Here is a 54,069-nt window from a genome sequence, read left to right on the forward strand (position 1 = left end):
CCGATACCCGCCAGCATGCCGTAGACCACCGCCGGCGCCGTGACCCTGAACCAGCAGCCCAGACGCAGGCGCCCGGCGAGCAATTGCAGCAACCCGGCCAACAGCAGGATCGGCCCGAGCATGGCCACGCCGTGCTGGCGCACCAGTTCGAACACCAGCACCGCCAGCCCGGCGGCCGGGCCGCTGACCTGCAACGGCGAGCCCGCCAGCCAGCCCACCACCAGGCCACCGATGATCCCGGTAATCAGCCCCTTGGCCGGTGGCAGACCGGAAGCAATGGCAATCCCCATGCACAGGGGCAGGGCCACCAGGAACACCACCACCGAAGCCAGCAGCTCCCGGGGCAGGACATTTTTCAGCTGTGCTGCACGCATGACGCATCTCCCGACATTTTCTTCAGGCGTGGCAAAGCCGGGCTGCCAAACGGCAGCCCTGGCTACAACCACTCAGGGGGATTTAGGGGGATTCAGAAGCGCGCTTTGGGCGTCGCCACTGGGATCGGATGGCTGCCATCGAGCGGCAGGAAGCAACCCTTGTCCGCGTCGTAGGCCTTGATCGAGCTGGTTTCGATGTCGTAGACCCAGCCATGGATGAACAACTGGCCGTTGGCCATGCGCGAGGCCACGGAAGGGTGGGTGCGCAGGTGCTGCAACTGGGCGATGACGTTCTCTTCGGTCAGCACATGCATGCTGGACGACTCGTCGGCGCAATCGCAGTTCTCGTGGACCATGGTCCGCGCCACTTCGGCATGGCGCAGCCAGGCCTTGACCGTGGGCATCTTCTCCAGGCTCTGGGGATTGAGCACCGCACGCATGGCGCCGCAGTCCGAATGCCCGCAGACGATGATGTGATGCACCCCCAGGGCCAGCACCGCGTACTCGATCGCCGTGGACACACCACCGTTCATCTGCCCGTAAGGCGGCACCACGTTACCCACGTTGCGGGTCACGAACAGGTCGCCCGGGGAGCTTTGGGTGATGAGTTCGGGAACGATGCGCGAATCGGCACAGGCAATGAACATCGCCCGTGGCCGCTGGGCCGTGGCCAGTTTCTTGAACAACTCTTCCTGCTGCGGGAAGACTTCATGATGAAAATGCAAAAAGCCGTCAACGATATGCTGCAGCGCTGCATCGGCGGTTTCGGCAACCTCGGTGGGTGCGGGAGCCGACGCAGCCAACGGCTGTTTATCCTTGTCACTCATGATTCAGCCTCTCTGTCGGATTTGGTGAATTTTCCAGAATTATCCGGCACGACGCCAGCAATCGATTAAAAAACAACCGAGCCGCCGAACGCGACCAATGGGTCACTCGATGAACAAAGTAGCCATAAAAACTTAACTCAAACTGAATGCAAGGCTCTAGAACGCCACTATTGGCGATAGCAAAAGGTGACCGGCGGCCCTCGGCCAACGCCGCCCACCCCTCAAGATAGGCCAATGCCGCTCAGAGCAGCGACATCTGTCCGCCGGGCGGACAGAAGGCCGAGCAGTCGAGATCGAACCCCTCGCGGCGATTGAGCCCCAGACGCCTGAGAGCCTTGGCAAAACGCTGGGCCAGCAGGTCGGCGAAGGGTCCCTCGCCGCGCATGCGGCTGCCAAAGCGACTGTCATACAGCTCACCGCCGCGGCTCTGGCGGATCAGGCTGAGCACATGGGCAGCCCGTTGCGGGTAATGCGCTGCCAGCCATTCCTCGAACAGCGGCGCCACCTCCAGGGGCAGGCGCAGCATCATATAGGCGGCGCTCTGCGCCCCGGCGGCATGGGCCTCGTTGAGCAGGCTTTCCAGCTCGCTGTCGTTGATCATCGGGATCATCGGCGAACACAGCACCCCGACCGGAATGCCTGCTTCACGCATCACCCGGATCGCCCGCAATCGCGCCTTGGGCGCCGCCGCCCGGGGTTCGAGAATGCGCTTCAACTCATCGTCCAGGGTGGTCAGGCTGATCATCACCGCCACCAGCCGCTGCCGGGCCAGCTCGGCCAGCAGGTCCAGGTCGCGCAGGATCAGCGAGCCCTTGGTGACGATGGTCACCGGGTGCCGGTAGCGCAGCAGCACCTCCAGGGTGCGCCGGGTCAGTTGCTGCTCGCGCTCGATGGGCTGATAGGGATCGGTGTTGGACCCCAGGTTGATCGGGGCGCAGCGATAGCCGGGCCTGGACAACTGCTGCTCCAGCAGGGCGGCAGCGTTGCTCTTGGCGATCAGCTTGGTTTCAAAGTCCAGCCCCGGCGACATGTCCCAGTAAGCGTGGCTGGGCCGCGCGTAGCAGTAGATGCAGCCATGCTCGCAACCGCGATAGGGATTGATCGAACGGTCGAAGGGCAGGTCCGGCGAACTGTTGCGGGTGATGATCGACTTGGCCGTTTCAAAACGCACCTCGGTGCCCTGGGTCAGCGGCACCTCCTGATACCAGCCGTCGTCCTCGGCCACCGAACGCTTGGGCGCGAAACGGTTGTGCGGATTGCTCGCGGTGCCGCGACCACGGGGAGGCAGGGGGGTGATCATGGGAGCGCTCCATTACTGTATGCGCATACAGTAATGGAGTCGGATTTATCTGACCAGCACCGCCGGACCGAAACCCACCCGCAAGCAAACCTACCCCCGCGCGACGCAGGCCTTAACGCTCCTTCGCCGGCAAGCCGGCTCCTACAGGTTTGTGGCGTTAGGGTATAAGGCAGGCTCAAACAACAGGAGCGCAAACATGCCCAGGACGCCCGGCACGCTGGAAAAGATCTTCTACGCGGCGGATGCCTACCTCCCCAGCTACGAACAAGGCGCCGACCTGATCATCGTCAGGGCGCCTGATGGCCAGCTCTGGGGCCTGGCCTGCGAATTCGAACTGTGCACCCAGGACATCGAAAAGGCCGCGGTGAGCGTCCAGCAACCCTTCGATGAAGCGGACCCGAAGTTCGCCGAAGTGCGCTGGAGCCCCCACCACGATGGCATCGGCCTGCTCCCGGCAAGCTGGGAAGACCTGATGAACGCCGGGCTGGCGGACTGCATCGCCGGCTATCAGCTGCAAAGCCGCTTGGGCATCCAGCGCTTCACCCAGGGCACAACAGCCAGCGCCGGACCGACGCCCGCAGCGGGCGCCGGCCTTGACGCTAGTGACGAGTGAAGGGCCCCAAATCGTCGTTGGACCTGCTCTGCAGGTCGCCCTTGCGCAGCGCCGCCACGTCCCCGGGCTTGACCGACGAAGCCTGATTGCCCCAGCTGCTGCGGATGAAGTTGACCACGTCGGCCACCTCCTGGTCCGACAGGCGCCAGGCGAAGGGCGGCATGGTGAAGGTCGACGGCGCGCTGTGGGTGGCCGGCAAGGTGCCGCCCTTGAGCACGATGTGGATCAGCGAGGTGGCATCCGCCGACTGCAGCACCGGGTTGCCCGCCAACGCCGGGAACACCCGGGTGTAGCCATGGCCGTCGGTACGGTGGCAGGCCGCGCAGTTGTCGAGGTACACCGCCGCGCCGGGCTTGCTGTCGTCACCGTTCCACAGGGCCTGGGCCACCTGCTGGTCATACGTGTGCGGCAGGTCCTTGGGGTCCTTGGCCGGCAGTGACTTGAGGTAGCGGGCAATCGCCGTCAGGTCGGCCTCGCTCAGGTACTGCATGCTGTGCACCACCACATCGCTCATGCCGCCGAACACCGCGCTGCGATCGCTGCGACCGGTCTTGAGAAACTGCACCAGCTGCTCTTCGCTCCAGCTGCCCAGGCCGTCCTGGTGATCGCCCCGCAGGTTCTTGGCGATCCAGCCTTCCAGCGGCGCGCTGCCGGAGAGGAAAGCACTGCCGTCGCTGGCGCTCAGGGCCTTCTCCTGCATGGTCAGGGCCCGAGGCGTATGGCAGGCGCCGCAGTGGCCCAGGCCTTCCACCAGGTAGGCGCCGCGACTGATCACCGGGTCGCTGCCGGTCGCCAGTGCCGGGGTTTCCACACTGGGGGCGAACATCCAGCGCCAGATCGACAACGGCCAGCGCATGCTCAGGGGCCAGGGAATGTCGCTGTCCTGATTGTCCCTGGCCACCGGCGCCACGCCCTTCATGAAGTAGGCGTAGAGCGCCTGCATGTCGGCGTCGCTGACCCGGGCATAGGACGGGAAGGGCATGGCCGGGTACAGGGTACTGCCGCCCTTGGCCACGCCATGGCGCACGGCCTGGTCGAAGTCCTCGAAGCTGTAGTCGCCGATGCCGGTCTTGTCCGGGGTGATGTTGGTGGAATAAATCACTCCGATGGGGGTTTCCATCGGTAGCCCGCCGGCGAACGGCTTGCCGTCCTTGGCGGTGTGGCAGGCCACGCAGTCTCCGGCGCGGGCCAGGTATTCGCCCTGTTGCACCAGGGCCTGCTGATCCGCTTCGGCGGCGCTGACCGAGGCGCTGCCCAGCAGGGCCAGGGTGGCGATAACGAGTGCTTTCATGGTCATCGCTCCTTATGCCTGCACCAGCGGGCCGGGGTTCTTCAGGTACTGCTCGCGGATCGCCCGGGCCGACCAGTAGGTCAGCGCCGCCACCAGGCCGGTGGGGTTGTAGCCCAGGCCCTGGGGGAAGGCCGAAGCCCCGGGAACGAAGACGTTGTGCACGTCCCAGCTCTGCAAGTAGCGGTTCAGGGCGCTGGTCTTGGGATCGGTGCCCATGATCGCGCCACCGTTCAGGTGGGTGGTCTGGTAGGACGCGGTGTTGAAGCGCTCACCCACCTGCTTGCCCAGCCGGGCAATGGCCTTCGGGTTCATCGCCTCGGCGATCTTGCCCATCTTCTCGACCATGAAGCGGTTCATCTTGATGTCGTTTTCCTGCCAGTCGAAGGTCATCCGCAGCAGCGGCAAGCCGTAGGCATCGCGGTACACCGGGTCCAGATCCAGGTAGTTGCCACGGTAGGACTGATGCGCGCCGTGGGCGTCCATCGACACCTGGTGGGTGTAGTAGTCGGCGGTGGCTTTCTTCCAGGCGCTGCCCCAGGCCGGAGTACCCGGCGGGTTCGAGGTACCGGCAATCGGCCGGCTGCCGGCCTGGTTGACCCACATCGGCGAGCCGCCGACGAAGCCGTGCGGGCCGTGGTCGAAGTTGTCGGCGTTGAAGTCGTCCACCGCCACGCCGTTGCCGCCGGCGCCGATGAAGTTGTTGGTGTGCACGTCCTTGTCGAAGTAGGCCTTGATGGTGGCCATGTTCTGGTAGGCGAAGTTCCTGCCCACCACGCCTTCGCCGCTGATCGGGTCGTAGGGCTTGCCGATGCCCGACAGCAGCATCAGCCGCACGTTGTGCAACTGGAAGGCGCCGAGGATCACCAGGTCCGCCGGCTGCTCGATCTCCCGGCCCTGGCCGTCGACATAGGTGACGCCGGTGGCGCGGGTCTTGCTGCTGTCGAGGTTGACCTTGAGCACGTGGGAATTGGGGCGCAACTCGAAATTCGGCAGCGGCTTGAGGGCCGGCAGAATGTTCACGTTGGGCGAGGCCTTGGAATACATGTAGCAGACGTAGCCACTGCAGAAACCGCAGAAGTTGCACGGCCCCATCTGCGCGCCATAGGGGTTGGTGTAGGGCCCCGAGGTATTGGCCGACGGCAGGTTGTAGGGTTTGTAGCCCACCTCACTGGCGGCTTTCTGAAACAGCTGTGCGGAATAGGTGTTCTTCTGCGACTCCAGCGGGAAGTGGTCCGAGCGATCCGGCGCATAGGGGTTGCCGCCCTTGCCTTCGCCCACTCGCTGGCCCTTCACGGTCCAGGCCTGGCCGGAGGTGCCGAAGACCTTTTCCGCGAAGTCGAAGAACGGCTCCAGCTCTTCATAGCTGACACCGAAGTCCTGGATGGTCATGTCCTTGGGGATGAAGCTCTTGCCGTAGCGCTCTTCGTAGTGACTGCGCATGCGCAGTTCGATGGGGTCGACTCGAAAGTGCACCCCGGACCAGTGCAGGCCGGCACCGCCCACGCCGTTGCCCGGCAGAAAGGCGCCCAGTTGCCGGTTGGGCAGGGCCACCTCGTTGACGCTGTGGCGAATGGTCACCGTCTCCTTGGAAATGTCCTGGAAGAGTTTCTTGCGCACGCTGTAGGTGAGCTCGTCGATCACCTGGGGATAGCTGCCGTCAGGGTAGGTGTCCTGCTTCGGCCCACGCTCCAGCGCCAGCACGTTGAGCCCGGCCTCGGTCAGCTCCTTGGCCATGATCGCGCCGGTCCAGCCGAAACCGACGATCACCGCGTCGACCTTCTTCATCACTGTGGTCATGTTCAAGCCCTCTCGCCGCGAATCGATACTGCCGGGAAGGGGTACTGCTCGTTGCGTTCCACCCAATCCATGAAATCGGCGCGTGCGCCGGGAAAGCCGATCAGGGTCCAGCCCACCAGGCCTTTGTTGCCGCCATGGATCGGGTCGCTGAAGAAGCCTTCCTTGGTGTTCTGCAACAGCAGATTGAAGAAAAGCTTGGCCGGGACCGCCTCGAACTGCGGGGTTCCGGCTTCCAGCTGCTTGAGCAAAGCGTCTCGGGTAGCGCTGTCTTGCGCGGCAAAAACTTGACCCTTGAGGTCTTTGCACCATGCATCCACGGCGGCAATGCCCAGGCGATAGATGTCCTTGGGCACCAGCTTGCTCTGCCAGCCCATCTCCGGCGCGGCGTCGGCCTTGAACGGGCCTTGCATGTACCACAGGGCACCGGCGGCGTAGGGGGTGTTCATTTGCCGGTCGATGTACTCCGGCACCCCGGCTTCCAGGGCACCCGGGCCCATGTCGTCGGCGGGAATCAGGCGTTCCACCGCGGCCTTGATGAAGGCCCACTCTTCGGCGCTGAAGTAGCTCGGTTCATAGCTCGGGCTGCCCGTGGGCAGCTTGCCCGGCGCCGCCGGCCTGGCTGGGGCCGCTGCTTCGGGAGCCGCCGCCAGCATGGAACTGCCCAGGCCGGTACTGGCGACAGTGACCACGGGGATCAGGGTCAGGGATTTACGCAAGAACTCACGCCGCGGGTTGTCTCGATCTTGATCGGACATCGGTGCACCTCATCAGGCATTGATGGATTGGTCAGCCGCGTCATGGCGCGACTTTATGTTTGGGCAACGCAAAAAGCCGGGCCAGGCCCGGTGGATGAACACATCAGCAAACTTTGGTTACAAATGGTAGCAGGCTAAGCATCTGGATGAATCGTTTCAGGCGAAAAAGATCGCAGGCGGCCGGATATGGCCCATCCGCTTCACATTTCTTTGACGGCCGGCTCACAGGGCTTTGACCGAGCGTGGCGGACACTGGATGACATTCAATGCCCTCATTCAGTGACCCTCACATGTCCAGAACCCGCTTCATTGCTGCACTTTGTCTGTCGCTGCTGGCACTGATCGCCGGGCCACAGGCCCGGGCCGCCGATACTTCCGCCAATCGCCCGGAGCAATGGGCGCAGCCGGTGGAGAAGCAATACAACCTGTATCAGATGTCGCCGACCCTGTACCGCAGCGCCCTGCCGGACAAGGGCGCGGTGCCCCTGCTGGAAAAACTCAAGGTCGGGACCGTGATCAACTTCCTTCCGGAGTCCGACTCCAGCTGGCTGTCGAGTCCGGGCATCAACCAGGTGCAGTTGCCCTACCGCACCAACCATGTGGATGACGCCGACGTGCTCAAGGCCCTGCGCGCCATCCAGAGCGCCGAAGCCCAGGGCCCGGTGCTGATGCACTGCAAACATGGCTCGGACCGCACCGGCCTGATGTCGGCCATGTACCGGGTGGTGGTCCAGGGTTGGAGCAAAGAGGAAGCCCTGAATGAAATGACTCAGGGCGGATTTGGCGACAGTTCCCACTTCAAGGACGGCATTCGCTACATGATGCAGGCCGATGTCGACAAGTTGCGCACTGCGCTGGCCAATGGCGACTGCAGCACCAGCGTGTTCGCCACCTGTTCGGTGAAGAGCTGGTTCGAGACGGTGGGCGCGACCAAGCCGCTGAGCCACTAGGCACCGCCCCCTCTGTAGGAGCGAGCTTGCTCGCGAAAGCGCAGGTGGTGAGGGAAGGGGGTGGCGAAATGCTTCGCCGGCAAGCCGGCTCCTGCGAGGGAGCCGGCTTTTTACTGCCTGGTCAGTCGGTTTTTTTCTTCAACTTGGGGTTGGGGAAAAACTGCACCGATTGCACCTTGGTATCGGCGGCCTTGGGGGCCGCGTGGTTGACCCGGGTTCCCAGTTCCTTGGGCACCGACAGCCCCTGGGCGTTGAGGGTGTCGGCATAGCCACAGGCCACGCACTCGCGATGGGGCACGTCGTCCTCGCTCCACATCATCAGCTTGTCCTGCTCACTGCACGCCGGGCACACCGCCCCGGCGATAAAGCGTTTCTTGGTCTTCACGGGTGCGTCACTCATGCTGCCGCGTCCTCGCTGAGGCCGCTATGGCGCAAGAGTGCGTCAATCGACGGCGCCCGTCCGCGGAAGTCGACGAACAGCACCATCGGCTCCTGGGAACCGCCACGGGCCAGGATCGCCTCGCGAAAGGCGCGCCCGGTGGCCGGGTTGAGCACACCCTCTTCCTCGAACCTGGAGAAGGCATCGGCCGACAGCACTTCCGCCCATTTGTAGCTGTAGTAACCCGCCGCATAACCACCGGCGAAGATGTGGGCGAAGCTGTTGGGGAAGCGGTTGTAGGCCGGCGGACGCATCACCGAGACTTCGTCACGCACGGTTTCCAGCACTTGCAGCACGCTGCGGCCGTCGCCGTGGGTGGCATGCAGTTCGAAGTCGAACAGCGAGAATTCCAGCTGGCGCACCATCATCAGCCCGGACTGGAAGTTCTTCGCCGCCAGCATCTTCTGCAGCAGGTCCTGGGGCAGCGGCTCGCCGGTTTCATAGTGACCGGAGATCAGTGCCAGGCCTTCGGGCTCCCAGCACCAGTTCTCCATGAACTGGCTCGGCAGTTCCACCGCGTCCCAGGCCACGCCATTGATGCCGGAAACCCCGGCATGCTCGACCCGGGTCAGCAGGTGGTGCAGGCCATGGCCGAATTCGTGGAACAGGGTGGTGACTTCGTCGTGGGTCAGGAGCGCAGGCTTGCCGCTGTCGGCCGGGGTGAAGTTGCACACCAGGTTGGCCACCGGGCTCTGCAATACGCCGCCCACGGTGCGGCGACGGTCACGGGCGCCGTCCATCCAGGCACCGCCACGCTTGTTGGAGCGGGCGTAGAGGTCGAAGAAGAAGCGACCGACGTGCTGGCCGTTTTCCTTGATTTCGAACAGGCGCACGTCCGGATGCCAGCTGTCGAAGCCTTGCTGCTCGGCGATCTCGATGCCGTACAGGCGCTGGACGATGGCGAACAGGCCGCCAAGGACCTTGTCGATGGGGAAGTAGGCGCGCAGGGCTTCCTGGGACACGCTGTAACGCTGCTCGCGCAGCTTCTCGCCATAGAAACCGCTGTCCCAGCTTTGCAGGTCGGGGCAACCCTGTTCGGCGGCATAGGCCTTGAGCTGTTCCAGGTCCCGAGCGGCAAAGGGTTTGCTGCGCTTGGCCAGGTCCCGCAGGAAGCTCAGCACCTGATCGCTGGACTCGGCCATCTTGGTGGCCAGGCTGAGTTCGGAAAAGCTGGCAAAGCCCAGGAGCTTGGCCAATTCCTGACGCAGGTCGAGGATCTCTTCCATCACCGGGCCGTTGTCGTGCTGACCGGCGTTAGGGCCTTGGTCCGACGCCCGGGTGCAGTAGGCGGCATAGACCTCTTCACGCAGGGCACGGTCCTGGGCATAGGTCATCACCGCGTAGTAGCTGGGGAATTCCAGGGTGATCAGCCAGCCGTCCAGGCCCTTGGCCTGGGCCGCGGCGGCCATCTGCGCCTTGGCCGAATCGGTCAGGCCGGCCAGGGCCGCTTCGTCGGTAATGTGCTTGGTCCAGGCCTGGGTGGCGTCCAGCAACTGGTTGGAGAAACGGCTGGCCAGCTCGGACAGCTTGCTCTGCACCTGCGCGTAGCGCTGCTGCTGCTCCGGCGGCAGGTCGATGCCCGACAGGCGGAAGTCCCGCAGGGAGTGCTCGAGGATGGTCTTCTGCGCCACGTCGAAACCGGCGGCTTCAGGGCTCTTGGCCAGGGCGTCGAAAGCCTGGAACAGCTCGCGGTTCTGGCCCATTTCCGTGGAGTAGGCGCTCAAGGCCGGCAGGCAGGCCTCGTAGGCTTCACGCAGTTCGGCGCTGTTGCACACCGCGTTGAGGTGGCTGACCGGGCTCCAGGCCGCGCTCAGGCGATCATTGAGCTCGTCCATGGCCAATACCAGCCCGGCCCAGGTGGGCTGGGTGGCTTGGGTCTTGAGGATTTCAGCGATGGCGGCGCGGTTGTCAGCCAGGATCTGTTCGATGGCCGGTTGCACATGCTCGGCGCGGATCGCCGAGAACGGCGGCAGGTCGTAGGGCTGCAGAAGAGGGTTGTTCACACTCACGGTGGGCACCTTGGCTGGAAGAAACATGCAGGGAAACGTAGCACCATCTTAATTACAATGAGCGGCCACCGCAGCTATAGCCCCCATTAATAAATCTCAGAGAGGCATTCGCACTTGGCCATTCGCAGCTATCAGAACCACACCCCGAGCCTGGGCGAACGGGCCTTTGTCGACCACTCGGCCGTGGTCATCGGCGATGTGGAAATCGGCGCCGACAGCTCGGTCTGGCCACTGACGGTGATCCGCGGCGACATGCACCGCATCCGCATCGGCGCGCGCACCAGCGTGCAGGACGCCAGCGTGCTGCACATCACTCACGCCGGCCCCTTCAACCCCGACGGCTTCCCGCTGCTGATCGGCGACGACGTGACCATCGCCCACAAAGTCATGCTCCACGGCTGCAGCATCGGCAGCCGGGTACTGATCGGCATGGGCAGCATCGTCATGGACGGCGCGGTGGTGGAAGACGAGGTGATCGTCGGCGCCGGCAGCCTGGTGCCACCGGGCAAGCGCCTGGAAAGCGGCTTCCTGTATGTCGGCAGCCCGGTGAAGCAGGCGCGCCCGCTGACCGACAAGGAACGGGCGTTCTTCACCTACAGCGCCGGCAACTACGTGAAACTCAAGGACCTGCACCTGGCCGAAGGCTACGACCGGCCCTGATCCGCTACTGACTGCCGAGGAACCGCCATGCATTACCAAACCGTCCTGTTCGACCTCGACGGCACCCTGACCGACCCGCGCGAAGGCATTACCCGCTCGATCCAGTTCGCCCTGGGCCAGTTGGGTATCGACGAACCGGACCTGACCCGCCTGGAGCATTTCATCGGCCCGCCGCTGTTGCAGGCCTTCATGCAGTTCTACGGTTTCGACGAGGCCCGGGCCTGGGAGGCGGTGAACTTCTATCGCGAACGCTTCAAGGTCACCGGCCTGTACGAGAACCGCGTCTTCGACGGCGTCACGCCGCTGCTGGAAACCCTCGGCGGGCAGGGGCGCCAGCTGTACATCGCGACCTCCAAGCCCTGGGTCTTCGCCCGGGAAATCGCCCGCCACTTCGACTTCGCCCGCCACTTCAAGGTGATCTACGGCAGCGAACTGGACGGCACCCGCACCGACAAGGTGGAGCTGATCGCCCACGTGCTGGAACAGGAACAGCTGGACCCGGCCACGACCCTGATGATCGGCGACCGCAAGCACGACCTGATCGGTGCCAAGCGCAACGGCCTGGACGCGGCGGCGGTGGGCTATGGCTTTGGCAGCCGCGAGGAGTTGAGCGCCGAGGCGCCGGCCTATCACTTCGAAACGCTGGCCGAGCTGCATCAGGCGTTTTTGCGCTCCCAGGGTTAATGCCGATCAGTTAAGGACAGCGCTGTGAGAGCTTGCTTCCGCTGGCGCGCGCAGCGGCCCTAAAAAAGGGACTGCTCCGCAGTCCAGCGGGAGCAAGCTCCCTCGCCACAGGGTATTCGCCCTGGTTCCTACGAAGCGGGTGCCGTGTCTTGCAGCCGCACTAAAGCGGCCTTGCGCTGCTCGGCCGGCAAGTGCCCCAGCGTTTCCACGGCGCGAAAGAAAGCCGGCCAATCCCCGTTCACCTGCTTGAACAACCCGGCAAACGCCGGCACCCACTGGTCGTACAGGCCGAAAGGCAGCAAGCGGGCGTTGTTCAGCGGCTGGTCGATCCAGGCGTCATAGCGCTTGGAACCGGCCCACTGACTGTCGCGCATCTGCCGGTAATCCCGGCGCAACGTCTCGAAGGCCTGCGCCTTGCGCTGGCGCATATGCTCGGCGGGCAAGGGCAGGGCATACAGGCGCTCCAGGCGCTGGCGGGTGTCCAGCAACAGTTGGATGAACTGATCGCGCTGACGCACGTCGGTATTGTCCTGGGGCGCCAGCCCGCGATAGGCCCGCCATTGCCGGGTGCTTTCCTGCTCGACGAAGGTGGCGAAGGATTCGTTGAACTGGGTGTCGTCCTTCACATAGACGCGCTGATGCGCCAGCTCATGGAAGATCAGGGTCGCCAGGCGTTCATCGCCCCAGTGCATCATCGAACTGATGATCGGGTCATCGAACCAGCCCAGGGTCGAATAGGCCTCAACCCCGCCAATCGCCACGTCCATGCCCTGTTGCCGCTGCAGCGCCGCCTCGCCGCGAGCCGCGCCCTGGCTGTAATAGCCGCGATAGGCCACGCAACCGGCAATGGGAAAGCAGTGGGTCTGCGGGCTCAGGGAGAACTCCGGCGTGGCGAACACATTCCACACCACATAGGGCCGGCCGATGTCGACGTACAGCCGGTAGCTGCGGTTGTCCGGCAGGTGCAGGTGCCGGCTGGCAAAGTCCCGGGCCTGTTGCGACTGGGCCAGGTGGGCCCGCAGGGTCGGGTCACGGGCGGGATCTGCCAGCACCTCGGCCACCGGGGTGCGCGCCCGCAACAGTTGCAACTGGCCGCTGGCCAGTTGGCCGTAGTAACCCAGGCTGCTGCAGCCGCTGAGCAGGCCAAGCACCAGGATCGGCAGCAGGAGACGCGAAACGGCATCACGTATCCGATGGCATGAAGGAGGCCTGTTCAATGTGCATCATCCACAGAAAATCTGCCGGCAAGACTATCTCGCCAGCCCGACGCTGCGCCAGGCACCCGTGACGCCAGCGCAAAGGCCCGCAACACGAGCAGAGGGCTGCCAAGGTCGTTGATCAGCGTTATGCTCGGACTCCCCACGCTCAATCGGCCACTGTCATGCGCCACTTACTGCTCGCCCTCAGCCTCGCCGCCCTCGGCGCCTGCTCCAGCCCCTTGCCCAACGTCGATCCCCAGCAGGCATGGATCGACCTGGCCACGCCGACCCCGGGTGGCAAGCTGGTCATGGCCGAGCGCCTGGACAACCAGCGCCTGAGGGACGGTCGCTACTTCCAGGTCAGCCCCGGCAGCCACGAATTGATGGTGCGCTTCGATTTCGAAGTGTTCAGCGGCGGCATGGGCATGAACAACGACCCCCAGGAGCGCCTGTGCTACCTGAGCCTGCGCTACGACCATTTCCAGGCCGGCCAGCGCTATCGCCTGGAGGCGCGCAACCTGGCCTTCACCCCCAGCGCCCGGCTGTACAACGCCCAGGGCGAGATCGTGGCCGAGGAGCGGATGATCAACTGCGTGCCCTGACGCGGCTCAGCGATCGTTCTTCTGGTAGATGATCTTCTTGGTGCCGTTCTCACAGCTGCCGACCACCATGTTGTTGTCGTGGACTTCGTCGTTGGTGACGATTTCCAGGGTGTAGGAAGGCACGCCCTGAGCCTGGATCTTGGCTTCGATCTCGGCCTTGAGTTCATCACAAGGCTTGGGGGCGGCGAGGGCCGATGTGGCCAGCGCGCAACTTGCAACCGCCAAGGCAAAACGTTTCATGATCTAAAGCTCCCTTGCTGCGGCGCGCACGAGGGTGCACTGAAGCCGCCGTCGCGTATTCGACCACAGGTGCTTGTGCGCCGCACAGACGCCTTTGCCGGCAAGCCGGTTCCCGCAGACCGCTGCAGGAGCCGACTTGCCAGCAAAACCATCAGCCCAGCAGCGTCGCGTCCAGGCTGATCTTGGCGTTGAGCACCTTGGACACCGGACACCCTTCCTTGGCCTTGTTGCTCAGTTCGGTGAACTGCTGCTGGCTGGCGCCGGGGATCTTCGCCTTGAGGATCAGGTGCACCGCCGTGATGGCGAAGCCGCCGTCGACCTGATCCAGGGTCACTTCAGCCTGGGTGTCGATGCTGTCCGCCTTGAGCCCGGCCTCGCCGAGAATCATCGAAAAGGCCATGGAGAAGCACCCCGCATGGGCGGCACCGATCAACTCCTCCGGATTGGTGCCCTTGCCGCCCTCGAAACGGGCCTTGAAGCCGTAGGGCGCCTCGCGCAATACCCCGGTTTCGGTCGAGATCGAGCCGATGCCGGTTTTCAGATCACCTTCCCAATGCGCCGAGGCTTTCTTTTTGATACTCATCTCTTTCTCCTCAAGAACCGATGCGAAAGCTCGCACCACGCTGGTTTCTGTTGCCTAAGGGTTCTGAGGATAGATCTGATGGCAAAGTTCAGCCGGTGTGCAGCGGCGCTCTTTACCCGACAAATTCACTCTGACTATTGAATCTCGGGTATATGCCCACATTGCATAGATCTGACTTACAGATTTCGGCAGGTTTTGGCTCATGACAAAGGCCTGCGCACCCTCAAGGAGAAGCAGGCTTATGAAACCGCTGTCCGCTGTTAAATTCTCGACCCTCGACCTGGTGCCCGTGCGTGAAGACGGCAGCCCGGCGCAGTCTCTGCGCAACTCCCTGGACTTGGCGCAACACGTGGAAAAGCTCGGCTACACGCGCTTCTGGGTCGCCGAGCACCACAACATGGACGGTATCGCCAGCTCCGCCACCTCGGTACTGATCGGCTATCTGGCCGGTGGCACCTCGACCATTCGCGTCGGCTCCGGCGGGGTGATGCTGCCCAACCATGCGCCGCTGGTGATCGCCGAACAGTTCGGCACCCTGGAAAGCCTGTACCCGGGACGCATCGACCTCGGCCTGGGCCGGGCGCCGGGTTCCGACCAGATGACCGCCCGGGCCTTGCGTCGGGAGCGCTCCGGCAGCGCCGACGACTTCCCCGAGGACGTGGCGGAACTGATGTCCTATCTCGGCCCACGGACCCCGGAACAACGGGTGATCGCGATGCCGGGCAGCGGGACCAACGTCCCGGTGTGGCTGCTGGGCTCCAGCCTGTTCAGTGCGCAATTGGCCGGGGAACGGGGTTTGCCCTACGCCTTCGCCTCGCATTTCGCACCGCGCTACCTGCATGAGGCGATTCGCGTCTATCGCAATCACTTCAAGCCTTCGGCAGTACTCGACAAGCCCTATGTGATGCTGGGGGTGCCGCTGGTGGCGGCCGATAGCGATGAACAGGCCGACTACCTGGCGACCTCGGTGTACCAGCGGATCCTGGCGCTGATGCGCGGCCAGAGCCTGGTACAGCGCAAGCCGGTGACCAGCATGGACGGCCTGTGGCTGCCCCACGAGAAGGAAGCGGTGTCGAGTTTCCTCGGCCTGGCGATGATCGGCAGTCCGGCGAAAATCCGCGCCAAGCTCGAAGTCCTGATCGAACAGACCGGCGCCGATGAGCTGATCTTCACCTGCGATCTGTACGAGCACGCCGATCGGCTGCACTCCTACGAGCTGCTGTCACAGGTGATGCAAGGCTAAATTGACGGGCATAAAAAAGCCGACGCCCAGGCGTCGGCTTTTTATTGAACATCTACAGGGGTTCAACCGCGCTTGTAGACAATCTCCTTGGAACCCGCTTCGCAGGTGCCAACCACTTTGCCATCCGCCGCCGCGCCTTTGTCGACCACTTCCAGCGAATAATGCTTGGCGCCCTTGGCGTCGATCTTCGCGGCGATCTCGCTTTTCAGCTCCTCGCACGGCTTGCCGGCGGCAAGGGCTGTTCCCGCAAGACTCAACAAAGCAGCTGCTAATACTAGTTTTTTCATCGGTCGCATTCCCTGGTCGGATCAAAAGAGGCGGCGTTGACGCCAGCCTGACAGAGGCTCAAGACAGTTGTAGCGCTTTGCCATTTCCTATGGCACTCGGCCAGCGCACAAGTTCCAGAGCCTAGCTCAAGCTTTTAACTATTGGCAATCCGGAAGCCGACCTTGAGGGTGACCTGAAAATGCGCGGCCTTGCCGTCCTTGATATGGCCCCGGGTTTCGGTCACTTCGAACCACTCCAGGTGCTTGATGCTTTTATGCGCCTCGGCCAGCGCGTTATTGATTGCCTCTTCGATGCTGTTCGGCGACGAACCCACCAGTTCGACTTTCTTGTAGGTGTGATGATCAGTCATGGCGCTCTCCTTTTTTGCTGTGAAATACAGCCTAGCAGTGATTTTTCTTATTACTTGGGGCGCCATTGCTCACGGCTAGTTCAGATTTTCTGCACTTTCCGAACAGGCCGCAGTCGGAACCTACAGAGTCCGTTCACTACCCTGCAGGAGAGCCGACATGGCCAACACCTCGTTACGCAAAGCCTCACTGGAAAGTATGGAAGCCGAGATCGAAAGCCTGCTCAAATCCCTGGAAAGCCTCAAGGACGATGCGACCGACGAATCGCGCAAGACCCTCAAGGCCCTCAAGAGCAACGCCGAGAATGCCCTCAAGCATTCCCGCAGCCTGATCAGCGATGCCTATGAAGAAGTCAAAGTGAAAACCCGGGAAACCGGTATCGCCACCCGCGACTACGCCCAGGAACACCCGTGGGCGACCGCCGGTGTCGCGGTCGGGGCCATCGGCCTGCTGGCCGCCTACCTGCTGTGCAAGCGCGGCAACTAAACCGGCTGGCGCAGTTCGTTTTTCAACCACTGCGCCAACTGTCGGGCGCGCCCATCCGCGGCGCGCTTGGGTAACCACAGTGCCAGTTGCCCCGGGGTGTCGGAAAACCCCCACGGGGCAACCAGCCTGCCCGCCAGCAAGTCCTCGGCCACCAGCGGCTCCGGCGCGATTGCCACGCCCAGCCCAGCCACCGCCGCTTCCAGCAAGTAATACAGATGTTCGAACCCCTGCCCGTACTTCAGCGCCTCGGCGGCGATGCCGTTGTGTCGAGCCCAGCTGGGCCAGGCCTGGGGACGCGACGTGGTGTGCAGCAGCGACTCCGCGCCAAGGGCCGTGGCCGGCGCCGTGCGCAACCGCGAGTAACCGCCATAGCGCGGGCTGAGCACCGGCCCGATGCGCTCGCAGGCCAGCTCATAGACCTGCATGTCCGCCGGCCACGGCGGCTCGGCAAACACCAGCAGGGCATCCAGCCCCGGGCGCCGGGGGTCCAGGTCCCCTTCACCGGCGGAGAGGTGCAGGCGCAGGTCCGGCAGGTCGGCATTCAGGCGCCCCAGGCGCGGAATCAGCCAGCGCGCCAGCAGGCTGCCGGAGCAACCCAGGACGAACGGCGCGTCGGCGCTGCCCCGGGTCAGCTCGCCGCAGACGTCCCGCAGCCGCTCGAAGGCCTCGCTGCTGGCATCGCGCAGCCGAACCCCGGCATCTGTGAGTTTAATGCCACGTCCATCCTTGACGAACAGGCTCAGGCCCAAGTGTTCCTCCAGCACTTTCAACTGCCGGCTCACCGCGCCATGGGTGACATGCAGTTGTTCGGCAGCCTGGCTGACGCTGTTAAGCCGGGCGGTGGCTTCGAAGGCCCGTAGGGCATTCAGGGGGGGCAGGTCGCGGCTCATGGGATAGGTGAGTTTTCCTGACAGGTTGCGGCGATCTTATCGGTTTTCAGCCTTCGGTGTCAGGGGTAGAGTGAGCCCCATTGTCCTTCCACGAATTTGTCTTTCCCCACCCTTGCCCGGGAGCGCTGCAATGACTCAGTCCCAATTGCGTAATGGTCCAGACGACAACGGCCTGTTCGGCGCGTTCGGCGGCCGTTACGTGGCCGAAACCCTGATGCCGCTGATCCTCGACCTGGCCCGCGAATACGAAAAGGCCAAGGAAGATCCCGAGTTCCTCAAGGAGCTGGCCTACTTCCAGCGCGACTACGTCGGCCGCCCAAGCCCGCTGTACTTCGCCGAACGCCTGACCGAACACTGCGGCGGCGCCAAGATCTACCTCAAGCGCGAAGAGCTGAACCACACCGGCGCGCACAAGATCAACAACTGCATCGGCCAGATCCTCCTGGCCCGGCGCATGGGCAAGAAACGCATCATCGCCGAGACCGGCGCCGGCATGCACGGCGTGGCCACCGCCACCGTGGCCGCGCGCTTTGGCCTGGAATGCGTGATCTACATGGGCACCACCGACATCGAGCGCCAGCAGGCCAACGTGTTCCGCATGAAGCTGCTGGGCGCCGAAGTGATCCCGGTCGTGGCCGGCACCGGCACCCTGAAAGACGCCATGAACGAAGCCCTGCGCGACTGGGTGACCAACGTCGACAGCACCTTCTACCTGATCGGCACCGTGGCCGGTCCGCACCCGTACCCGGCCATGGTCCGCGACTTCCAGGCGGTGATCGGCAAGGAAACCCGCGAACAGCTGCAAGCCCAGGAAGGCCGCCTGCCGGACAGCCTGGTGGCGTGCATCGGCGGCGGCTCCAACGCCATGGGCCTGTTCCACCCGTTCCTCGACGATAAAAGCGTGCAGATCATCGGCGTCGAAGCCGCCGGCTACGGCATCGAGACCGGCAAGCATGCCGCCAGCCTCAACGGCGGCGTACCGGGCGTGCTGCACGGCAACCGCACCTTCCTGCTGCAGGACGACGATGGCCAGATCATCGACGCCCACTCGATTTCCGCCGGCCTCGACTACCCCGGCATCGGCCCGGAACACGCCTGGTTGCACGATATCGGCCGCGTCGAATACACCTCGGTGACCGACGACGAAGCCCTGGCCGCGTTCCACCAGTGCTGCCGCCTGGAAGGCATCATCCCGGCCCTGGAAAGCGCCCACGCCCTGGCCGAAGTGTTCAAGCGCGCGCCGACCCTGCCCAAGGATCACCTGATGGTGGTCAACCTCTCGGGCCGTGGCGACAAAGACATGCAGACCGTCATGCACCACATGCAACAGTCCCAGCAGGAGAAACACTGATGAGCCGCCTGCAAACCCGCTTTGCCGAGCTGAAGCAACAGAACCGCGCGGCCCTGGTGACCTTCGTCACCGCCGGCGACCCCAATTACGACACCTCCCTGGCGATCCTCAAGGGCCTGCCCGCGGCGGGCGCCGACGTGATCGAACTGGGCATGCCCTTCACCGACCCGATGGCCGACGGCCCGGCGATCCAGCTGGCCAACATCCGCGCCCTGGGCGCCAAGCAAAACCTGGCGAAAACCCTGCAGATGGTCCGCGAGTTCCGCGCAGGCAACAGCGACACCCCGCTGGTGCTGATGGGCTACTTCAACCCGATCCACCACTACGGCGTGCCGCGCTTCATTGCCGACGCCAAGGCCGCCGGGGTCGACGGCCTGATCGTGGTGGACATGCCGCCGGAACATAACAGCGAGCTGTGCGACCCGGCCCAGGCCGCCGGCATCGACTTCATCCGCCTCACCACCCCAACCACCGACGATGCGCGCCTGCCCAAGGTCCTCGACGGCAGTTCCGGCTTTGTCTACTACGTCTCGGTGGCCGGCGTGACCGGTGCCGGCGCCGCCACCCTGGAACACGTGGAAGAAGCCGTGGCCCGCCTGCGCCGCCACACCGAGCTGCCGATCAGCATCGGTTTCGGCATCCGTACCCCGGAGCAAGCGGCCGCCATCGCCCGTCTGGCGGACGGCGTGGTGGTGGGCTCGGCGCTGATCGACCACATCGCCCATGCCGAGTCTTCCGAGCAAGCGGTGGACGGTGTCCTGAGCCTGTGCGCGGCCCTGGCCGAAGGCGTACGTAAGGCCCGGGTCAGCTGAGGGTAAAGTTCCTGATACAGAGGAATTAGCGCCTCTGGACGCACACTAAACAGACAAGACCGAGGGTTTCAGAACCGCTGTTCTGAAACCCTTTTTGTTGTTTGTGCTGCGAGGAATGCCTGATGAAAATGCCCAAACGTCTGATTGCCGGAGCCGTGGTGCTGCTGCTCGGCGCCAGCCCGTTGCTGCACGTGATGGCCGACGAACGCGGCGACCATGGCCATGGCGATGATCGTGGAGGACCACCGCCGGGCCATTGGGACAATCGAGGCAACGAACACCGCGGTCCGGACAACGACCGGCGCGGTGGCCCACCGCGGGACTTCGGCCCGGTACGCCAGACCATCCACGACAATCGCGGCTACTTCGTGCGGGGCGCCCCTCCACCTCCCGGCATCCGCCTGGTGCGCGGCCAACCCTTGCCCCGCGGCTACTACGGCGAACGCCTGGATGGGCGTGCCCTGTCACGCCTGCCGGTCTACCCGGGCTATGAATGGCGACGCATGGGCGGCGATATCTTCCTGATGGCCGTGGGCACCGGCATCGTCTACGAGATCCTCGACGGCGTGCTCTACTGATCGTTTTTCAACCAGCCGACTCCCCCGCGGGAGCCGGCTGCCCGGCCAGGCGCCCCCTCAGAACCCTGTCAGATCCAGCGGCCGCATGGCCCCCATCCAGATCGCATGATCGGTGTGATCCCGCAGATCGTCCCCGGTGTCCGGGTGCAGGAACACCACCAGCCCCTGACGGTTGAGGGCCAGCCACGGCACCACCTGGGCAAACACCTCTGGCGCGAACGCCAGCTGGCAGCTCCAGTCCGGATGCGGTCCAACCGGCCGCTGGTGCACCCGGCCCATTTTCAGCTCGAACAACTGCGCCGCCTGTTCGCACAAGGCCCGGGCGCGCTCGAGGGTGCTGGCGTCAAAGTAGACATGGGCGTGATAGCCCTTGATCCGTTGCATGCAAAGCCTCGCGATAAAGACGAGCCCTCAAGGCTCGCCACAGATGCAGAACACCCGCTGTGAAGAAAACACCGGCCCCATGAAAACACCGAAAGCCGACCGGCTCAAAGCGCTTGCGCCAGCGTCGCCGCCACCTCCAGCAGTTGCTGGCGCAGCCAGAGATGGGCCGGGTCGGCACTGTTGCGCCCGTGCCAGATCGCCAGCAGCGATGAGGGCTCGACCGCCAGCGGCAGCGCCCGCCGGCACAGGCCAAAACGCTGTTCGAAGGCCCGGGCCAAGGGTTCCGGCACAATCGCCACCAGGCGCGACTGCTCCAGCAACTGCGGCAGCACCAGGGCATGGGGCAGGGTGACCTTGTACTGGGGACGCCGGCCAATCGCCGCCAGTGCCTGCTCCAGGCGCTGGCGATCGAACATCTCCGACTGCCGGGCAATGCCGCGCTCGAGAATGTAGCCGTTGACCGCGCCTTCCTCCTGCCCGCCCACCGACAGCGTGATCAACGGCTGGTCCGCCAGGGCCTCAAGCGTCAGTACGGGCAGGTCGAGCAAGGGATGCTCGGGGCACATCAGCAACTCATCCTGCTGCCGCCAGAGACAGGCGCTGTGCACCCGCTGCGGCAACTCGGCAAACACCCCGACGGCCAGATCGATACGTCCGACATCGATCTGCTCGGCCAGGTCCAGGCGGGTCGCCGGACGCACCACCAGATCCACCCCCGGCGCCACCTGGGCCAGGCGCCGCAGCAAGGGCGCCAACAGCACCGAACTCAGGTAGTCGTTGGCCGCCAGGGTGAAGGTACGCGTCGCGCGGGCGGGGTCGAATGGCTCCACGCCGACCGTGTGTTGAATGGTCAGCAGCGCCTCGCGCAGCGGGCCGGCAATCGCCTCGGCCCGGGCCGACGGCTGCATGCCCTTGGCCGTGCGAATGAACAGCTCGTCCTGCAAGGACTCGCGCAGCCGGGTCAGGGCATGGCTGACCGCCGACTGGCTCAGATGCAGGCGCTTGCTGGCCAGCAGGATGCTGCGGTCCTCATAGACCGCATCGAAAACCCGCAGCAGGTTGAGGTCGATACGCGGAACGCGGGGCACTTCATCACGGAGCATATTGCAGATCCTGCAGGAGGCTATTGCGGATTGTTCCCTTGCCGCAACGGGCGGGGGCGGGCAACTTTAGCGCATCCGACCAGCAAGCAGATGGCACTGAAAATCAACCCGTGCGATCACGGCAGCGGCTTGCCCGACGTTCAGTGACCGCCACCGGCCTGAGTGTTTTTTGAACACTTGAAAGCGCTGGGTCGTGATCAACACCGTGCTCACATTCAGGGACCGAAGATGCCCGCAAGCCCCGACCTCAATGACATCCGCGCCCATGACTGGGTCGCGACCCGCCTGCCGCGATCCTGGCAGGCCTACGCCCGCCTGATGCGCCTGGACCGGCCCATCGGCACCTGGCTGACCCTGCTGCCAGCCCTGGCCGCGCTTATCCTCTGCGCCGGGCGCATTCCCCCGGTCGGCACCGTGCTGGTGTTCGCCCTCGGCGCCCTGCTGATGCGCAGTGCCGGCTGCTGCATCAACGACATCCTCGATCGCGGCTTCGACGCCCGGGTCAACCGCACCCGCCAGCGGCCCCTGGCCCAGGGTTCGCTGAGCCTCGCCCAAGCCCTGGCCTGCCTGGCCGTGACGTTGCTGCTGGCCGCCGGGTTGCTGCCGCTTCTGCAACCGGCGACGGTGCTGCTGGCCCTGTGCTGCGTGCCCCTGACCCTGGTCTATCCGCTGTTCAAGCGCTTCACCCACTGGCCCCAGGCGTTTCTCGGCGCGGTGTTCAACTGGGGCGTGCTCATGGCCAGCGTGGAAACCACCGGCAGCCTGCAACCCAGTGCGCTGGCGCTGTGGCTGGGCTGCCTGTTCTGGCAGTTGGGCTACGACACCCTCTATGCCTACAGCGACCGTGAGGACGACCTGAACATGGGCCTGCGCTCCACCGCCACGCTGTTCGCCGAACGGGGCAGGACCTGGATCGCCGGGTTCTACGCCATGACCCTGCTGTGCTGGTGCGGCGCGGGCCTGCTGGCCGGTGCCAACCCGGGCTTTTTCATCCTGCTGCTGCCAATCGCCCTGGCCCTGGCCTACCAACTCAGCCTGTTCAGCCCGGACCACCCGGAGCCCTGCAACCACCTGTTTCGCAGCAACGTCCACATCGGCGTGCTGTTACTGGTCGGCGCCTCGGTGGCCATCGTTTGACCGCCGGACACTCAGCAATCCGCAACCTTCCCAACCACACAAGGACTTGTCATATGCCTGCACTCCCAATCAGATCGCCGCTCCAGGCACCGGAACAATGGGCCGCCCTGTTCCTGCGCCTGGCCCTGGGCGCCATGTACGTCGCCCACGCCCTGTTCAAGATCCTGGTCCTGGGCTGGCCGGGCACCCTCAAGCTGTTCGGCGCCACCGGCATGCCCGAGTGGCTGACCTACCCGGCGGTGTGCGCCGAGCTGGTGGGGGGCTTGCTGCTGATCCTCGGAGTCGGCGTGCGCTGGATCGCCCTGGGGCTGATGCCGATGCTGCTGGGGGCGATCGTCTTCGTCCACGGCGCCCACGGCTGGATCTACACCAGCCCGGGGGGCGGCTGGGAATACCTGGCCTTCCTCGCGGTGGTATCGCTGGCGCTGGTGTGCCTGGGCAACGGCGCACTGTCCCTGTGGAGCCTGTTCAAGGTGCCGTCTACAGGGCAATGGACGGCAACGCCAGCCCCCTGAGGGAATGGGCACTGCCGGCCTGCTCGGCCATCAGCCAGTCGACGAAGCGCTGGATCAACGGTCCGCGACGCTTGCGCGGCGGCAGCACCACGTAATAGCCGTAGGCGGACAGCGCACTCTGGGCGATCGGCCGGCACAACAGCCCCTGTGCCAGCAGATCGTCCACCAGATGACGCCAGCCGATGGCCACGCCTTGGCCGCCGATGGCCGCCTGGATCAGCAGGGTGTAATTGTCGAAACGCAATTGCCCCGGGGGCGGGGCGCCGGCCAGGCCCAGTTCGCGGAACACCCCGCTCCAGTCGAACCAGTGACTGGCGTTTTCCCCCCGCAGGTGCAGCAGCGGCATCTCCAGCAGGGCCTGGGCGGGCAGGGGCGCCAGGCGCTCCTTGAGCAGCAGCGGGCTGCACACCGGAAACACTTCCTCGCTGAACAGCCAGTGGCTTTCGCCATGCTTGAAACGTCCGTCGCCGAACAGCACCGCCACATCGATATCGCTGCGCAACATGCTGTGGCTGCGTTCACTGGTCACCAGGCTGACGTCCACCTGGGGGTTGGCCTGATGGAAACGATGCAGGCGCGGCATCAGCCAGTAGGCGGCGAAGGCGAAATCCGTGGCCACCTGCAACACCTCATGCTGATGCTGCTGGGCCAGGGCCGTGAGGCCGGCGTCGATGCTCTGCAGGCCGGCCTGTACCTGTTCCAGCAACAGCGCGCCGGACTCGGTCAGTTCGATGCCGCGGTAGATGCGGTCGAACAGGCGCACCTGCAACTGCTCTTCCAGGCGCTTGATCTGCTGGCTGATGGCCGGCTGGGTAGTGCCCAGTTCCACCGCCGCTGCGGTGAAGCTGCGCAGACGCGCGGCCGCTTCAAACACCCGGAGCAGGTCCAGGGACAGGTCACCAAGGGCTTCATACATAAGCGCTGCTTATCCTAGTCATTGCCGCACATGGGCTTTACCGCCAAAGACATGGAATCCATGCTCGATCGCAGCACTTTCGCATAACCGTCGACTATGGAATGCCGCGAACCCATGAAGCGCAAGAACATTCTTTTCATCATGGCCGACCAGATGGCCGCGCCCTTGCTGCCGTTCTACGGTCCATCGCCGATCCAGCTGCCGCACCTCAGCCGCCTGGCCGCCCGGGGCGTGGTGTTCGACGCCGCCTACTGCAACAGCCCGCTGTGCGCGCCCTCGCGCTTCACCCTGGTCAGCGGCCAGTTGCCGAGCAAGATCGGCGCCTACGACAACGCCGCGGACTTTCCCGCCGACGTGCCCACCTATGCCCACTACCTGCGGCGCCTGGGCTATCGCACCGCGCTGTCGGGCAAGATGCACTTCTGCGGCCCGGACCAGTTGCACGGCTACGAAGAACGCCTGACCACCGACATCTACCCCGCCGACTACGGCTGGGCGGTGAACTGGGATGAGCCTCAGGTGCGCCCCAGCTGGTACCACAACATGTCCTCGGTGCTGCAGGCCGGCCCTTGCGTGCGCACCAACCAACTGGATTTCGACGAAGAGGTGGTGTTCAAGGCCCGGCAATACCTGTTCGACCACGTTCGCGCGGGCGGCGACCAGCCGTTCTGCCTCACCGTGTCCATGACCCATCCCCACGATCCCTACACCATTCCCAAGGCGTTCTGGGACCTGTACCGCGACGACGACATTCCACTGCCCCAGACCCCGCCCCAGAGCGAGCTGGACCCGCACTCCCAGCGCCTGCTCAAGGTCTACGACCTGTGGGACAAGCCGCTGCCTGTGGATAAGATCCGCGACGCGCGGCGGGCCTACTTCGGCGCCTGCAGCTACATCGACAGCAACGTCGGCAAGCTGCTGCAGACCCTGGAAGACACCGGGCTGGCGGACGACACGTTGATCGTGTTTTCCGGCGACCACGGCGACATGCTCGGCGAGCGTGGCCTCTGGTACAAAATGCACTGGTTCGAGATGGCCGCCCGGGTGCCGCTGCTGATCTGCGCACCGGGGCAGTTCGCCGCCGGGCGGGTCGGCGCCGGGCGGGTCGGCGCCGCGGTGTCCACCGCCGACCTGCTGCCGACCCTGGTGGAACTGGCCGGCGGCCATGTGGAGCCCAACCTGCCCCTGGACGGCCGCTCCCTGGTCCCCCATCTGCTGGGGCAGGGCGGCCACGATGAGGTGTTCGGCGAATACATGGCCGAGGGCACCATCAGCCCGCTGATGATGATTCGCCGGGGCGCCTACAAATTCATCTACAGCGAAGACGACCCGTGCCTGCTCTTCGATGTCGCCCACGACCCGCAAGAGCGTATCGACCTCAGCCAGTCGGCCGAGCATCGAGCGCTGTTCGACGCCTTCCTCGCCGAGGCCCGGGCCAAGTGGGACATCCCGGCCATTCACCAACAGGTCCTGGCCAGCCAGCGCCGTCGCCGCCTGGTGGCCGACGCCCTGAACCGGGGCACGCGCAAGAGCTGGGATCACCAGCCCCTGGTCGACGCCAGTGCGCAATACATGCGCAACCACATCGACCTCGACGATCTGGAGCGCAAGGCACGTTATCCACAACCCTGCCAACACCAATAATCCAAGGGGAAGAGCATGCAAACGTTATCCACAGCGCTGGCCGTCGGGTTCCTGGCTCTGGGCAGCGCAACCGCCTGGGCCGACTCGTGCGCAACCGTGAAAATGGCCGATCCGGGCTGGAGCGACATCGCCGCCACCAACGCCATCGCCAGCTTTCTGCTGGAGGGCATGGGCTACAAGGCCAAGATCGACACCCTGGCGGTGCCCATCACCTACGGCGGCCTCAAGGACGGCCAGGTGGATGTGTTCCTGGGCAACTGGATGCCGGCGCAGCAGGGCTTCTACGACAAGTTCGTGGCCAATGGCGAGGTGATCCAGCTGGCGAAGAACCTGGAAGGCACCGAGTTCACCCTGGCGGTTCCGGACTACGTGTGGAACGCCGGGGTGCATGATTTCGCCGACCTGAACACATTCGCCGACAAGTTCGACAGGAAGATCTACGGCATCGGCTCCGGTGCTCCGGCCAACCTGTCGCTGCAGGCGATCATCAAGAACAACGAGTTCAATCTAGGCCAGTGGAAGCTGATCGAGTCCAGCGAGCAGGCGATGCTCGCCGAGGTGTCCCGGGCCACGAAAAAACAGCGCTTCGTGACCTTCCTCGGCTGGACCCCGCACCCGATGAACGTGCAGCTGAACATGCGTTACCTGACCGGGGGCGAGCAGTACTTCGGCGCCAGCGGCAGCGTCTACACCCTGACCCGCAAGGGTTATGCACAGGCCTGCCCGAACGTCGGCAAGCTCCTGAGCAACCTGCGGTTCACCCAGGACATGGAGAACGCCATCATGGCCGAGGTGGTGAACAACAAGCTCAGCAACGCCGATGCCGCCAAGGCCTGGATCAAGGCCAACCCGGCGGTGCTGGAGCAATGGCTGGAAGGGGTCCGGACCATCGATGACAAAGAGGCCCTGGCGGCGGTGAAGGCCAAGTTGTAGCCCAAGGTGCGCCGGCTCCTGCGGGATCAGGGGCCAGCCTCGCCACATGCCCGAAGCCTGACAATGCATTACCCTGGCCCCCTCGAATTCCCCCATCCGTGAGCAACCATGGCCTGGCCCAACCGCCATTCACTTCTGCCTTTTCTCGGCTGGCTGCCCCAGCAGACCCGCGCCAGCGTCGGTCGTGATCTGCTGGTGGGGCTCAGTGGCGCGATCCTCGCCCTGCCGCAATCGATCGCCTATGCGCTGATTGCCGGCCTGCCGCCGGAGTACGGGCTGTACGCGGCCATAGTCCCGGTGCTGGTGGCCTGCCTCTGGGGCTCGTCCTGGCACCTGATCTGCGGGCCCACGGCAGCGATTTCCATCGTGCTGTATGCCAGCGTCAGCCCCCTGGCGGTGCCGGCGTCCGAGGACTACGTCACCCTGATCCTGCTGCTGACCCTGCTGGCGGGGATCTTCCAGTGGCTGCTGGGGCTGCTGCGTTTCGGCGCCCTGGTGAACTTCGTCTCGCATTCGGTGGTGCTGGGTTTCACCCTCGGTGCCGCGGTGGTGATTGCCCTGGGGCAATTGCCCAACCTCCTGGGCCTGGAGCTGCCGAACCAGGCCACCGCCCTCAATAGCCTGAGCTTGCTGCTGGAACACCTGGACGCTGTGGACAAGCCTTCGCTGTTGCTGGGGCTGGGCAGCCTGATCGTCGGCCTCGGCCTGAAGCTGCTGGCGCCACGCTGGCCCAGCCTGTTGCTCAGCCTGGTGCTCAGTGCGCTGGTGGTCTGGTTGCTGCCGGGGGTGTTCGGCCACGTCAAATTGGTCAGCGCCTTCGTGGGCCGGCTACCGCCCTTGAGCCCGTTGCCACTGGACCTGGATCTGGTCCTGCGGCTGCTGCCCAGTGCCGTGGCGGTGGGGATGCTGGGGCTGGTCACCAGCCTGTCGATTGCCCGCTCACTGTCGGCACGTTCGGAACAACTGCTCGACGCCAACCAGGAAGTCCGCGCCCAGGGCCTGTCGAACATGGTCGGGGCGTTTTTCTCCGGCTACCTGTCCTCCGGCTCTTTCACCCGCTCGGGCTTGAGTTATGAAGCCGGTGCCCGCTCGCCCCTGGCCGGGGTGTTCTCGGCGTTGTGGGTGGCGCTGTTCGCGGTGGCCGGCGCCGGGCTGATCACCCACATCCCGATTCCGGCCATGGCCGGCAGCATCCTGCTGATCTGCTGGGGGCTGGTGGACCATCGGGGCATCCGTGACCTGTTCCGGGTCAGCCGCGCCGAATTTGTGGTGATGAGCCTGACCTGCATCGCCACCTTGCTCCTGGAGCTGCAGACGGCGATCTATGCCGGGGTCCTGGCGTCGCTGTTCTTCTACCTCAAGCGCACGTCGCAACCACGGGTGCAGCAGTCCAGCGAGGGCGATGCCAACGTCCTGCGGGTCGGCGGCTCGATCTTCTTTGGCGCCAGTCATTACCTGCAAGTGCGCATGCAACGCTGCCACGCACCGAAACTGGTGATCGACGCCCGGCAGATCAACTTCATCGACTATTCAGGGGTGGCGATGCTGCATCAGGAGGCGCGCCGACTGAAACGCCAGGACCGCAGCCTGACCCTGCGCCGGGCCCGGCAAGCGGTGAAAGAGGAATTGATCAAGCTCGAAGGACCGGAGCACTGCCCGATCCACTTCGAAGACTGAACCCGCAGGCGTCTTGCCCACACTCGACGTAGGAGCCGGCTTGCCGGCGAAGAGGCCCTTGGACCTGGCGCCAGTCTTGAGGCCGCCTTCGCTGGCAAGCCAGCTCCTACGAGGGGGGAGGGGTTACTGCGCCAACTGGCGGCGCAGTTCGGCCAGCACCGGGGCGCTGTCCGGGCGCACACCACGCCACAGGTAGAAGGCTTCCGCCGCCTGTTCGGCCAGCATGCCCAGGCCATCCAGCACCAACGCCGCGCCATGTTCACTGGCCCAACGGCAGAACGGCGTCGGCTCCTTGGCGTACATCATGTCGTAGCACACCGTCTTGCCCGGTTCGATCAGGCTGCTGGCAATCGGCGGCAGTTCGCCCGACAGGCTGGCGGAGGTGGCGTTGATGATCAGGTCCACCGACTCCTGCAGCCAGTCGAAACCACTGGCCGACACCGGGCCCAGGTCGGCAAAGAGTTCCGCCAGCCGCTCGGCCTTTTCCACGGTGCGGTTGGCAATCACCACCGACGCCGGCTGTTGCGCCAACAGGGGCTCCAAGGCTCCACGCACGGCGCCCCCGGCTCCCAGGAGGAGGATGCGCTTGCCCTTGAGGCTGACCCCGGCGTTCACCGTCAGGTCGCGCACCAGTCCGGCGCCGTCTGTGTTGTCTCCCAGCAGCCTGCCGTCGGCCTGCTTGCTCAGGGTGTTCACCGCGCCGGCACGTTGCGCACGCTCGGTCAGGCTGTCGCACAGGCGATAGGCGTCTTCCTTGAACGGCACGGTGACGTTGGCCCCGCGGCCCTGGGCGAAGAAATCGCGGGCAGCGCCGGCGAAGTCGTCCAGAGGCGCCAGCAGGGTGTTGTATTCCAGTTGCTGGCCGGTCTGCTGGGCGAACAGCCGGTGGATCAAGGGTGATTTGCTATGGCCGATCGGATTACCAAAGACAACGTACTGGTCCATCTCTCATCCCATTTGCTCAACACACACGGGTAGGAGCCGCGTCCGCCTTGAAGGCCTCTTCGCCGGCAAGCCGGCTCCTACACGGTGGGTGCGGGTTAGTGGCTGGCCGCCAGCCAGTCGCGGTCCTGCAGGAAGTATTCGGTCAGGCGCGCCTCTTCGGTGCCCGGCTCGGCCTTCCAGTCGTAGCCCCAGCGCACTTGCGGCGGCAGCGACATGAGGATCGATTCGGTACGCCCGCCCGATTGCAGGCCGAACAGGGTGCCACGGTCGTAGACCAGGTTGAACTCCACGTAGCGGCCACGGCGGAATTCCTGGAACTCGCGCTGCTGCTCGGTGTAGGCCGCGGCCTTGCGGCGCTGGACGATGGGCAGGTAAGCCTTGATATAGGCATCGCCGATGGCGCGCATGAAGGCGAAGCAGGTGTCGAAGTCCCACTCGTTCAAGTCGTCGAAGAACAGGCCGCCGATGCCCCGGGGCTCGTTGCGGTGCTTGATGTGGAAGTAGCTGTCGCACCAGGCCTTGTAGCGCGGGTAGACGTCCGGGCCAAAAGGCGCGCAGGCGCGTTCGGCGACCTGGTGCCAGTGCACGCAGTCTTCTTCATTGCCGTAGTAGGGGGTCAGGTCGAAACCGCCGCCGAACCACCAGACCGGTTCTTCACCTTCCTTCTCGGCAATGAAGAAACGCACGTTGGCGTGGGAGGTCGGCACATGGGGGTTGTGCGGGTGGATCACCAGGGACACGCCCAGGGCCTCGAAACCCCGACCGGCCAGTTCCGGACGATGGGCACTGGCCGAAGGCGGCAGGCCGCTGCCGAACACGTGGGAGAAGTTGACCCCGCCCTTTTCGATCACTGCACCGCCACCGATCACCCGGGTGCGTCCGCCACCGCCGGCAGGCCGGGTCCAGGCATCCTCGATGAAGCGCGCGCCGCCGTCTTCGTTTTCCAGGGCAGTGCAAATACGGTCTTGCAGGTCGAGCAGGTAGGCTTTTACGGCCTCGGTGCGGGTAGTCATGGCATCACCTTGAATCGGGCAAAGCTAGGCGGCGCCAGGGATGAAACCGGGGCCGGCGCAAATGGGCGCGTAGCATAACACCGCACTGTGTCCACTCGCAGTTGACGAAGGTCAAGCAGAGGAGTCCGATAGAACCCTTTCACGCGACGACCAAGGAGTGAGTACAGATGGCCAAACGTATCCAATTCCGCGCCCATGGCGGCCCCGAAGTACTCGAGTATGTGGATTACCAGCCCGCCGAACCGGGCCCGCAGCAGGTTCGCGTCAGCAACCGGGCCATCGGCCTGAACTTCATCGATACCTATTTCCGCAGCGGCCTGTACGCACCGCCGGCGCTTCCGTCGGGCCTGGGCGCCGAAGGGGCCGGGGTCGTGGAAGCCGTGGGCAGCGCGGTGACCCGCTTCAAGGTCGGCGATCGGGTGGCCTATGGCAGCGGCCCGCTGGGTGCCTACAGCGATGTGCACGTGCTGCCCGAAGCCAACCTGGTGCACCTGCCGGACGCCATCAGCTTCGAACAGGCGGCCGGGGTGATGCTCAAGGGCCTGACCGTGCAGTACCTGCTGCGCCAGACCTATGAACTCAAGGGCGGCGAGACCGTGCTGTTTCACGCGGCCGCCGGCGGCGTCGGTTCCCTGGCCTGCCAGTGGGCCAAGGCCCTGGGAGTGAAACTGATCGGCACCGTCAGCTCACCGGAGAAAGCCGCCATCGCCAAGGCCCTGGGCGCCTGGGAAACCATCGATTACAGCCATGAAGACGTGGCCCAGCGGGTGCTGGAACTGACCGACGGCAAGAAGTGCCCGGTGGTCTACGACGGTGTGGGCAAGGACACCTGGCTGACTTCCCTGGATTGCCTGGCACCCCGCGGGCTGATGGTCAGCTTCGGCAATGCCTCGGGCGCGGTGGAAGGGGTGAACCTGGGGATTCTCTCGGCCAAGGGCTCGCTGTATGTCACCCGGCCGACCCTGGCCAGCTACGCCAACAACGCCGAGAACCTGCAACGCATGGCCGACGATCTGTTCGCCATGATCGCCAGCGGTCAGTTGAAGATCGAGATTGGCCAGCGCTTCGCCCTGGCGGATGCCGCCAAGGCCCATGTCGAGCTGTCGGCACGGCGCACCACCGGTTCGACGGTGCTCTTGCCCTAAGCGCCTTCGCCGGCCAGCCGGCTCCTGCAACACGCGTCGCGATGACCCGTGGGAGCCGGCGCAGCAATCAGGAAGGCCGCACCACCCTGCCGGTGGCCAGATCGCGGATCAGGCTCGGGTTCTTGCGCCCGCCCAGGCTGCCGGTGAGCACCAGGTCCAGTTGCCCACGGAAGTACTGCTCGACGCGCAGCCGCGTGCGCGCCGCCGGCCGCCCCTGGGGATTGGCCGAGGTGGAAATCAGCGGTCCCACCAGCGCGCACAGTTCACGCACCAGCGGATGGTCGCTGACCCGCAACGCCACCGTGTCATGCACCCCGGTGACCCACTCCGGCAGCAGGTTCTGATGGGGCACCAGCCAGGTGTTGGGACCCGGCCAGGTGCTGGACATGCGCTCGATCCAGGTGTCGGGGAAGTCCTCGAAGAGAAAGTCGAACTGATGGATGTTGTCGGCGATCAGAATCAGGCCCTTGTCCACCGAGCGTGACTTGATCGCCAGCAGGCGATCCACCGCCTCTTCGTTCCACGGATCGCACCCCAGGCCCCAGACCGCTTCGGTTGGGTAGGCAATCACCGCCCCTGCGCGAATCTCTCGTGCGGCTTGTTGCACACGCCAACTGCTGACCATTGCCGAATCTCCAGATAAAAGCTGTGCGCAGTTTACCGATCCTGCCTATAAAACCTAGGGCCTGTTGCGGTTTGGCGACAGCGCGCAACCGCCCTCAACTCGACCCCAGGCGTGCCAGCCAGCGGCCGTTTTCATTGACCGCAAGGCCGTCGATCTCCAACTCGCTCAAGGCCGCCAGCACCCGCGGTAGGGGCCAGCCGCTGGCCCGCGCCAGGGCCTCGCTGCTGTGGGGCGCGGCCAGGAGCAGGGCCAGCAGCGGATGCCTGGCGGTTTCGGCCGGCACGGCGGCCGGCGGTGCCACGTGTTGCCAGCCCCTGAGGGTTTCGAGAATGTCCTGCACGCTTTCCACCAATACCGCGCCATCACGGATCAGCTGGTGACAGCCCCGCGCACCGGGGTGATGGATGGAACCGGGAATCGCGTACACCTCGCGGCCCTGTTCCGCCGCCAGGCGGGCGGTGATCAGGGAACCGCTGGCCACGCTGGCTTCCACCACCAGCACGCCGAGGGACAGGCCGCTGATGATCCGATTGCGCCGGGGGAAGTGCTCCGCCCGCGGACCGGTGTCCAGCGCGAACTCGGAAACCACCGCGCTGCCCTGGTCGATCATCGCCTGGGCCAAGGCTCGGTGGCGCTGTGGATAAAAATTTTCCAGGCCGGTGCCCAGCACCCCCACCGTGTGCCCGCCAACGGCCAGTGCCGCCTGATGGGCTGCGCCATCGATGCCCAGGGCCAGACCACTGGTGATCACGAATCCGGCTCCGGCCAGGCTCCTGGCGAACGCCGCCGCGGTGTCCAGTCCCGGGGGCGAAGCGCGGCGGCTGCCCACCATCGCCAGCTGCGGCCGTTCCAGAGTCGAAGGGTCGCCGGCCACGAACAACAGCGGCGGCGCATCCTCCAACTGGGCCAGCAAGGCCGGGTAGCCGGGCTGGTCCCACATCAGTAAATGCTGGGCCTGGTTGTCTATCCAGGCCAAGGCACGCCGAGCGCCCTCGCGCACTTCGGCGCTGCGCCGGGCATCGCTGCAGGCGGCCGGCAGGCCCAGGGCATGCCAGGCACCGGCCGGTGCACTGAGGGCTTTGGCGGCTGAACCGAAGGCCTGGAGCAGGCGCTGAAAGCGCCTGGGTCCCAGACCGGGCAGGCCATGCAAACGTAAACGGGCTTCCAGTTCCGCGGGGGAAATGGCGGCACTAATCGAGTGCGACATGGATCATCCTTGATCGTCATAGGTCCGGTCAGCGCCGGAACAAGCTGTGGATAAGTCTGTTGGTAACTTGTTGAGGACAAGTTTCCCGACGCCCTCGGGAAACGGTCCGCCAACTTCGCCGACGCTGCGCCCAAACGCTGGTCGCGCTCGCTGAGCAGACCTCGGTCACGCCCCCAGGAGCAGGCCTGCAGCGGCGACCGATGGCGGTCCAGCCCAACGGCGGCAAGGCGAACAGTCATTTCCTCGGGGGCTGAATCCCTTTATTATGTGCGCTCGCGTAAAACGCCAGAGCCTGCGCGGCTCGCTCCTTTGCAGAGCACGTTTTGCATCGGCGGCCCAGGTCCAGGACCTGTCAGGGCGCCGACTCCGCCCTTACTTCACACGTGTAGCAATTACGCTTATGGCCATTTTAAACATCCTCGAATTCCCTGATCCGCGCCTGCGCACTATCGCCAAACCCGTGGCCGTAGTGGACGACGAAGTGCGTCAGTTGGTCGACGACATGTTTGAAACAATGTATGAGGCCCCAGGCATCGGTCTGGCGGCGACCCAGGTCAACGTGCACAAACGCGTCGTGGTCATGGACCTGTCCGAAGATCGCAGCGAGCCCCGGGTGTTCATCAACCCCGAATTCGAAGCCCTGACCGACGAGATGGACCAGTACCAGGAAGGCTGCCTGTCGGTGCCGGGTTTCTATGAAAACGTCGACCGCCCGCAACGGGTCAAGATCAAGGCCCTGGACCGCGACGGCCAGCCCTATGAACTGATCGCCGAAGGACTACTGGCGGTGTGCATCCAGCACGAATGCGACCACCTCAACGGCAAGCTGTTCGTCGATTACCTGTCCACGCTCAAGCGTGACCGGATCAAGAAGAAGCTGGAAAAGCAGCATCGCCAGCAGGCTTGATGACCGTCTTGCAAAGGCTTGCCACGGCAAGCCTTTTTCTTTTCCGCATGTTTAACATCGAGAATTCTCATGACTGAGCCACTGCGCATCGTCTTTGCCGGCACCCCCGAATTCGCCGCCGAACACCTCAAGGCCCTGCTCGACAGCCCTCACCAGATTGTCGCGGTCTACACCCAGCCGGACCGTCCGGCGGGGCGCGGGCAGAAGCTGATGCCCAGCCCGGTCAAGCAACTGGCCCTGGAACAGCAGATCCCGGTGCTGCAACCACCCACCCTGCGCAATGCCGAGGCCCAGGCCGAACTGGCGGCGCTCAAGCCGGACCTGATGGTGGTGGTGGCCTACGGCCTGATCCTGCCACAGGTGGTACTGGATATTCCGCGCCTGGGCTGCATCAACAGCCACGCCTCGCTGCTGCCGCGCTGGCGCGGTGCCGCGCCGATCCAGCGCGCCGTAGAAGCCGGTGATGCAACCAGTGGCGTGACCGTGATGCGCATGGAAGCCGGCCTGGACACCGGGCCGATGCTGCTCAAGGTCAGCACCCCGATCAGCGCCCAGGACACCGGTGGCAGCCTGCACGACCGCCTGGCCGAGCTGGGCCCGCCGGCCGTGCTGCAAGCCATCGAAGGCCTGGCCGCCGGCACCCTGCAAGGCGAAGTCCAGGACGACAGCCTGGCCACCTACGCCCACAAGCTGAACAAGGACGAGGCGCGCATCGACTGGAGCCGCCCGGCCGTGGAGCTGGAACGCCTGATCCGGGCCTTCAACCCCTGGCCGATCTGCCACAGCACCTTGAACGGCGAAGCCCTGAAAGTCCTGGCCGCCACCCTGGCCGCAGGCCGGGGCACCCCGGGCGAGATCCTAGGCGCCAGCAAGGACGGCCTGCTGGTCGCCTGCGGTGAGCAGGCGCTGTGCCTGACCCGTCTGCAACTGCCCGGCGGCAAGGCGCTGAACTTCAGCGACCTGTTCAACAGCCGCCGCGAGAAGTTCGCCCTCGGCACCGTCCTCGGCCAAGCGGCGGACGCCCAATGAACCCGCGCCTGGCCGCCGCCAAGGCCCTGACCGCGGTACTCAACGGCAAGGCCTCGCTCAACAGCTCGCTGCCGATCCAGCTGGACAAGGTCGAAGCCCGGGATCGCGGCTTCACCCAGGACCTGGCCTTCGGCACCGCGCGCTGGCAGCCACGGCTGTCGGCGCTGGCGGCCAAACTGCTGCAGAAGCCTTTCAAGGCCGCCGACGCCGATGTCGAGGCGCTGCTGCTGGTGGGCCTCTATCAACTGCTCTACACCCGGGTGCCGGCCCACGCCGCCATCGGCGAAACCGTGGGTTGCGCCGACAAGCTGAAAAAGCCCTGGGCCAAGGCCCTGCTCAACGCCGTGCTGCGCCGCGCCCAGCGTGAAAGCGAGGCGCTGCTGGCCGAGCTGGAACACGACCCGGTGGTGCGCACCGCGCACCCGCGCTGGCTGCAAAAGTCCCTCAAGGCCTTCTGGCCCGAGCACTGGGAGGCCATCTGCGCCGCCAACAACGCCCACCCGCCGATGATCCTGCGGGTCAATCGCCGGCATCATTCGCGGGACGCCTACCTGCAGCTGCTGAGCGAAGCGGGTGTGGCGGCCAGGGCCTGCGTCTACAGCCAGGACGGTATCGTCCTCGACGAAGCCGGCGATGTTCGCGGCCTGCCGGGCTTTGCCGAAGGCTGGATCAGCGTCCAGGACGAAGCCGCGCAACTGGCCGCCGAGCTGCTGGAGTTGGCGCCGGGGCAGCGGGTGCTGGACGCCTGCTGCGCGCCGGGGGGCAAGACCTGCCACATCCTCGAAGTGCAACCGGCCCTGGCCGGCGTGGTGGCGGTGGACCTGGAGGCCAAGCGCCTGGTGCGAGTGCGGGAAAACCTCGACCGCCTGAAGCTCGATGCCCAGCTGATCGCCGCCGACGGCCGCGACACCCAGGCCTGGTGGGACGGCCAGCCGTTCCAGCGCATCCTGCTGGACGCGCCGTGCTCGGCCACCGGGGTGATCCGTCGCCACCCGGACATCAAGCTGACCCGCCAGCCGGAAGACATCGCCGCCCTGGCGCAGCTGCAAGGCGAACTGCTGGACGCCCTGTGGCAGACCCTGGAAGTGGGCGGCATCCTGCTCTACGCCACCTGCTCGACCCTGCCCACCGAGAACACCGAAGTCATCGAGGCTTTCCTCGGGCGCACCCCGGGCGCCCGTGAATTGGACATCGGCGGCCAACTGGGGCAGCCTGCGGCCGGCCTCAAGCAGCCCCACGGGCGCCAGTTGCTGGCGCAAGAGGGCGGCCATGACGGTTTCTACTACGCCAAGCTGATCAAGATCGCCGCCGCACGCGGCTAAACGGTTTTAAGGGAGTGACTGGATGAAAATCATCATCCTCGGCGCCGGGCAAGTGGGCGGCACACTGGCGGAGCACCTGGCCAGCGAAGCCAACGACATCACCGTGGTGGACACCGACGGCGAACGCCTGCGCGGCCTCGGCGATCGCCTGGATATCCGCACCGTGCAAGGCCGCGGCTCCTTTCCCACGGTGCTGCGCCAGGCCGGAGCCGACGACGCCGACATGCTGGTGGCGGTGACCAACAGCGACGAAACCAACATGATCGCCTGCCAGGTCGCCCACACCCTGTTCAACACGCCGACCAAGATCGCCCGGGTGCGCGAATCCGCCTACCTGACCCGCGCCGGGCTGTTCGACAACGACGCGATCCCGGTCGACGTGCTGATCAGCCCCGAGCAGGTGGTAACCCTCTACATCAAGCGCCTGATCGAACACCCCGGCGCCCTGCAAGTGATCGACTTCGCCGAAGGCAAGGCGCAACTGGTGGCGGTCAAGGCCTACTACGGCGGCCCGCTGGTGGGCCAGCAACTGCGTCAGCTGCGCGAGCACATGCCCAACGTCGACACCCGGGTGGCGGCGATCTTCCGGCGCGACCGGCCGATCATGCCCAAGGGCGATACGGTGATCGAGGCCGACGACGAGGTGTTCTTCATCGCCGCCAAGGCCCACATCCGCGCGGTGATGAGCGAAATGCGCCGCCTGGAGGAATCCTACAAGCGCATCGTCATCGCCGGTGGCGGGCAGATCGGCGAGCGCCTGGCCGAGGCCATCGAAAGCCGCTACCAGGTGAAGATCATCGAGATGAACCCGGCCCGCTGCCGCTACCTGTCCGACACCCTGGACAGCACCGTGGTGCTGCAGGGCAGCGCCTCGGACCGCGACCTGCTGCTGGAAGAGAACATCGCCGACGCCGACATTTTCCTGGCCCTGACCAACGACGACGAGGCCAACATCATGTCCTCGCTGCTGGCCAAGCGCCTGGGGGCGAAGAAGGTCATGACCATCATCAACAACCCGGCCTACGTCGACCTGATCCAGGGCGGCGACATCGACATCGCCATCAGCCCGCAGCTGGCCACCATCGGCACCCTGCTGGCCCACGTGCGCCGCGGCGACATCGTCAGCGTGCACTCCCTGCGCCGCGGCGCGGCGGAAGCCATCGAGGCCATCGCCCACGGCGACGCCAAGTCGAGCAAGGTGATAGGTCGCGCCATCGAGAACATCGGCCTGCCGCCGGGCACCACCATCGGCGCCATCATCCGTGACGAAGAAGTGCTGATCGCCCACGACGATACGGTGATCGAAGCCGGCGACCACGTGATCCTGTTCCTTGTGGATAAAAAGCACATTCGCGACGTGGAGAAGCTGTTCCACGTGGGCCTGAGCTTTTTCTGATCAACCATTGTGTAGCCGCTGCCGCAGGCTGCGATCGACTGCGCAGCCTGCGGCAGCGGCTACATGAGTCCACAGGAGTGACAACGATGCTTGAATCGCTGGAAAAAATGCTCGCCAAGGGTGTGGATAACGCCTTGCTGCGCTTCGGCCTGGGCAAGGGTTACCTGGATCAGGGCGAATTCGCCAGGGCGGCCGAGCACCTGCAACGCTGCGTGAGTTTCGATCCCAAGTATTCAGCGGCCTGGAAGCTGCTGGGCAAGGCCTGTCAGGGGCAGGGCGATCTTCAAGGGGCACGCCAGGCCTGGGAGCAGGGACTGGAAGCGGCCCGGGGCCATGGCGACAAACAGGCGGAAAAGGAAATGACCGTGTTCCTGAAAAAACTCGACCGCCAGTCTCAAGGCTGACCTCTATCCCCTGTAGCCGCTGCCGAAGGCTGCGAACGGCCCGCAGGGACGCAAAGATCTTGAGACGACACAGGCTCGACAAGAGATCGCCAAACAAGGCCCTTGGGTCCTTTTCCCAGCCTCGCGGGCTCGGCAGCGGCTACAGGACGATTTCACAGGTAGCGCAGGGCGATCCCTTCCGCGTCCGCCTGGACCACTTCCATGCGCACCCGGGGCGCCGCCGCCGGCAGGCCCTGCACTTGGCCATAGACCACCGCGCCCTTGGGCAATTGCGCCAGGGCCGGGTTTTGCACATAGACGCCACTGGCAGACAGGTTGCGGGTCTGCCCCAGGCATTCGCCAATGCTCTCGTGGGAAATCTTGATGCGAAACGATTTGCGGTGCTCGGACATCTTCTGCGCCCTTGTTCTGTGTGCTGTGGATAACGCCTGCGCGAAGGTTATCCACAGATCGTGCCAGCGCTGTCAGTACCAGCGCGCCTCGCCCGGAGGGCGCTTCTTGAAGCGTTTCATGCTCCACATGTACTGGCTCGGATACGCCCCGACATAGCGCTCGACCACCTTGCTCATGGCCGCACAGGAGGTTTCGGTATCGGTGCTGTACATCTCTTGCGGCGCCGCTTCGAGGATCACCTTGTAGCCCGAGCCATCGGGCAGGCGCAGGGCATGGAGGAACACCCCCACTGCCTTGCCGCCGGCCAGCATGTTCGGCACGAACTTGCTGGTCAGGGCCTGGGTGGCGAAGAAGGGCACGAAGATCCCGGCGGATTCGGCCGGTTCCGGGTCGGCGGGAATGCCCACGGCACCGCCTTTGCGCACTTCCTTGATGACGCTGAGGATGCCTTCCTTGGTGGAGGCCGCCACGCGGTTGCCCAGTTGCACCCGCTGCTTGCGCAGCAGTTCGTCCACCGCCTTGAGCTTGGGCGGACGGTAGAAAATGATCGGTTTGCACTGGCTGCAGTAGAAGTGGTTGAGCACTTCCCAGTTGCCCAGGTGGCTGGTGATGCCGACCACGCCCTTGCCCGAGGCCAGGGCGTCCTTGAGTACGTCCAGGCCCTCGACTTCGCGCACCAGGGCGAGGGAGCGCTCCGCCGGCCAGATCCAGGCGCAGGCGCTTTCGGTCAGGGATTTGCCGATGTCTTTCAGGCTCTGGCCTACCAGGCGCTCGCGCTCGGCGGGGTCCATCTGTGGAAAACATTTGGCCAGGTTGATGCGCACCACGTCGCGGGAACGATTGGGGGTCTTCCACATGATCCAGCCGATGGCCGCGCCGACCGCCTGCACCGCGCGCCAGGGCAGCAGGGCAAACAACCGCAGAGCGCCCACCAGCAGGGCGCCTTTGAACTTATCCACAAATGACTCCTGATCTGTCGGTCATGAAGCGTGTCGCGAGCCGGCTATTCTAACCGCGCGTGGGCCAGGATGGCGTAGCGATCACAGTCGCGGGTGTGATCCATGACCATGCCCGACGCCTGCATCAGCGCGTAGCAGATGGTCGGTCCGACGAAGGTGAAGCCGGCTTTCTGCAGGCCGCGGCTCATGGCTTCGGCCTCCGGGGTCACCGCCGGCACTTCGCTGCGGTCGTTGAAATGATTGATCTTCGGCTCGCCGCCGACGAAGGACCAGAGAAAGGCCACCGGGTCTTCCAGCTCCAGCCAGGCCTGGGCGTTGCGCCGGGCGGCATTGAGCTTGAGGCGGTTGCGGATGATGCCGGGATCTTGCATCAGGTCTTCGATCTCGGCGTCGCTCATCTGCGCCACGCGCTGCACATCGAAGCCGAACAGCACCTGGCGATAGCGCTCGCGCTTCTTCAGCACGGTGATCCAGGACAGCCCGGCCTGGAACCCTTCGAGCAATAACAACTCGAACAGACGCTGCCCATCCCGCAGCGGCACGCCCCACTCCTGATCGTGATAAGCCATGTACAGCGGATCGTCGGAACACCAAAAGCAGCGTGGCATAAGGCTCCAGGGGGCGTGCGCAGGACTGAATCGGGTATACTCCCGCTCCTTAAATCGCAGCCCAAGTAACAGGTGAATTTCGTGAGCCAGCCTACGCCAGCCGTGCGTACCTTCCAAGACTTGATCCTCGCCCTCCAGCAGTACTGGGCCGAGCAAGGTTGTGTGGTACTTCAGCCCTACGATATGGAAGTAGGCGCCGGCACTTTCCACACCGCCACATTCCTGCGGGCCATCGGCCCGGAAACCTGGAACGCCGCTTATGTGCAGCCCAGTCGTCGCCCGACTGACGGCCGCTACGGCGAAAACCCCAACCGCCTGCAGCACTACTATCAGTTCCAGGTGGTGTTGAAGCCCAATCCGGAGAACTTCCAGGAGCTGTACCTGGGTTCCCTGAAGCACGTGGGCCTGGACCCGCTGGTGCACGACATCCGCTTCGTCGAGGACAACTGGGAATCGCCGACCCTGGGCGCCTGGGGCCTGGGCTGGGAAGTCTGGCTCAACGGCATGGAAGTGACTCAGTTCACCTACTTCCAGCAGGCCGGTGGCATCGAGTGCTACCCGGTGACCGGCGAGATCACCTACGGCCTGGAACGCCTGGCCATGTACCTGCAGGGCGTGGACTCGGTGTACGACCTGGTGTGGGCCGACGGCCCGTTCGGCAAGGTCACCTATGGCGATGTGTTCCACCAGAACGAAGTGGAGCAGTCGACCTACAACTTCGAGCACGCCAACGTCGAGAAGCTGTTCGAACTGTTCGATTTCTACGAAAGCGAAGCCAAGCGCCTGATCGAGCTGGATCAGCCGCTGCCGCTGCCGAGCTATGAAATGGTCCTCAAGGCCTCGCACACCTTCAACCTGCTGGATGCACGCCGGGCGATCTCGGTGACTGCGCGCCAGCAGTACATCCTGCGTGTGCGCACCCTGGCGCGTTCCGTGGCGCAAGCCTACCTGCTGGCCCGGGCCAAGCTGGGCTTCCCCATGGCAACCCCGGACCTGCGTGATGAAGTGTTGGCTAAGTTGGAGGCGGCACAATGAGTGCGCAAGATTTTCTGGTTGAACTGGGCACTGAAGAACTGCCACCCAAAGCCCTGAACACCCTGGCCGAAGCCTTCCTGGCCGGCATCGAGAAAGGCCTGCAGAGCGCCGGCCTGAGCTTTCAGGCCAAGCACGTGTACGCCGCGCCACGGCGCCTGGCGGTACTGATCACCCAGCTGGCCACCCAGCAGCCGGATCGCAGCATCAACCTCGACGGCCCGCCACGCCAGGCGGCGTTCGACGCCGAAGGTAACCCGACCCAGGCAGCCCTGGGCTTTGCCAAGAAGTGCGGCGTCGAACTCAGCGAGATCGATCAGAGCGGCCCGAAACTGCGCTACAGCCAGAGCATCAAGGGCAAGCCGACCGCCAGCCTGCTGCCGACCATCGTCGAAGACTCGCTGAACGACCTGCCGATTCCCAAGCGCATGCGCTGGGCCGCGCGCAAGGAAGAGTTCGTGCGTCCGACCCAATGGCTGGTGATGCTGCTGGGCGACGACGTCATCGACTGCACCATCCTGGCCCAGAAGGCCGGCCGCGATTCCCGTGGCCACCGCTTCCATCACCCGCAAAGCGTGCGCATCACCTCGCCGGCCAACTACCTGGCCGACCTGCGTGCCGCCTACGTGCTGGCCGATGCCAACGAGCGTCGCGAGCTGATCAGCAAGCGCACCGCGGAGCTGGCCACCCTGCAGGAAGGCACGGCGATCGTCCCGGCGGACCTGCTGGACGAAGTGACCGCCCTGGTGGAATGGCCGGTGCCGCTGGTGTGCTCGTTCGAGGAGCGTTTCCTTGAAGTGCCCCAGGAAGCCCTGATCACCACCATGCAGGACAACCAGAAGTACTTCTGCCTGCTGGACGTCGACGGCAAGTTGCTGCCGCGCTTCATCACCGTGGCCAACATCGAGAGCAAGGACCCGCGCCAGATCATCGAGGGCAACGAGAAAGTCGTGCGCCCACGCCTGACCGACGCCGAGTTCTTCTTCAAGCAGGACAAGAAGCAGAAGCTCGAAGACTTCAACCTGCGCCTGCAGAACGTGGTCTTCCAGGAAAAACTCGGCAGCGTCTACGACAAGGCCGAGCGGGTGTCCAAGCTGGCGGCCTTCATTGCCCCGCGCATCGGCGGCGACGCCCAGCGCGCGGCCCGTGCCGGCCTGCTGTCCAAGTGCGACCTGGCCACCGAAATGGTCGGCGAGTTCCCGGAGATGCAAGGCATCGCCGGCTACTACTACGCCCTCAATGACGGCGAGCCGGAAGATGTGGCCCTGGCCCTGAACGAGCAGTACATGCCTCGTGGCGCCGGCGCCGAGCTGCCAAGCACCGTGACCGGTGCCGCCGTGGCCATCGCCGACAAGCTGGACACCTTGGTGGGGATCTTCGGCATCGGCATGCTGCCCACCGGCAGCAAGGACCCCTACGCCCTGCGTCGCGCGGCCCTGGGCGTGCTGCGGATCCTGATCGAGAAGAAGTTCGATCTCGACCTGAACGACGCCGTGGCCTTCGCCGTCAGCGCCTTCGGCAGCAAGGTCAAGGCCGCCGGCCTGGCCGACCAGGTGCTGGAGTTCATCTTCGACCGTCTGCGTGCCCGTTACGAAGACGAAGGCGTGGATGTGGCCACCTACCTGTCGGTACGTGCCCTGAAGCCGGGCTCGGCCCTGGACTTCGACCAGCGCGTGCAAGCCGTGCAGGCCTTCCGCAAGTTGCCGGAAGCCGCCGCCCTGGCCGCGGTGAACAAGCGCGTGTCGAACCTGCTGAGCAAGGTCGAAGGCAATGTGCCAACCACCGTCGAAGCCAAGTACTTCGACAACGCCAACGAGTTCTCCCTGTACTCGGCGATCCAGCAGGCGGACCAGGCCGTACAGCCGATGGCCGCAGCGCGTCAGTACAGCGAGACCCTGGCCCGCCTGGCCGCCCTGCGCGAGCCGGTGGACGCCTTCTTCGAGGCGGTGATGGTCAATGCCGAGGACGCCAAGGTGCGGGCCAACCGCTATGCGCTGCTGGCGCGTCTGCGGGGCCTGTTCCTGGGTGTGGCGGACATTTCGGTGCTGAGCTGATCAGGTAAGGAAAGGCTGTGAAACTGCTGATACTCGACCGGGACGGCGTGATCAATCACGACTCCGATGCCTACATCAAATCGGTGCAGGAGTGGATTCCAATCCCCGGCTCGATCGAAGCCATAGCGCAGTTGAGCAAGGCCGGCTGGACGGTGGCGGTCGCCACCAACCAGTCCGGCATCGCTCGCGGCTACTACGATCTGGCCACCCTCGATGCCATGCACGCGCGCCTGCGCGAGCTGGTGGCGGAGCAGGGCGGCGAGGTCGGGCTGATCGTCTATTGTCCCCATGGCCCCGACGAAGGGTGCGCCTGTCGCAAACCGAAACCGGGCATGCTGCAAACCATTGCCGAGCATTACCAGGCAGAACTGACAGGTCTATGGTTTGTCGGTGACAGTATCGGTGACCTGGAGGCCGCAAAAGCCGTCGACTCTCAGCCAGTTTTGGTAAAGACCGGGAAAGGCGAAAAGACTCTGGGGAAAACCCTGCCGGTTGGCACCTTGATTTTTGACGACCTGGCGGCCGTTGCCGCTGAACTTATCCACAATTAGGCCCCTTCTGGCATCCTGACCAAGGACTGTTCGGGAGAGCGCTTTTTAACAGGCGGGCATGCCCGCAATGGTAAATGCCGCTATGTCGATCCTGCAGGCCATCAGAACCTTCTTCTTTTACCTGCTGTTGGGCACCAGTTCCTTGCTGTGGTGCTCCCTGAGCTTTTTTATCGCGCCGTTCCTGCCATTCAAGGCGCGCTATCGCTTTATCAACGTCTACTGGTGTCGCTGCGCGCTGTGGCTGACCAAGGTATTTCTGAACATTCGCGTAGAAGTGCAGGGCGCTGAAAACGTCCCGGAGCGGCCCTGCGTGATCGTCTCCAATCACCAGAGCACCTGGGAGACCTTCTTCCTCTCGGCCTATTTCGAGCCTTTGAGCCAGGTCCTCAAGCGTGAGTTGCTGTATGTGCCGTTCTTCGGCTGGGCCATGGCCATGCTGCGCCCCATCGCCATCGACCGCGACAACCCCAAGGCCGCGCTCAAGCAGGTGGCGAGCAAGGGCGACGAACTGCTCAAGGACAATGTCTGGGTGCTGATCTTTCCGGAAGGCACCCGCGTCCCCTACGGCACCATTGGCAAGTTCTCCCGCAGTGGCAGCGCCCTGGCGGTGAACGCCGACCTGCCGGTGCTGCCGGTGGCCCACAACGCCGGCAAGTTCTGGCCGAAGACCGGCTGGGCCAAGCGCGCGGGCACCATCACCGTGACCATTGGCGCACCGATGTACGCCGAAGGCAGCGGGCCGCGCGCCATCGCCGAGCTCAATGACCGGGTGGCGGCCTGGAATGAACAGGCCCAGCGGGATATGGGCTCATTGCCACCATTGGCCACTTCCACGGATAAGGTTGCTGTATGAGCTTCTGTGGATAACCTGTGTACGACTTTTCTCACAGCGGCGGAAATCCACCTATAAATAACTGATTTATATGCATATTTCCCAAGCTAATAAAATGTGGAAAAACGTGCATAAGTTTTTCAGACACAAAAAAACCGGCCTCGCAGCCGGTTTTTTTTCGCCCGTTCAATCCCAATGGCTTCAGTCCTGCAACAGAGGCAGCTCAAGGATGAAACAGGAGCCCTGGCCAACCTCGCTGCGACAGCTGATCCGTCCCTGGTGCCGGTCCACCACCGCCTTGACCATGGCCAGCCCCAGGCCCAGACCATCGATGCCCTGGGCCGAGGCAAAGCGCTGGTACTGGCCGAACAGCTGGGGCAGGTCCGCCGCGGCAATCCCCTGGCCCTGATCGGCGATCTCGCAGCGCAGCCAGCCCTCGGCACAGCTCACCGCAACATGAACCGTGGAGCCCTGCGGGCTGTACTTGATAGCGTTCTCCAGCAGATTGAACAGGGCCCGGGTCAGCAGCGACTGGTCCGCGAGGATCATGCCTTCATTGTCTTCATCCAGGTCATGCAGCAGGCGGATCTGCTTCAGCTGGGCCAGGGTGGTGGCCTGGTCGAAGGCATCCAGCACCAACATGGCGAACATGCTCGGCGCGAACTGATAGGCCTCCGACTCGGCCTTGGCCAATTGCACGAAAGCCTCGGTCAGCTCCAGGGCCCGGCGCACCTGCTGCTCGATCTGGTTGTAGACCTGCCCGGGCGGCGAGGGCTGGCGGCTTTGCACATCCAGCAGCGCGAGGATCGCCGAGTGAGGCGCGCGCAGGTCGTGGGACAGAAAGCGCAGCAGCACGCCACGCTGCTGCTCGGCGTCCCGCTCGACGCTGAGGTCGGTAAGGCTCAATAACCAACCGATGGCGTTGTCACTGTCCACCGGCAGCAGGGGCGCCAGTTCCATGCGCAGGCTGCGCTGCCGGACGTCGCGAAACTCCAGGGCCGGCAACTGTCCCAGGCTCGGGACCGGGGCCCCGTCCGTCAGGCCCGGGTAACCCAGGGCGGCCAACTGCGCAATCAAGGGCTGCCCCACCAGGGAGTGGGCGAACACGTCCCGGGCATTGCGGTTGGCCAGCAGAATCTTGCCGTCCGGATCACTGATCAGGGTCGCCACCGGCAGGTACTCCAGGCCATCGGCGATAAAGCGCCGGGTATCCCGGGTCCGGCTCAGGGCCTGTTCCAGGGCAACGATCTGCCCTTGCAGCACATCACCGGCGGGGGTCTGGCTACGACGGCGCTCCGGCAACACCTTGGGCTCGCTGTCCAGGCGCTCCAGCTCCCAGCCGAAGTAGGCCAGGATCACGCTCAGCCGCCGCCAGTTCCAGATCAGGTACGCCAGCAGCATGCCCAGCAGGCTGGCCACCGGCGACCACCAGTAGCCCAGGCGCAGCATCAGCACCGATCCCAAGAGCGCCAGGCCCATGCAACCCAGGGTTATCCACAAGGCGTGACGCGGCCGCCAGAGCAACAACCCGAGCAAGGCGGCGGTCAGGGCCATGGACAACAGCATCCCCGACCACTGGCCCAGGTCGACGATGCTGCGGTGCTGCAAAAGCCCATTGAGCAGGTTGGCCTGGATCTCCACCCCCGGCGTGGTGCCCTGGCTGCCGGATTGCGGGGTGACATAACGGTCGCCCAGCCCCGGGGCGGTGGAACCGACCAGGATCAGCCGATCACGCAGCAACTCGGCGGGCACCTCGCCACGCAGCACGCTGACATAGGGCACGCTGGGAAAGCCCGCCGCCTTGTCGATAAAGGCAATACGTACCGGGTTGGCTCGCAGCCAGCCCCGGGCCACCTGCGGAGTCTCCGGGCCCGGCATCAGCGGCGACAGCGGATCGGCTTCGGTGAGCTGGTAGAGCAACCAGGTCAGCTGCGCCCGCGGCGCCTGCTGCGGACCTTCGCGCAGGTAGACGCTGCGCACGGTACCGTCGGCATCCGCTTGCGCGTTGATATGCCCCAGGCCCCGGGCGCAGTGACGCAGCACCGGCACCGGAGGGATTTCCTCCAGGTCCTGGCCATAGCGAGCGACCCCCTCGCGCAGCACCGGCAGGAACACCGTGCCGGCGCGGCACAGGGCGGCGGCCAACCGGGTGTCGTTTTCCACAGAGCTGCCGGGCTCGCTGAGGATCACATCGAACAGCACGCCTTTGACCTTGGCGTCCGTCAGCCGGTCCAGCAACTGTCCATGCATCGTCCGGGGCCAGGGCCAGCGTCCCAGTTGCTGCAGGCTGTAGTCGTCGATGGTCACCAACAGAATGCGCGGATCGACCGGCAGCGGGGTAAAGCGTCGCAGGTTGTCATAGAACAGATTGTTCAACGCCAGGCCCTGGCTCAGGGACAGCAAGGCCGTCAGGGGCAGCAGTATCAGGCCAACCCACAGCCATTCACGTACCAGGCGGCGAAACAGACGCTGGGCCTGGGTCGGTTCACGGCCGTTGGCCCTCTGCTTCCAGAAACTCATCGACGGCCCGCCGACGGCTTATTGAACACGAGTGGTCCTGGGGTAGTAGAAGATGTCATAGACCCCGGTTTCTCCTTCCAGGCCATGCTCGTCGAACGCCGAGAGCCGTACATGATAGAAAAACGCCTTCAGGCCAGTGAAGTTCACTTCCGGGGTGCTGGAGAACTGTTCCTGCTTGATGTTGAGGAAATCCTTGTCGGTGGCCACCTGGGCCCGATAGCGACGGGCACCCGGCAACGGTTGCAGGATCAGTTGCCAGACGGGCAGGGCGCCGGTTTGCCCGGCCTGTCCCAGCAGCCGGGGCGCAGCCAGCAGCTCCACCGGCTTGAGCTCGCCCTGCTTCTGAATGCGCAATCCCTGGCGCGCCATGACCTGGACCTCCCCCGGCAGCGGGCCGGCAGGTTTATCCACAACATGCTTGCCGGAGCGCCGAGCAGTCTTGCTCGGCGGCTGCTCGTCGCGGCTCACCGCCACCTGGCCGTTGAGCACTTCCACCAGGGATTGCTGATCGTCATTGCGCACTCGGAAGTGAGTCCCCCGCACCCCCAACACGCCTACGGGGGTCACGATCTGGAAACGGTCGTGGTCGCTGTTGCGCTTGATCACATAGGATTCGATCTGGCCCTGTTCCAGGACCACCTGAGGAATGCTGTATTGCGTGTTCAGTTGCAGGGTGACCTGGGAACTGGAGGGCAGTACCACGCGCGAACCGTCCCCGAGGGACAGGCTGACGAACGCCGATGGCGAGGTTTTCACCCCTTCTTTCTCATCGATGCTCATGCCTTCCTCCAGGGCCACCTCGCGGCCCTTGGCGTCCAGTTTCCAGGCATCGCCCGTCAGGTGCTCGACGGTAGCCGGCAAGGGCTGGCCTCGGCATTGCTGGTTGTCATCCAGGTAGGGAAGGCGTTGCGGGGCAGCCTGCAAGGCGCAGGATGGCAGGATCAGCCCCGCTAGCAGCACTGCGGCGCACGCCACCTGCAACCGGCCAACGGACGGAGAAGGGCAGAGGTCATTCATGAATATGCTTTGAGCCTTTGGGAAAACCACGGCGAAATCCTACGCACCATACCTGAGGCAGCGCATGGGCAGAAAGCCGGGTGCTGCAGGGCATCGCCCAGGCAGAGGGGGCGAATCGGCACCGGGAGGGAAGAGCACAGCAAGCAAAGAAAGTGACACGTCCCTGTGTCGGAACCGGGGCGACAGGTCGCCCGGCCCAAAGTCCTGAGGAGGCACTCCCTGTATTCCCCTTCAACGACGCACGCAAGCGCGCGTTGTGCCGCCAGCCTGGCGGTTGACACTCCCTGTGTCGGAGCACTTCCAGGTGCCCCCGTGTGCCACTCAGCGAGAGCCAATGTAGCGCCGCGGGAGCGGTCGGGGCGGTTTTGCAATATTTGTTCAGAATCATCGCCTCGCCCTCTAAAAGACCCAGCGGGGTGCCGGTGACTGCCAATCCGCGGGCAGGGCTGTCCGGTCCAGTAGTGGTTCGGCATCCAGGGTCTGGCTGGTTTCATGGCGGGCGGGCGAGGCCGCCGTCGAGTAAGCCTCGACCTTGGCGGCCTCACAGCAGGAGGCGGACGACGACGGCAACCCGCTGGCACTGATCCCCAGATAAGCCGCCAGCATCAAGCTGACCAGGCGCAGCGGATCATCGCCGTTGAACATTCTGACCAGCGCGACCTGGCCTTTGCTGAACATGTTCCCCATGGTTCTTTTCCTTGCTTGAGCGAGCCGGTATCGTGCTGCTGCGATAGCCCCCCAGGCACCCGTGCTCCAGGTGCCTTACCGGCTATTTGATATCAGCGTACCGAGGGAGCAGGGGCTCAAGAGCAAATCGCCATAATTGTTCAGAATCAGGCAAGACACCTAAACTTCCCCCAGCCTGAAGCCGCTTGGATCTCTGCCTCAGGGGCTCTTCGAACCATAAGGAACTGCCTGGCATGCGTGTCGCGATACTGGATGACGAACCCGCAGAACTGGCACGGGTTGAACAGACACTGCGAGAAATTCCCGGCCCCGGTGAAGCCGCCTGGACCCTGCATCGCTTCGAACGGGGCGAAGACCTGCTACGTCAGCTCCGGCGGGAAACCTTCGACCTGCTGATACTCGATTGGCAACTGCCGGACCTCAGCGGTCTGTCGTTGCTGCGCTGGACTCGGGAACACATGGATGCCCCTCCGGCCGCCATCATGCTCACCAGCCGCGACGCCGAGAGCGATATTGTCCAGGCCCTGAACACCGGCGCCGACGACTACTTGAGCAAACCGTTTCGTCCCAACGAACTCAAGGCCCGGGTCAATGCGGTGCTGCGCCGCCACGGTTTGCAGCGCAACGGCAGCGAAGAGCGCCAGAGCTTCAACGACCTGACCTTCGACGATGCCGAACTCACCGTGACCCGCGCCGGGGCCCCCATCAGCCTGACCGAACGCGAATACCGCCTGGCCCGCTGCCTGTTCGCCAACCTGGGCCGGCCACTGTCGCGGGAGTACCTGTACGAACGGTTCTGGACCCATGAGGAAATCGCTTCCTCACGGCCCCTGGACACCCACATCTACCGCTTGCGCAACAAACTGGGGCTGACCGCGGATCGCGGTTGGCAGCTGCTGACCATCTACGGCTATGGCTACCGGCTGGAAAGCGTCGCGTCGCCCGACCAGCAGGGCCACTGACCGCTGGCCGTCAAAAGCGGCTGGATATCACTCCGGGTCCTGCCAGACATCTTCATAGCCGTCGCGGTCGATGATGAAACGCGTCCCGCTCGGCAGGTACAGGTAATCGATCACCTCCGGCAACAGCTCCAGCAGATGCTCGGTGCACAGAGGCTGATAGAAATCCACGGCGGTGGAATGTTCGCCGCAGTGGATAAACCAACTGATCGTGCCGTTCTCCGGCAACTCGACCCGGGTGCCGTAGATGGGCGACTGCGCCAGGGAATGAGTGGCCAGTGCGATCATCGGCTCCGGCGCCTGGGGAGCGAGGTCGTAGCGCTCACAGACAAGCTGCTGTCTTTCGTTCATTGGTCCAGCCACCAATCGAGCAAGGTCTCGTCATCGGTGTCATCGAGGTTCTTGTAGATGTTGGCGTAGTACCACTCGATGCCCGTGGTCTCGCGGAAACGGTTGAAGAACCGCGCGATGTTGTCCATGCCGTTTCGCGCCGGCACCGACAAGGTCAGATTGCCCTTGTAGCGCCCGTCGAGCATGCCGCCCAGTTCGGAGGCCACATCCGCCGCCAGGGCAGTAATGTCGTCCTCGGGGATGTAATCCGCATAAATATGAATGCAGAAGTTGCCGCCACGCTTGATCACCACGGCGGGGGCCTGGGGGTCCTTGATCGAGATAATGTCGCCCTTGGCCAGGTTCAGCGTCAGCCCCGGTGAGTAGAGAATCTCGTAGCTGTCGTCATCGATCCGCCGTACATGCAGCGGCTCATAGACCGGGCCACGGTCGTTTTGCCCCGCGACCACGCGAATCGATATTTCCTGGTTTTCATCATCCATCACAAATTTCCGCGCGATTGCTGTTTTTTCAAAGGGTGAAAAGAGCCGAGCCGGGCTCAGCCGCGTAGCGGGGTCGACTGCTCGATGAACACCGCTCCAAGCGCCTGTTCGATGGCCGGATCGTCCTGCAGTTCAGGTGCCAGCAACAGCACCAGCCGATCCAGGCCCGCACACCAGGTGACGGAGCTGTCCATGCTGAAAATGATGCGCTCCTGTTCGATACGCACTTGCGCAACCCCGCCATAGCCGGAGAGGGCAGGACTGGAGATTTCCAGGTGGTAGGTGTCCTGGCCCAGGGCGGCGTCCTGTTCGTCGCATTCGGTACTGCGTTGCAACAACAGGTAGTGCTCGGGCTCGTCGGCGGTATCGGCAAAAGCCACAAGCCAGACATCGTCCTCCAGGGTTGCGCTGAAATAATTGGCAGGCCATTCAACGGTCATGCTTGAACCTCAAGTGAAGCCAGCGACAAGCACTCGCTCATGCGCGCAGGATCAATGTCCCCGTGCTGCAAACAGGCATCTTCATAAGCGATATGTTGGTCGTCGGTGATGGAAGACAGGTAGTGGTCGATGGCGCAAAAACTGACCTCGGGCGCGATGTCCACGGTGAACAGCGACAGGCCCCGGGTAAGCATGCACCGGGCGCCAAGGCTGCGCAGGTGCTGCACAATGCTCGAGCGCTCCGACTCGCGCTCGGCAAAAACCCGCAGCGTCGAGTGCCCGGATTGCCGCACCACGCCAGTCGCGATCAACTCGTGGGCATCGGCGCGAGTCAGCACCCAGTCCCCCTTGCTCACGCCGTAGAGATAGCAGGGCGTGTTATCCAACTCATAGACACCTGCGCCGCGTTGAATGCCCCACATCGATTCATACCCCACCGGTGGGTAACCGTCGGCATCGACGGTGAGCTTGAAAATGATCTTGTGAAACTGTGCTGTCGAGGTATCCATTCCTTCTCACCGAGGCGCCGCCATGGGCCTCACAAACTGCCCGTAAAAGAAGTTTTCCTCGAAGGAAAATATGACCTCTGCGCTATTCAGCATGACCAGGACCGTATTCTCATCGGACGGATAGAAAAAGTCGTCCCAGCATTTTATAAAAATATCCCTGTGCACCTGCGCTGCGCGGCACCTGAACCTCAGTACGGATGGACCCACTGACGAGGCACTATCTGGTGGATCAACAGGGCGGTATCGGGCGTGGGCTGGTAGCGGAATGTCGATACCTCGCTATGCGGCGACAACAGTTGAAGGCGCAGACACGCCTGTGGATCAAACCCGTCGACCCCATCAAACAGCACCAGCGCGTCGCTTGACCAATCAATACTCAACCGCTCGATCGGGGTAAGTGATCCAAACTCAAGCCGCTCAAGCTGCGCCAGCACCTCGGCCTCAGAAGGGGCGCAAATCCATCGGATAATCAGCAAGGCGTTGTCTGCCGTGGCAATCGCCGTGTCCAAAGGCTCGTCACCCAGGACAAGAATGTCGCCATCGACACCCTCCAGCCGGCCGGCATAGTCATCAATCTGACACGCCCTGTGGTAATCCGAGGGATGGCCGTCGAGGCCACGCCACATACCGGCCAAGCCTTCACCTATCACCACCAAGGGGCCACCGGAACTGGACAGCCATGGAGAAATCTTGAATCGACTCATAGGCTCCTTGCCTTCCTGTTAAGCAGAACAGCTACATGATCCACAGACAACACCGTGATGTCCGCGCAAAAAAAAGCCAACGCTAGGCGTTGGCTTTTGAGGTGCCGCTGCGGATCAGAAGTCCAGGTTGGACACCGCCAGGGCGTTGCTTTCGATGAAGTCGCGACGAGGCTCGACCGCATCACCCATCAGGGTGTTGAAGATCTGGTCGGCGCCGATGGCGTCTTCGATGGTCACCTTGAGCATGCGGCGCATGCTTGGGTCCATGGTGGTTTCCCACAGCTGGTCAGGGTTCATCTCGCCCAGACCTTTGTATCGCTGGATGGTGTGGCGCTTGGTGCTTTCCGCCATCAGCCAGTCCAGGGCTTCCTTGAACTCGGTGACGGCTTTCTTGCGTTCGCCGCGCTGAACATACGCGCCTTCGTCCAGCAGGGTGCTCAGTTGAGCGCCGAGGGAGACGACGGTCTTGTAGTCGTTGCTGCCGAAGAAGTCGCGGTTGAAGGTGACGTAGTTGGACAGGCCGTGGGAGATCAGCTCGACCTCTGGCAGCCAGACATTACGTTCACGGTCTTCCCGCAGGCTGGCCTTGTAGACCAGCCCGGACTTCTCGGACGTGCGCAGGCGGGCGTCGTACTTGGCCAGCCAATCCTGCATGGCGGCGTGGTCGGACAGTTGCTCCATGGTCACGGCCGGCAGGTAGATGAAGTGCTCGGTCAGCTCCTGCGGGTACAGGCGCGACAGGCGCTTGAGGGTCTTCATCACCATGCGGAAGTCGTTGACCAGGCGCTCCAGCGCCTCGCCGGAGATCCCCGGAGCTTCGTCGTTCAGGTGCAGGCTGGCATCTTCCAGAGCCGACTGGGTCATGTAGTCTTCCATGGCGTCGTCGTCTTTGATGTATTGCTCTTGCTTGCCTTTCTTGACCTTGTACAGCGGCGGCTGGGCGATATAGATGTAGCCGCGCTCGATCAGCTCCGGCAACTGACGGAAGAAGAAGGTCAGCAGCAGGGTACGGATGTGCGAACCGTCGACGTCAGCATCGGTCATGATGATGATGTTGTGATAACGCAGCTTGTCGATGTTGTACTCTTCGCGGCCGATGCCGCAGCCCAGCGCGGTGATCAGGGTGCCCACCTCTTGCGAGGAGATCATCTTGTCGAAGCGTGCCTTCTCGACGTTGAGGATCTTGCCCTTGAGCGGCAGGATCGCCTGGGTCTTGCGGTTGCGTCCCTGCTTGGCGGAACCGCCAGCAGAGTCACCTTCCACCAGGTAGAGCTCGGACAGGGCCGGGTCTTTTTCCTGGCAGTCCGCCAATTTGCCCGGCAGGCCGGCGATATCCAGGGCGCCTTTGCGG

General features: G+C 64.3%; 59 protein-coding genes (2 of these 59 only partly in view). 26 read left to right on the forward strand and 33 right to left on the reverse strand.

All coding sequences use genetic code 11. The features are described 5' to 3' along the window. From L1O02_RS30635 to L1O02_RS30645, 3 genes are all read right to left on the reverse strand, one after another. A protein-coding gene (locus L1O02_RS30635; protein ID WP_235759312.1) for a SulP family inorganic anion transporter crosses the window boundary here: on the reverse strand, positions 1 to 374 show its start. The gene continues 1,162 nt to the left of window position 1, outside the view; only the first 374 of its 1,536 coding nucleotides appear in the window; the start codon lies at positions 372 to 374; its stop codon lies beyond the left edge, outside the window. A gap of 92 nt (positions 375 to 466) precedes the next feature. Continuing rightward, entirely contained in the window at positions 467 to 1,201 is a 735-nt protein-coding gene (locus tag L1O02_RS30640; RefSeq protein ID WP_011058446.1) for a carbonic anhydrase, read from the reverse strand. Between the two features lie 241 nt (positions 1,202 to 1,442). After that, entirely contained in the window at positions 1,443 to 2,501 is a 1,059-nt protein-coding gene (locus L1O02_RS30645; protein ID WP_060836860.1) for a PA0069 family radical SAM protein, read from the reverse strand. Positions 2,502 to 2,697: 196 nt separating this feature from the next. On the opposite strand from L1O02_RS30645, the gene L1O02_RS30650 reads away from it, so the two are divergent. Then, a complete protein-coding gene (locus tag L1O02_RS30650) occupies positions 2,698 to 3,114 on the forward strand; it encodes a hypothetical protein (RefSeq protein ID WP_232513189.1) in 417 nt (138 codons plus the stop codon). Here the strand turns inward: L1O02_RS30650 and L1O02_RS30655 are convergent. Genes L1O02_RS30655 through L1O02_RS30665 form a run of 3 tightly spaced genes read right to left on the reverse strand, consistent with a single transcriptional unit; the run spans position 3,101 to position 6,957 of the window. Then, positions 3,101 to 4,405 (reverse strand): cytochrome c, encoded by a 1,305-nt coding sequence (locus tag L1O02_RS30655; RefSeq protein ID WP_235759314.1) that lies wholly within the window; start codon positions 4,403 to 4,405, stop codon positions 3,101 to 3,103. The two genes, L1O02_RS30650 and L1O02_RS30655, sit on opposite strands and share 14 nt — an antisense overlap. Positions 4,406 to 4,417: 12 nt before the next feature. Beyond that, positions 4,418 to 6,202: a GMC family oxidoreductase gene (locus tag L1O02_RS30660; protein ID WP_235759316.1), complete on the reverse strand. Its 1,785-nt coding sequence runs from the start codon at positions 6,200 to 6,202 to the stop codon at positions 4,418 to 4,420. Positions 6,203 to 6,204: 2 nt separating this feature from the next. Then, positions 6,205 to 6,957, reverse strand: coding sequence for a gluconate 2-dehydrogenase subunit 3 family protein (locus L1O02_RS30665; protein WP_108544931.1), 753 nt, complete (start codon positions 6,955 to 6,957; stop codon positions 6,205 to 6,207). A 290-nt stretch (positions 6,958 to 7,247) separates the two neighbouring features. Here L1O02_RS30665 and L1O02_RS30670 point away from each other — a divergent pair, with 290 nt between their 5' ends. Then, positions 7,248 to 7,907 (forward strand): tyrosine-protein phosphatase, encoded by a 660-nt coding sequence (locus L1O02_RS30670; protein WP_060836856.1) that lies wholly within the window; start codon positions 7,248 to 7,250, stop codon positions 7,905 to 7,907. 121 nt (positions 7,908 to 8,028) lie between these two features. Here the strand turns inward: L1O02_RS30670 and L1O02_RS30675 are convergent, their stop codons facing one another. Together L1O02_RS30675 and prlC are read right to left on the reverse strand one after the other, a co-directional pair. Continuing rightward, complete coding sequence (locus tag L1O02_RS30675; protein WP_060836855.1) at positions 8,029 to 8,307, reverse strand: YheV family putative zinc ribbon protein; 279 nt, start codon at positions 8,305 to 8,307, stop codon at positions 8,029 to 8,031. Further along, positions 8,304 to 10,355 (reverse strand): oligopeptidase A, encoded by a 2,052-nt coding sequence (gene prlC / locus L1O02_RS30680; RefSeq protein ID WP_235759318.1) that lies wholly within the window; start codon positions 10,353 to 10,355, stop codon positions 8,304 to 8,306. Before prlC ends, L1O02_RS30675 begins: the two co-directional genes overlap by 4 nt. A gap of 114 nt (positions 10,356 to 10,469) precedes the next feature. Between prlC and L1O02_RS30685 the strand changes: the two genes are divergently transcribed. Next, positions 10,470 to 11,015 (forward strand): gamma carbonic anhydrase family protein, encoded by a 546-nt coding sequence (locus L1O02_RS30685; RefSeq protein ID WP_235759320.1) that lies wholly within the window; start codon positions 10,470 to 10,472, stop codon positions 11,013 to 11,015. Between the two features lie 27 nt (positions 11,016 to 11,042). Further along, a complete protein-coding gene (locus tag L1O02_RS30690) occupies positions 11,043 to 11,699 on the forward strand; it encodes an HAD family hydrolase (protein ID WP_108544932.1) in 657 nt (218 codons plus the stop codon). 128 nt (positions 11,700 to 11,827) lie between these two features. Here L1O02_RS30690 and L1O02_RS30695 read toward each other — a convergent pair whose 3' ends face one another. Then, the gene (locus L1O02_RS30695) at positions 11,828 to 12,916 is read right to left on the reverse strand and encodes an aminopeptidase (RefSeq protein WP_235759322.1); all 1,089 of its coding nucleotides are present in this window, start codon (positions 12,914 to 12,916) and stop codon (positions 11,828 to 11,830) included. 164 nt (positions 12,917 to 13,080) lie between these two features. Here L1O02_RS30695 and L1O02_RS30700 point away from each other — a divergent pair, with 164 nt between their 5' ends. Then, the gene (locus tag L1O02_RS30700) at positions 13,081 to 13,500 is read left to right on the forward strand and encodes a hypothetical protein (protein WP_060836851.1); all 420 of its coding nucleotides are present in this window, start codon (positions 13,081 to 13,083) and stop codon (positions 13,498 to 13,500) included. A gap of 6 nt (positions 13,501 to 13,506) precedes the next feature. Here L1O02_RS30700 and L1O02_RS30705 read toward each other — a convergent pair whose 3' ends face one another. Both L1O02_RS30705 and L1O02_RS30710 read right to left on the reverse strand, forming a co-directional pair. Beyond that, complete coding sequence (locus L1O02_RS30705) at positions 13,507 to 13,740, reverse strand: DUF1161 domain-containing protein (RefSeq protein WP_060836850.1); 234 nt, start codon at positions 13,738 to 13,740, stop codon at positions 13,507 to 13,509. A gap of 151 nt (positions 13,741 to 13,891) precedes the next feature. After that, positions 13,892 to 14,323 carry an OsmC family protein gene (locus L1O02_RS30710; protein WP_060836849.1) on the reverse strand — a complete coding sequence of 144 codons (432 nt, stop codon included), beginning with the start codon at positions 14,321 to 14,323 and terminating at the stop codon, positions 13,892 to 13,894. A 241-nt stretch (positions 14,324 to 14,564) separates the two neighbouring features. Between L1O02_RS30710 and L1O02_RS30715 the strand changes: the two genes are divergently transcribed. Further along, the gene (locus L1O02_RS30715; protein ID WP_108544934.1) at positions 14,565 to 15,566 is read left to right on the forward strand and encodes an LLM class flavin-dependent oxidoreductase; all 1,002 of its coding nucleotides are present in this window, start codon (positions 14,565 to 14,567) and stop codon (positions 15,564 to 15,566) included. A gap of 62 nt (positions 15,567 to 15,628) precedes the next feature. Here the strand turns inward: L1O02_RS30715 and L1O02_RS30720 are convergent, their stop codons facing one another. Together L1O02_RS30720 and L1O02_RS30725 are read right to left on the reverse strand one after the other, a co-directional pair. Then, positions 15,629 to 15,853, reverse strand: coding sequence for a DUF1161 domain-containing protein (locus tag L1O02_RS30720; protein WP_060836847.1), 225 nt, complete (start codon positions 15,851 to 15,853; stop codon positions 15,629 to 15,631). 134 nt (positions 15,854 to 15,987) lie between these two features. Then, a complete protein-coding gene (locus L1O02_RS30725; RefSeq protein ID WP_016965134.1) occupies positions 15,988 to 16,203 on the reverse strand; it encodes a dodecin in 216 nt (71 codons plus the stop codon). A gap of 157 nt (positions 16,204 to 16,360) precedes the next feature. Between L1O02_RS30725 and L1O02_RS30730 the strand changes: the two genes are divergently transcribed. After that, complete coding sequence (locus tag L1O02_RS30730) at positions 16,361 to 16,687, forward strand: DUF883 family protein (RefSeq protein WP_016965135.1); 327 nt, start codon at positions 16,361 to 16,363, stop codon at positions 16,685 to 16,687. On the opposite strand, the gene L1O02_RS30735 is transcribed toward L1O02_RS30730, so the two are convergent. Further along, a complete protein-coding gene (locus tag L1O02_RS30735) occupies positions 16,684 to 17,577 on the reverse strand; it encodes a LysR family transcriptional regulator (protein WP_060842061.1) in 894 nt (297 codons plus the stop codon). The two genes, L1O02_RS30730 and L1O02_RS30735, sit on opposite strands and share 4 nt — an antisense overlap. 130 nt (positions 17,578 to 17,707) lie before the next feature. Between L1O02_RS30735 and trpB the strand changes: the two genes are divergently transcribed. The 3 genes from trpB (at position 17,708) to L1O02_RS30750 (ending at position 20,318) form a co-directional block, all read left to right on the forward strand. Next, positions 17,708 to 18,928 carry a tryptophan synthase subunit beta gene (gene trpB / locus L1O02_RS30740; RefSeq protein ID WP_060836845.1) on the forward strand — a complete coding sequence of 407 codons (1,221 nt, stop codon included), beginning with the start codon at positions 17,708 to 17,710 and terminating at the stop codon, positions 18,926 to 18,928. Further along, a complete protein-coding gene (gene trpA / locus L1O02_RS30745) occupies positions 18,928 to 19,740 on the forward strand; it encodes a tryptophan synthase subunit alpha (protein WP_060836844.1) in 813 nt (270 codons plus the stop codon). Before trpB ends, trpA begins: the two co-directional genes overlap by 1 nt. A 122-nt stretch (positions 19,741 to 19,862) precedes the next feature. After that, a complete protein-coding gene (locus tag L1O02_RS30750) occupies positions 19,863 to 20,318 on the forward strand; it encodes an anti-virulence regulator CigR family protein (RefSeq protein WP_060842060.1) in 456 nt (151 codons plus the stop codon). 57 nt (positions 20,319 to 20,375) lie between these two features. Here the strand turns inward: L1O02_RS30750 and L1O02_RS30755 are convergent, their stop codons facing one another. Beyond that, entirely contained in the window at positions 20,376 to 20,702 is a 327-nt protein-coding gene (locus L1O02_RS30755; RefSeq protein WP_060836842.1) for a DOPA 4,5-dioxygenase family protein, read from the reverse strand. Between the two features lie 104 nt (positions 20,703 to 20,806). Then, positions 20,807 to 21,805, reverse strand: a complete 999-nt coding sequence (locus L1O02_RS30760) for a LysR family transcriptional regulator (protein WP_060836841.1) — start codon at positions 21,803 to 21,805, stop codon at positions 20,807 to 20,809. A 228-nt stretch (positions 21,806 to 22,033) separates the two neighbouring features. Here L1O02_RS30760 and ubiA point away from each other — a divergent pair, with 228 nt between their 5' ends. Continuing rightward, positions 22,034 to 22,942: a 4-hydroxybenzoate octaprenyltransferase gene (ubiA, locus tag L1O02_RS30765; RefSeq protein ID WP_235759324.1), complete on the forward strand. Its 909-nt coding sequence runs from the start codon at positions 22,034 to 22,036 to the stop codon at positions 22,940 to 22,942. A gap of 53 nt (positions 22,943 to 22,995) precedes the next feature. Then, positions 22,996 to 23,457 (forward strand): DoxX family protein, encoded by a 462-nt coding sequence (locus tag L1O02_RS30770; RefSeq protein WP_060836839.1) that lies wholly within the window; start codon positions 22,996 to 22,998, stop codon positions 23,455 to 23,457. Here the strand turns inward: L1O02_RS30770 and L1O02_RS30775 are convergent. After that, positions 23,423 to 24,373 (reverse strand): LysR family transcriptional regulator, encoded by a 951-nt coding sequence (locus L1O02_RS30775; RefSeq protein WP_235759326.1) that lies wholly within the window; start codon positions 24,371 to 24,373, stop codon positions 23,423 to 23,425. The genes L1O02_RS30770 and L1O02_RS30775 overlap by 35 nt on opposite strands. Before the next feature lie 114 nt (positions 24,374 to 24,487). On the opposite strand from L1O02_RS30775, the gene betC reads away from it, so the two are divergent. The 3 genes from betC to L1O02_RS30790 all read left to right on the forward strand — a co-directional run bounded on the left by betC (position 24,488) and on the right by L1O02_RS30790 (position 28,627). Continuing rightward, on the forward strand, positions 24,488 to 26,017 hold the full coding sequence (gene betC, locus L1O02_RS30780) for a choline-sulfatase (protein WP_235759328.1): 1,530 nt from the start codon (positions 24,488 to 24,490) through the stop codon (positions 26,015 to 26,017). Between the two features lie 15 nt (positions 26,018 to 26,032). After that, on the forward strand, positions 26,033 to 26,950 hold the full coding sequence (gene choX, locus L1O02_RS30785) for a choline ABC transporter substrate-binding protein (protein ID WP_235759330.1): 918 nt from the start codon (positions 26,033 to 26,035) through the stop codon (positions 26,948 to 26,950). Between the two features lie 108 nt (positions 26,951 to 27,058). Then, positions 27,059 to 28,627: a SulP family inorganic anion transporter gene (locus tag L1O02_RS30790; RefSeq protein ID WP_235759332.1), complete on the forward strand. Its 1,569-nt coding sequence runs from the start codon at positions 27,059 to 27,061 to the stop codon at positions 28,625 to 28,627. Positions 28,628 to 28,750: 123 nt separating this feature from the next. Here the strand turns inward: L1O02_RS30790 and aroE are convergent, their stop codons facing one another. Then, complete coding sequence (gene aroE / locus L1O02_RS30795; RefSeq protein WP_235759334.1) at positions 28,751 to 29,572, reverse strand: shikimate dehydrogenase; 822 nt, start codon at positions 29,570 to 29,572, stop codon at positions 28,751 to 28,753. Between the two features lie 95 nt (positions 29,573 to 29,667). Further along, positions 29,668 to 30,585 (reverse strand): oxygen-dependent coproporphyrinogen oxidase, encoded by a 918-nt coding sequence (hemF, locus tag L1O02_RS30800; protein WP_108544941.1) that lies wholly within the window; start codon positions 30,583 to 30,585, stop codon positions 29,668 to 29,670. Between the two features lie 167 nt (positions 30,586 to 30,752). Here hemF and L1O02_RS30805 point away from each other — a divergent pair, with 167 nt between their 5' ends. Then, positions 30,753 to 31,730, forward strand: a complete 978-nt coding sequence (locus L1O02_RS30805) for an NADPH:quinone reductase (protein WP_108544942.1) — start codon at positions 30,753 to 30,755, stop codon at positions 31,728 to 31,730. A 67-nt stretch (positions 31,731 to 31,797) separates the two neighbouring features. On the opposite strand, the gene L1O02_RS30810 is transcribed toward L1O02_RS30805, so the two are convergent. After that, positions 31,798 to 32,355 carry an L-threonylcarbamoyladenylate synthase gene (locus L1O02_RS30810; RefSeq protein ID WP_060836831.1) on the reverse strand — a complete coding sequence of 186 codons (558 nt, stop codon included), beginning with the start codon at positions 32,353 to 32,355 and terminating at the stop codon, positions 31,798 to 31,800. Between the two features lie 94 nt (positions 32,356 to 32,449). Then, on the reverse strand, positions 32,450 to 33,562 hold the full coding sequence (dprA, locus tag L1O02_RS30815; protein ID WP_060842052.1) for a DNA-processing protein DprA: 1,113 nt from the start codon (positions 33,560 to 33,562) through the stop codon (positions 32,450 to 32,452). A 400-nt stretch (positions 33,563 to 33,962) separates the two neighbouring features. On the opposite strand from dprA, the gene def reads away from it, so the two are divergent. The 5 genes from def (at position 33,963) to L1O02_RS30840 (ending at position 38,620) form a co-directional block, all read left to right on the forward strand. Beyond that, the gene (gene def, locus L1O02_RS30820; RefSeq protein ID WP_011058411.1) at positions 33,963 to 34,469 is read left to right on the forward strand and encodes a peptide deformylase; all 507 of its coding nucleotides are present in this window, start codon (positions 33,963 to 33,965) and stop codon (positions 34,467 to 34,469) included. A gap of 69 nt (positions 34,470 to 34,538) precedes the next feature. Beyond that, on the forward strand, positions 34,539 to 35,498 hold the full coding sequence (gene fmt, locus L1O02_RS30825) for a methionyl-tRNA formyltransferase (protein ID WP_235759336.1): 960 nt from the start codon (positions 34,539 to 34,541) through the stop codon (positions 35,496 to 35,498). After that, a complete protein-coding gene (gene rsmB / locus L1O02_RS30830) occupies positions 35,495 to 36,820 on the forward strand; it encodes a 16S rRNA (cytosine(967)-C(5))-methyltransferase RsmB (RefSeq protein ID WP_060836828.1) in 1,326 nt (441 codons plus the stop codon). Before fmt ends, rsmB begins: the two co-directional genes overlap by 4 nt. Before the next feature lie 22 nt (positions 36,821 to 36,842). Next, on the forward strand, positions 36,843 to 38,216 hold the full coding sequence (gene trkA / locus L1O02_RS30835) for a Trk system potassium transporter TrkA (RefSeq protein WP_060836827.1): 1,374 nt from the start codon (positions 36,843 to 36,845) through the stop codon (positions 38,214 to 38,216). 86 nt (positions 38,217 to 38,302) lie between these two features. Beyond that, the gene (locus tag L1O02_RS30840) at positions 38,303 to 38,620 is read left to right on the forward strand and encodes a tetratricopeptide repeat protein (RefSeq protein ID WP_060842050.1); all 318 of its coding nucleotides are present in this window, start codon (positions 38,303 to 38,305) and stop codon (positions 38,618 to 38,620) included. A gap of 152 nt (positions 38,621 to 38,772) precedes the next feature. Here the strand turns inward: L1O02_RS30840 and L1O02_RS30845 are convergent, their stop codons facing one another. The 3 genes from L1O02_RS30845 to tag form a co-directional block, all read right to left on the reverse strand. Continuing rightward, on the reverse strand, positions 38,773 to 39,012 hold the full coding sequence (locus L1O02_RS30845; RefSeq protein WP_060836825.1) for a PilZ domain-containing protein: 240 nt from the start codon (positions 39,010 to 39,012) through the stop codon (positions 38,773 to 38,775). Between the two features lie 72 nt (positions 39,013 to 39,084). Beyond that, entirely contained in the window at positions 39,085 to 39,972 is an 888-nt protein-coding gene (locus L1O02_RS30850; RefSeq protein ID WP_060836824.1) for a lysophospholipid acyltransferase, read from the reverse strand. A 44-nt stretch (positions 39,973 to 40,016) separates the two neighbouring features. Then, the gene (tag, locus tag L1O02_RS30855) at positions 40,017 to 40,580 is read right to left on the reverse strand and encodes a DNA-3-methyladenine glycosylase I (protein WP_060842049.1); all 564 of its coding nucleotides are present in this window, start codon (positions 40,578 to 40,580) and stop codon (positions 40,017 to 40,019) included. Positions 40,581 to 40,661: 81 nt separating this feature from the next. Between tag and glyQ the strand changes: the two genes are divergently transcribed. The 4 genes from glyQ to L1O02_RS30875 all read left to right on the forward strand — a co-directional run bounded on the left by glyQ (position 40,662) and on the right by L1O02_RS30875 (position 45,070). Beyond that, positions 40,662 to 41,615, forward strand: coding sequence for a glycine--tRNA ligase subunit alpha (glyQ, locus tag L1O02_RS30860; RefSeq protein WP_003177094.1), 954 nt, complete (start codon positions 40,662 to 40,664; stop codon positions 41,613 to 41,615). Further along, complete coding sequence (gene glyS, locus L1O02_RS30865; RefSeq protein ID WP_108544945.1) at positions 41,612 to 43,666, forward strand: glycine--tRNA ligase subunit beta; 2,055 nt, start codon at positions 41,612 to 41,614, stop codon at positions 43,664 to 43,666. Before glyQ ends, glyS begins: the two co-directional genes overlap by 4 nt. Before the next feature lie 17 nt (positions 43,667 to 43,683). Then, positions 43,684 to 44,217, forward strand: coding sequence for a D-glycero-beta-D-manno-heptose 1,7-bisphosphate 7-phosphatase (gene gmhB, locus L1O02_RS30870; protein WP_060842047.1), 534 nt, complete (start codon positions 43,684 to 43,686; stop codon positions 44,215 to 44,217). An 82-nt stretch (positions 44,218 to 44,299) separates the two neighbouring features. Beyond that, positions 44,300 to 45,070 (forward strand): lysophospholipid acyltransferase family protein, encoded by a 771-nt coding sequence (locus tag L1O02_RS30875; RefSeq protein ID WP_060836820.1) that lies wholly within the window; start codon positions 44,300 to 44,302, stop codon positions 45,068 to 45,070. Between the two features lie 180 nt (positions 45,071 to 45,250). Here the strand turns inward: L1O02_RS30875 and L1O02_RS30880 are convergent, their stop codons facing one another. The 3 genes from L1O02_RS30880 to L1O02_RS30890 form a co-directional block, all read right to left on the reverse strand. Next, positions 45,251 to 47,569: a CHASE2 and HATPase_c domain-containing protein gene (locus tag L1O02_RS30880; RefSeq protein WP_235759338.1), complete on the reverse strand. Its 2,319-nt coding sequence runs from the start codon at positions 47,567 to 47,569 to the stop codon at positions 45,251 to 45,253. Positions 47,570 to 47,587: 18 nt separating this feature from the next. Beyond that, positions 47,588 to 48,586 (reverse strand): FecR domain-containing protein, encoded by a 999-nt coding sequence (locus L1O02_RS30885; protein ID WP_060836818.1) that lies wholly within the window; start codon positions 48,584 to 48,586, stop codon positions 47,588 to 47,590. 399 nt (positions 48,587 to 48,985) lie between these two features. Next, the gene (locus L1O02_RS30890; RefSeq protein WP_060836817.1) at positions 48,986 to 49,273 is read right to left on the reverse strand and encodes a hypothetical protein; all 288 of its coding nucleotides are present in this window, start codon (positions 49,271 to 49,273) and stop codon (positions 48,986 to 48,988) included. 233 nt (positions 49,274 to 49,506) lie between these two features. Here L1O02_RS30890 and L1O02_RS30895 point away from each other — a divergent pair, with 233 nt between their 5' ends. Continuing rightward, positions 49,507 to 50,235: a response regulator transcription factor gene (locus L1O02_RS30895; protein ID WP_108544947.1), complete on the forward strand. Its 729-nt coding sequence runs from the start codon at positions 49,507 to 49,509 to the stop codon at positions 50,233 to 50,235. Between the two features lie 27 nt (positions 50,236 to 50,262). On the opposite strand, the gene L1O02_RS30900 is transcribed toward L1O02_RS30895, so the two are convergent. From L1O02_RS30900 to gyrB, 6 genes are all read right to left on the reverse strand, one after another. After that, the gene (locus L1O02_RS30900; protein WP_181321588.1) at positions 50,263 to 50,583 is read right to left on the reverse strand and encodes a hypothetical protein; all 321 of its coding nucleotides are present in this window, start codon (positions 50,581 to 50,583) and stop codon (positions 50,263 to 50,265) included. Continuing rightward, on the reverse strand, positions 50,580 to 51,065 hold the full coding sequence (locus tag L1O02_RS30905; RefSeq protein WP_108544949.1) for a DUF4265 domain-containing protein: 486 nt from the start codon (positions 51,063 to 51,065) through the stop codon (positions 50,580 to 50,582). The genes L1O02_RS30900 and L1O02_RS30905 overlap by 4 nt, the downstream gene beginning before the upstream one ends. A 56-nt stretch (positions 51,066 to 51,121) precedes the next feature. Next, positions 51,122 to 51,505 (reverse strand): Imm10 family immunity protein, encoded by a 384-nt coding sequence (locus L1O02_RS30910; RefSeq protein ID WP_108544950.1) that lies wholly within the window; start codon positions 51,503 to 51,505, stop codon positions 51,122 to 51,124. After that, on the reverse strand, positions 51,502 to 52,014 hold the full coding sequence (locus L1O02_RS30915; protein WP_108544951.1) for a DUF4265 domain-containing protein: 513 nt from the start codon (positions 52,012 to 52,014) through the stop codon (positions 51,502 to 51,504). The genes L1O02_RS30910 and L1O02_RS30915 overlap by 4 nt, the downstream gene beginning before the upstream one ends. A gap of 188 nt (positions 52,015 to 52,202) precedes the next feature. Continuing rightward, positions 52,203 to 52,718 carry an Imm21 family immunity protein gene (locus L1O02_RS30920; protein WP_108544952.1) on the reverse strand — a complete coding sequence of 172 codons (516 nt, stop codon included), beginning with the start codon at positions 52,716 to 52,718 and terminating at the stop codon, positions 52,203 to 52,205. Between the two features lie 114 nt (positions 52,719 to 52,832). Beyond that, positions 52,833 to 54,069: the 3' portion of a DNA topoisomerase (ATP-hydrolyzing) subunit B gene (gene gyrB / locus L1O02_RS30925; RefSeq protein ID WP_060836809.1), read on the reverse strand. Its footprint extends 1,181 nt past the window's final position; only the last 1,237 of its 2,418 coding nucleotides appear in the window; the start codon falls outside the window, past its right edge; it ends in the stop codon at positions 52,833 to 52,835.

Source organism: Pseudomonas sp. BC42, from assembly GCF_021560055.1.
GTDB lineage: Bacteria > Pseudomonadota > Gammaproteobacteria > Pseudomonadales > Pseudomonadaceae > Aquipseudomonas.

Excerpts from the sequence above, each read along its gene's own strand:
- betC (WP_235759328.1), top strand. The coding sequence starts at position 24,488 with ATGAAGCGCAAGAACATTCTTTTCATCATGGCCGACCAGATGGCCGCG.
- choX (WP_235759330.1), top strand. The coding sequence starts at position 26,033 with ATGCAAACGTTATCCACAGCGCTGGCCGTCGGGTTCCTGGCTCTGGGC.
- L1O02_RS30730 (WP_016965135.1), top strand. The coding sequence starts at position 16,361 with ATGGCCAACACCTCGTTACGCAAAGCCTCACTGGAAAGTATGGAAGCC.
- fmt (WP_235759336.1), top strand. The coding sequence starts at position 34,539 with ATGACTGAGCCACTGCGCATCGTCTTTGCCGGCACCCCCGAATTCGCC.
- trkA (WP_060836827.1), top strand. The coding sequence starts at position 36,843 with ATGAAAATCATCATCCTCGGCGCCGGGCAAGTGGGCGGCACACTGGCG.
- L1O02_RS30750 (WP_060842060.1), top strand. The coding sequence starts at position 19,863 with ATGAAAATGCCCAAACGTCTGATTGCCGGAGCCGTGGTGCTGCTGCTC.
- L1O02_RS30895 (WP_108544947.1), top strand. The coding sequence starts at position 49,507 with ATGCGTGTCGCGATACTGGATGACGAACCCGCAGAACTGGCACGGGTT.
- dprA (WP_060842052.1), bottom strand. The coding sequence starts at position 33,562 with ATGTCGCACTCGATTAGTGCCGCCATTTCCCCCGCGGAACTGGAAGCC.
- L1O02_RS30775 (WP_235759326.1), bottom strand. The coding sequence starts at position 24,373 with ATGTATGAAGCCCTTGGTGACCTGTCCCTGGACCTGCTCCGGGTGTTT.
- L1O02_RS30690 (WP_108544932.1), top strand. The coding sequence starts at position 11,043 with ATGCATTACCAAACCGTCCTGTTCGACCTCGACGGCACCCTGACCGAC.
- L1O02_RS30845 (WP_060836825.1), bottom strand. The coding sequence starts at position 39,012 with ATGTCCGAGCACCGCAAATCGTTTCGCATCAAGATTTCCCACGAGAGC.
- trpA (WP_060836844.1), top strand. The coding sequence starts at position 18,928 with ATGAGCCGCCTGCAAACCCGCTTTGCCGAGCTGAAGCAACAGAACCGC.
- L1O02_RS30665 (WP_108544931.1), bottom strand. The coding sequence starts at position 6,957 with ATGTCCGATCAAGATCGAGACAACCCGCGGCGTGAGTTCTTGCGTAAA.
- L1O02_RS30910 (WP_108544950.1), bottom strand. The coding sequence starts at position 51,505 with ATGACCGTTGAATGGCCTGCCAATTATTTCAGCGCAACCCTGGAGGAC.
- tag (WP_060842049.1), bottom strand. The coding sequence starts at position 40,580 with ATGCCACGCTGCTTTTGGTGTTCCGACGATCCGCTGTACATGGCTTAT.
- L1O02_RS30720 (WP_060836847.1), bottom strand. The coding sequence starts at position 15,853 with ATGAAAAAACTAGTATTAGCAGCTGCTTTGTTGAGTCTTGCGGGAACA.
- L1O02_RS30760 (WP_060836841.1), bottom strand. The coding sequence starts at position 21,805 with ATGCTCCGTGATGAAGTGCCCCGCGTTCCGCGTATCGACCTCAACCTG.
- L1O02_RS30670 (WP_060836856.1), top strand. The coding sequence starts at position 7,248 with ATGTCCAGAACCCGCTTCATTGCTGCACTTTGTCTGTCGCTGCTGGCA.
- L1O02_RS30840 (WP_060842050.1), top strand. The coding sequence starts at position 38,303 with ATGCTTGAATCGCTGGAAAAAATGCTCGCCAAGGGTGTGGATAACGCC.
- L1O02_RS30880 (WP_235759338.1), bottom strand. The coding sequence starts at position 47,569 with ATGAGTTTCTGGAAGCAGAGGGCCAACGGCCGTGAACCGACCCAGGCC.
- L1O02_RS30900 (WP_181321588.1), bottom strand. The coding sequence starts at position 50,583 with ATGAACGAAAGACAGCAGCTTGTCTGTGAGCGCTACGACCTCGCTCCC.
- L1O02_RS30875 (WP_060836820.1), top strand. The coding sequence starts at position 44,300 with ATGTCGATCCTGCAGGCCATCAGAACCTTCTTCTTTTACCTGCTGTTG.
- def (WP_011058411.1), top strand. The coding sequence starts at position 33,963 with ATGGCCATTTTAAACATCCTCGAATTCCCTGATCCGCGCCTGCGCACT.
- L1O02_RS30725 (WP_016965134.1), bottom strand. The coding sequence starts at position 16,203 with ATGACTGATCATCACACCTACAAGAAAGTCGAACTGGTGGGTTCGTCG.
- L1O02_RS30705 (WP_060836850.1), bottom strand. The coding sequence starts at position 13,740 with ATGAAACGTTTTGCCTTGGCGGTTGCAAGTTGCGCGCTGGCCACATCG.
- trpB (WP_060836845.1), top strand. The coding sequence starts at position 17,708 with ATGACTCAGTCCCAATTGCGTAATGGTCCAGACGACAACGGCCTGTTC.
- L1O02_RS30890 (WP_060836817.1), bottom strand. The coding sequence starts at position 49,273 with ATGGGGAACATGTTCAGCAAAGGCCAGGTCGCGCTGGTCAGAATGTTC.
- L1O02_RS30715 (WP_108544934.1), top strand. The coding sequence starts at position 14,565 with ATGAAACCGCTGTCCGCTGTTAAATTCTCGACCCTCGACCTGGTGCCC.
- L1O02_RS30660 (WP_235759316.1), bottom strand. The coding sequence starts at position 6,202 with ATGACCACAGTGATGAAGAAGGTCGACGCGGTGATCGTCGGTTTCGGC.
- L1O02_RS30755 (WP_060836842.1), bottom strand. The coding sequence starts at position 20,702 with ATGCAACGGATCAAGGGCTATCACGCCCATGTCTACTTTGACGCCAGC.
- L1O02_RS30885 (WP_060836818.1), bottom strand. The coding sequence starts at position 48,586 with ATGAATGACCTCTGCCCTTCTCCGTCCGTTGGCCGGTTGCAGGTGGCG.
- L1O02_RS30640 (WP_011058446.1), bottom strand. The coding sequence starts at position 1,201 with ATGAGTGACAAGGATAAACAGCCGTTGGCTGCGTCGGCTCCCGCACCC.
- L1O02_RS30675 (WP_060836855.1), bottom strand. The coding sequence starts at position 8,307 with ATGAGTGACGCACCCGTGAAGACCAAGAAACGCTTTATCGCCGGGGCG.
- L1O02_RS30700 (WP_060836851.1), top strand. The coding sequence starts at position 13,081 with ATGCGCCACTTACTGCTCGCCCTCAGCCTCGCCGCCCTCGGCGCCTGC.
- aroE (WP_235759334.1), bottom strand. The coding sequence starts at position 29,572 with ATGGACCAGTACGTTGTCTTTGGTAATCCGATCGGCCATAGCAAATCA.
- L1O02_RS30710 (WP_060836849.1), bottom strand. The coding sequence starts at position 14,323 with ATGAGTATCAAAAAGAAAGCCTCGGCGCATTGGGAAGGTGATCTGAAA.
- L1O02_RS30770 (WP_060836839.1), top strand. The coding sequence starts at position 22,996 with ATGCCTGCACTCCCAATCAGATCGCCGCTCCAGGCACCGGAACAATGG.
- rsmB (WP_060836828.1), top strand. The coding sequence starts at position 35,495 with ATGAACCCGCGCCTGGCCGCCGCCAAGGCCCTGACCGCGGTACTCAAC.
- L1O02_RS30735 (WP_060842061.1), bottom strand. The coding sequence starts at position 17,577 with ATGAGCCGCGACCTGCCCCCCCTGAATGCCCTACGGGCCTTCGAAGCC.
- hemF (WP_108544941.1), bottom strand. The coding sequence starts at position 30,585 with ATGACTACCCGCACCGAGGCCGTAAAAGCCTACCTGCTCGACCTGCAA.
- L1O02_RS30915 (WP_108544951.1), bottom strand. The coding sequence starts at position 52,014 with ATGGATACCTCGACAGCACAGTTTCACAAGATCATTTTCAAGCTCACC.
- L1O02_RS30790 (WP_235759332.1), top strand. The coding sequence starts at position 27,059 with ATGGCCTGGCCCAACCGCCATTCACTTCTGCCTTTTCTCGGCTGGCTG.
- L1O02_RS30650 (WP_232513189.1), top strand. The coding sequence starts at position 2,698 with ATGCCCAGGACGCCCGGCACGCTGGAAAAGATCTTCTACGCGGCGGAT.
- ubiA (WP_235759324.1), top strand. The coding sequence starts at position 22,034 with ATGCCCGCAAGCCCCGACCTCAATGACATCCGCGCCCATGACTGGGTC.
- L1O02_RS30655 (WP_235759314.1), bottom strand. The coding sequence starts at position 4,405 with ATGAAAGCACTCGTTATCGCCACCCTGGCCCTGCTGGGCAGCGCCTCG.
- L1O02_RS30805 (WP_108544942.1), top strand. The coding sequence starts at position 30,753 with ATGGCCAAACGTATCCAATTCCGCGCCCATGGCGGCCCCGAAGTACTC.
- L1O02_RS30810 (WP_060836831.1), bottom strand. The coding sequence starts at position 32,355 with ATGGTCAGCAGTTGGCGTGTGCAACAAGCCGCACGAGAGATTCGCGCA.
- L1O02_RS30920 (WP_108544952.1), bottom strand. The coding sequence starts at position 52,718 with ATGAGTCGATTCAAGATTTCTCCATGGCTGTCCAGTTCCGGTGGCCCC.
- L1O02_RS30645 (WP_060836860.1), bottom strand. The coding sequence starts at position 2,501 with ATGATCACCCCCCTGCCTCCCCGTGGTCGCGGCACCGCGAGCAATCCG.
- L1O02_RS30905 (WP_108544949.1), bottom strand. The coding sequence starts at position 51,065 with ATGGATGATGAAAACCAGGAAATATCGATTCGCGTGGTCGCGGGGCAA.
- glyS (WP_108544945.1), top strand. The coding sequence starts at position 41,612 with ATGAGTGCGCAAGATTTTCTGGTTGAACTGGGCACTGAAGAACTGCCA.